The following is a 57671-nucleotide window of genomic DNA, read 5'->3' on the forward strand; positions in this document are numbered from 1 at the left end:
CCCGACGTCAACCAGTCCGCCGGCCCGTTCACCCCGGTCGGCAAGGACATCCGGTTCGGCCTGGGCGCGGTCCGCAACGTCGGCGCCAACGTGGTGGAGGCGATCGCCCGCTGCCGCAAGGAGAAGTCCGAGTACATCGACTTCTATGACTTCCTCTCCAAGGTCGACGCGGTGGCCTGCAACAAGAGGACGATCGAGTCGCTGATCAAGGCGGGCGCGTTCGACTCGATGGGGCACAGCCGCAAGGGGCTGCTCGCCGTGCACGCCGAGGCCATCGACGCGTACGCGGACGTCAAACGCAACGAGGCGGCCGGGCAGTTCGACCTGTTCGGCGCGTTCGGCGACGCCGCCGCCGGCGGTGGGTCGGCCGCGGTCACCATGCCCCCGATCGGCGACAGTGAGTGGGACAAGCGCGACAAGCTGGCCTTCGAGCGGGAGATGCTCGGGCTGTATGTCTCCGATCACCCGCTCGCCGGCCTCGAGGTGCTGCTCCAGAACTCGGCGGACACCAGCATCGCGGCGCTCAACGAGGACGGCTCCGTCCCGGACGGCCAGGTCGTCACACTCGCCGGCATCCTCACCGGTGTCCAACGGCGGATCACCAAGCAGGGCCGGTCGTGGGCCTCGGCGACTCTGGAGGACCTGGCCGGCGGTGTCGAGGCGCTGTTCTTCCCGAACACGTACGAGCTGGTCGGCCAGTACATCGCCGAGGACGCCATCGTGGTCGTCAAGGGCCGGATCGAGCGGCGTGACGGCGCCGCCCGGATCATGGCGATGGACATGTCCATCCCCGACATCACCCACAATCCGGACACCAAGCCGGTCACCCTGACGATGCCGATCACCCGGTGTACGCCACCGCTGGTCGACGAGCTCAAGGAGATCCTGGTGAGCCACCCGGGCGACACCGAGGTGCACGTCCACCTGCAGAACGGCAGCCGGACCACGATCATGCGGCTGGGCGGGGTGCGGGTCGCGGCGACACCGGCCCTGCGTGCCGACCTCAAGATGATCCTCGGCCCGTCGGCCGTCGCCTGACAGCGCCGGCCGATCTGGAAGGATCGCAGGGTGTACCCGAGTGAACAGCCGGCCGGGCCGCCGCAACCCTCCACTGCGGAGGACGGGCCGCAGTCCGTCGCGGCCAGGCCCGGCCTGAACCAGGCGTGGCAACAGGTGTGGCGGCTGAACGACGGCAGCCGTCGCCCGTGGCGGCGCTCGCTGACCGTCGCGGCCGGGGTCGCCGGGACGATCGCGGTGCTGGGGGTGCTGCTCGGATTGCTCTGGGCGTGGGTCACCCCCACCGTGCCGGTGATGCTCACCAGCGCCGGGAAGGCGCAGTCCTACGACATGTCCGAGCGGTACATCGCGGCCGACGGCTGGCTCACGCTGCTCGGCCTCGGATTCGGGGTGCTCGTCACGACCGGGTCCTGGCTGCTGCTGCGCCGGGACCGGGGGCCGTTCCTGCTGGCCGGGGTCGTCAGCGGCACCCTGGTGGCCGGGCACTGGGTGGCGCCCCTGGTCGGCGAGTTCATCGGGCGCGACGCGTATGAGAACTGGAAGGCGACAGCCGAGCTGGGCGCCACCTACGCCGCACCGCCGGAGGTGCAGTCGCTCGGGCCGACGCTGATCCCGGCGTTCGTGGCGGCGATCCTGCTCACCCTGCTGGCCGGCTGGTCCAACGACCCCGACCTGGACCATCCGGGCGCGCAGCCGGGGTGGGGGCCGAACCACGCGGCCTACGAGCCCCCCTATGCGGACACCGACCACGAGCCTGCAGCCGTCGGCCATGAGCCTGCAGCCGTCGGCCATGAGCCCGCGGCTGCCGGCCATGAGTCCGCGGCACCCGGCCACGAGTTCACGGCCGCCGGCGACAAGTCTGCGGCCATCGGCCACGATGCCGCTGCCGGATATGGGCCGGGGCCCGGCGCTGGGCCGTCCGGGTATGAGCGGGGGCCCGGCGCTGGGCCGTCCGGGTATGAGCGGGGGCCCGGCGCTGGGCCGTCCGGGTATGAGCGGGGGCCCGGCGCCGAACTGGTCTCGGGCAACGGGGTCACTCCGGGTGAGCAGGTCGCGGACGGCGGGGAGCATCCCCGGCGCGAGCCACGACAACCCGGCTGAGCGGCCCTGTCATGGCGGGCTCGCCGCCGGCCGGGCGATGCGGGTTCGCCGCCCGTTCGGGTGCGCGTGTTGCGAAACCTTGATCCCACACGGCTCGGGTGGCCGCGTGGCAACAACGCCGGTGGCCGCGCTGCGGCCCGGTGCCGCACTTCGTCGCGCGGAACCTGCGGGACGGGGTGGTTGCGGTTGGCCGGCGGCGGCGAGCGTACCGAGAAGCGGTTTTCGGAGCGGCACCAGCGTGAGAAACCGCTGGCTGGGTGGCGCCAGTTCGCTCAGAATCCAGCGCATCCCCTCTTCCGGGGATGTGGGACGCGGCTCTCGGCTGTATGTGTCCCGGATACGTGACGCCCGCAGCGGGTGTCGTCACACCCACCGCGGGTGTCGTGTTCTCAAAGCACACATAGCTCGGGATGCCGGTTGACTGGCGGGACCGAGCCGGGTGCACGGCGGTGCCGGCGGGGGTGAAGCGCTTGGCGGGCCGGGGCGGGACCGGGCGGCTGGGGGTGGGAGCGTCAGTTGGGGCTGGACGGGCGGGCCAGGTCGGACAGCGGGACCGGGACGGCCCGGACGCGCGCCAGCAGACCGGCCTCGCGGTTGAGGATGCGGAGCTCGGCGCGGAGGCGGCTCGCGGTGTCGGGCATCGCCAGGAGCAACTGGCGTTCCTCGAGGGTGAGCTGCGCGGTGGCGGCGACCAGGTGGGAGAGGACGGTCGCGTCGTCCGGCACCTGGTCGAGGGTCTCGCTGTTGGGGCGCAGCAGCTCCAGGTAGGTGCGGAACGCGGTGAGCACGCGCGGGGCCAGCAGCGTCGCCGTCTCGCTGGGTCTCTCCTCGTCGGGGAGCCAGCGGACGTGGGCCGTCAGATACGGCTCGGCGCCCTGCTCGACGCTGAGGACGGTGAAGCGGCGGCGGCCGACCGTCATGATGTCGAAGCGGCCGTCCGGCAGCTCGGTGACGTGGCGCAGCTCGGCGGTGCAGCCGACGTCGTAGACATCGGTGGCGGTGACCGGCGGCACGGGGGAGTCGCCGTCCTCGGCGACCTCGCTGCCGTGGCGGAGGGTGACCACGCCGAACTCGTGCGGTGTCTCCTCCGACGCGGCAACCAGCTCGCGCACCATGGTGCGGTATCGCTCCTCGAAGATGTGCAGGGGCAAGACCAGACCGGGGAAGAGCACCGTGCTCAGCGGGAAGACCGGCAGCCGATCGCTCACGCGTTCAGCCTAGTCCCCGCCGGACCATGGTCAACCCGCCGTGGCGCCCGGGCGTCTCATCGCCTGGGCCTGGGGAGTCGCCGTGGTGAACCCGGTCGGGGGGCCGCCTAGACTGGGTGCGTGCTGAATCGGATCGACCTGCGCGGCTCCCGGCGGGACCCGCGCGGACTGCTGCCCCGTGCCCAGCTCGACGTCTCTGTGGCCGTCGAGAGGATTCGCCCGCTCGTCGAGGCGGTCCATGAGCATGGGTTCAGTGCCATCCGGGAGGCGACCGAGAGATTCGACGGCGTCGCCCTGGAGCGCCTGCGGGTGCCGGCCGAGGCGATCGCCTCGGCCGCCGAGACGCTCGACCCCGACGTGCGGGCCGCCCTGGAAGAGGTGATCAAGCGGACCCGCAAGGTGCACGCCGACCAGCGGCGCAGTGACGTGACGACCCGGGTGGTCGACGGCGGCACGGTGATCGAGCGCTGGGTTCCGGTGCGCCGCGTCGGGCTCTACGTGCCGGGCGGCCTGGCCGTCTACCCGTCGACCGTGGTGATGAACGTGGTGCCCGCCCAGGAGGCCGGCGTCGAGGGCCTGGTGGTCACGTCGCCGCCGCAGGCGTCCAACAACGGCCTGCCCGACTCGCGGGTGCTGGCCGCGTGCGCGCTGCTCGGCGTCACCGAGGTGTATGCGGTGGGCGGGGCGCAGGCGATCGCGATGCTCGGCTACGGTGCCGACGGGGTCGACGAGAACGACCGCTGTGAGCCGGTCGACGTGATCACCGGGCCGGGCAACATCTGGGTCACCGCCGCGAAGCGGCTGCTCCAGGGCACCGTCGGGATCGACGCGGAGGCCGGGCCCACCGAGATCGCCATCCTGGCCGACGACACCGCCGATCCGCGGCACGTCGCGGCCGACCTGATCAGCCAGGCCGAGCACGACCCGCTGGCGGCGAGCGTGCTGGTCACCGACTCGCCGGCGCTCGCCGACGCGGTCGAGATCGAGCTCACGAAGCAGGTGGCGGCCACCAAGCACCAGGAGCGGGTGCGCACCTCGCTGACCGGCGAGCAGTCCGGTGTGGTGCTGGTCGACGACCTGGAGCAGGGCCTGCGGGTGGTCGACGAGTACGCGGCGGAGCACCTGGAGATCCAGACGAGGAACGCACGGGAGTGGGCCATGCGGGTCCGCAACGCCGGCGCGATCTTCGTGGGGGCGTTCGCGCCGGTGTCGCTGGGCGACTACGCGGCCGGTTCCAACCACGTGCTGCCGACCGCCGGCTGCGCCCGGCACTCGTCGGGGCTGTCGGTGCAGTCGTTCCTGCGGGGCATCCACGTGGTGGAGTACACCGAGCAGGCTCTCCGGGACGTCGCCGGGCACGTCGTGACCCTGGCGAACGCGGAGGATCTGCCGGCGCACGGCGACGCGGTGAAGGTCAGGTTCGCCCGGTGACCACGATCGACGATCTGCCGATCCGGGACGATCTGCGGGGGCAGTCGCCGTACGGCGCCCCGCAGCTGGACGTCGCGGTCCGGCTGAACACCAACGAGCACGCCTTCGCCGTTCCGCAGCCGGTGATCGAGGCGATGCGCAAGATGCTCGACGCCGAGCTCGCCGACCTCAACCGCTACCCCGACCGGGACGCGGTGGCGCTGCGCACCGACCTGGCCGGCTACCTCGGCCACGGTCTCGGATTCGAGTCGGTCTGGGCTGCCAACGGCTCCAACGAGGTTCAGCAGCAGCTGCTCCAGGCGTTCGGCGGGCCGGGGCGCACGGCGCTCGGGTTCGGGCCGTCCTACTCGATGCACCCGCTGCTGGCGGCCGGCACCGGCACCCGCTGGATCGGCGCGCTGCGTGACCCGGATTTCGGGCTGCGCGCCGACGCGGCGGTGGCCGAGATCCACCGCCACGACCCGGACCTGGTCTTCCTCTGCTCGCCGAACAATCCGACCGGCACCGCGCTGGACCCCGCGGTGATCGACGCGGTTCTCGGCGCGGCACGCGGCATGGTGCTGGTCGACGAGGCCTACTTCGAGTACGCCCGGACCGGCACCCGCAGCGCGATCGAACTGCTGCCCGGGCACCCCCGTCTCGTGGTGACCCGGACGATGAGCAAGGCGTTCGGGTTCGCCGGTGGCCGGCTGGGCTATCTCGCCGCCGATCCGGCGGTGGTCGACGCGGTCCAGCTGGTCCGGCTGCCCTACCACCTGAGCGCACTGACCCAGGCCGCCGCACGGGCCGCGGTCTCGCAGAGCGCCGCCCTGCTGGCCACCGTCGAGCAGATCAAGGTGCAGCGCGACCGGATCGTCGAGGTCCTGCGTGCCCGCGGCGTCGCGGTGGCCGACAGCGACGCCAACTTCGTGCTGTTCCGCACCGGGGACGATCAGAGGGCCACGTGGCAGGAGTTCCTGGACCGGGGTGTGCTGATCCGGGACGTGGGCCTGGCCGGCTGGCTGCGGGTCACCGCCGGCACCGAGTCCGAGACCACCGCTTTCCTGAACGCCGCCGAGGAGATCCTGTCCGGCGGGCGAAGCGAGCACAGCGCCGTGAGTGCGGCTGACGGCACCGACGAACGAAGTGAGGAGCGGCAGTGAGCCGTACCGCGCGTATCGACCGCGTCACCAACGAGACCAAGGTGCTGATCGAGATCGACCTCGACGGCACCGGCAAGGGCGACCTGAACACCGGGGTCGGCTTCTACGACCACATGCTCAACCAGCTCGCCAAGCACGGCGGGTTCGACCTCACGGTGCGCTGCGAGGGCGACCTGGAGATCGACTCGCACCACACCATGGAGGACACCGCGATCGCCCTCGGCGAGGCGTTCGCCAAGGCGCTCGGCGACAAGCGGGGCATCCGGCGGTACGGGTCGGCCACCATCCCGATGGACGAGGTACTGGTCCGGGCCGCCGTGGACCTGTCCGGCCGGCCCTATGTGGTGCACGACGAGCCGCTGCTCACGCCGTACATCGGGCCGGTCTACGCGACGAGCATGACGCGGCACATCTTCGAGGCGTTCGGTCACGCGGCCCGGGTGACCCTGCACGTGGACGTGCTGCGCGCCTGCCGTCCGGGTGGGCACCCGGACGCGCACCACGTGGTGGAGGCCCAGTTCAAGGCGTTCTCCCGGGCGTTGCGCGAGGCCGTGGAGATCGACCCGCGTAACGCCGGCGCGCTGCCCTCCACCAAGGGGGTGCTGTGATCTCGCTGGTGCTGTTCGCGCTGGCCGGGATCCTGCTCGGCGGGGTGATCCAGTTGGTCAGGTCGGAGGCGACCCGGTTCAGCGTCGGCGTCACCGCGGTGCTCGCGGTGCTGGCGGCCGTCGGCGGGTTCGCCTGGTGGCCGGTGGGGGAGGCGTGATGGCGAAGAGTGTGGTCATCCTCGACTACGGTTCGGGAAACCTGCGGTCGGCGGAGCGCGCGGTCGCCCGTACCGGGGTGGACGTGACCGTCACCAGCGATCTGGCGGCGGCCGCCACGGCGGACGGTCTCGTGGTGCCGGGCGTGGGAGCCTACGCGGCCTGCATGGCCGGGATCGAGGCGCTGAACGCCGGGCCGGTGATCGCCGAGCGGGTGGCGTCGGGGAGACCGGTGCTCGGCATCTGCGTCGGCATGCAGATCCTCTTCGAGTCCGGGGTGGAGCACGGGGTGGAGACCAAGGGGCTGGGCCTGCTGCCCGGGTCGGTCACCAGACTGTCCGCGAAGCGGATCCCGCACATGGGCTGGAACACGGTCGACATCGCGGACGGTTCCCGGCTGCTCGCCGGGCTTCCCGAGGGCGGCCGGTTCTACTTCGTCCATTCGTACGCCGCTCAGGATCTTGATCTTCTGCGCGACGCCCGGGTGACCACCGCGTCGCACGACCTGCCGTTCGCGGCCGTGGTGGAGGCGGGCGCGCTCAGCGCCGCCCAGTTCCACCCGGAGAAGTCGGCGGACTGCGGTTACCTGCTGCTCAGCAACTGGGCCGCGACACTTTGAGCAAGGAACGTGCCCGGCGGCGGGCCGAGCGGCTCGCCGTCCTGGAGCGGGAGAAGACGGTCCGGGCCCGCCGGGTGGCGCGCCGGGAACGGCGCCGTGCCTTCCTGAAGAACCTGAGACCGCGGTTCGGCCGGGACGGGCGGCTCTATCACCGCAGCCGGCGGCAGCGGATCGGCATCGTGGTCGTCACGCTGCTGGCCGTCGCCGCCGTCTGGACGCTGATCCCGGACACCGCCCTGCGCATCATTCTCACCGCCATGCTCGTTCTCGCTGTGCCGGCCCTCGTCGTCGTGGTGCTCGGCCGCCGTCACTAGGTCGCTACCGGCCGATACCGGTCGTTATCAAGGAGAGAGATGACCCTCCAACTGCTGCCCGCCGTCGACGTCGCCGACGGCCAGGCCGTCCGTCTGGTGCAGGGCGCCGCCGGCTCGGAGACCGCCTACGGCGACCCGCTGGAGGCCGCGCTGGCCTGGCAGAACGACGGCGCCGAGTGGATTCACCTGGTCGACCTGGACGCGGCGTTCGGCCGGGGTTCGAACGCCGAGCTGCTGGCCGGTGTGGTGAGCCGGCTCGACGTGAAGGTGGAGCTGTCCGGCGGCATCCGTGACGACGAGTCGCTGACCCGGGCGCTGGCGACCGGCGCCCAGCGGGTCAACATCGGCACCGCCGCACTGGAGGACCCGGAGTGGTGCGACCGGATCTGCGGTGAGTACGGCGACCGGGTGGCGATCGGCCTGGACGTGCGCGGGCGGACCCTGTCGGCGCGCGGCTGGACCCGCGACGGCGGCGACCTGTTCGAGGTGCTGGCCCGGCTGGACAAGGCGGGCGCGTCCCGGTACGTCGTCACCGACATCACCAAGGACGGCACCATGCGCGGCCCGAACCTGGACCTGCTGCGTGAGGTGTGCGCGGCCACCGACAAGCCGGTCATCGCCAGTGGTGGCGTCTCCACGCTGGACGACCTGCGGGCCCTGGCGACGCTGGAGCCGATCGGGGTGGAGGGGGTCATCGCGGGCAAGGCGCTCTACGCGGGCGCGTTCACCGTACGGGAAGCTCTCGCCGTTCTCGGCTGATCTTCCACGCTTCACGTAATGCCTGGTCAGCGGTCCGGATGGTGGGCCGGGCCGCTGAACCCGTTTCCTTCCCACGGCTGAGGCCGGGAGTTTTCCATGAAAGGTCTTCGATGACGGTCGCGGTACGTGTGATCCCCTGCCTGGACGTGGACGCCGGCCGGGTGGTGAAAGGTGTCAACTTCGTCGACCTGCGCGACGCCGGCGACCCGGTCGAGCTGGCCGCCGCTTACGACGCGGCCGGCGCCGACGAGCTGACCTTCCTCGACGTGACCGCCTCCTCCGACGATCGCGGCACCATGCTCGACGTGGTGCGCCGCACCGCCGAGACGGTCTTCATCCCGCTCACCGTGGGCGGCGGCGTCCGCTCCCCGGAGAACGTGGACACGCTGCTGCGTGCCGGCGCCGACAAGGTCGGGGTGAACACGGCGGCCATCGCCCGGCCCCAGCTGATCCGGGAGATCGCCGAACGGTTCGGCAACCAGGTGCTGGTGCTGTCGCTGGACGTGCGGCGGTCGGTGGAGCAGCCGAGCGGGTGGGAGGTCACCACCCACGGCGGGCGGCGCAGCGCCGGGCTCGACGCGATCGAGTGGGCGGCCCGGGTCGCCGAGCTGGGCGCCGGGGAGATCCTGCTGAACTCGATGGACGCCGACGGCACCAAGGCCGGCTTCGACCTGGAGCTGATCCGGGCGGTGCGCGCGGTGGTGGACATCCCGGTGATCGCCAGCGGCGGCGCCGGGGCGGTCGAGCACTTCCCGCCGGCGGTCGAGGCGGGCGCCGACGCGGTGCTCGCGGCGAGCGTCTTCCACTTCGGTGACCTCAGCATCGGCGAGGTCAAGGACAGCCTGCGGGCGGCCGGCAACCCGGTCCGGTAGAAGCGCTACTTGCCGTCGGCCAGCCGCAGACTGTACTCACGAACGGCCGCGTGGTAGGCCTGCTCGTCCAGCGTCCAGTCGGCCCAGCCGGGCCGGGCCGTCCGGTTGAGCTGCGCCTGCAACGTCATCACGGCGGAGGACAGGCCGCTGAACGGCCGGGTCCGCCACAACTGCTCACCGGCCGCGGCGACGTCGAACGTGTCGTCCTCCACGGTGATCAGCCCGGCCCCGGCCAGCCGGCGGATCGACTCCTCGAGGTCCTCGCGGGCCGGCACGCTGTGGTGCAGGAAGTCCGCGGCGGCCAGCAGGTCGGCCAGGGTCGCCCCGGTCATCGGCAGCGCCGCGTGAAGTGCCCGGTCACGCTCCAGGCGCTCGGCGATGACCGCGGAGACGAAGATCCAAGCGTCATTCCAAGTCCAGTCACCGGCCCCCATGCCGCAATGATGCCGTGCCGTCGGCGTGCCGGGAAGCGAATGTGTCCGGATGATCAGTGCCGACCGGTCGCCGAACCGTGAGCAACGGCAGGAACAGGTGCACGAGGGGACCGATCGCGCACGCGTACGCGACGGTGCCGATCCCCACCGTCCCGCCCAGCAGGAAACCGGCGCCCAGGACGGCCAGTTCGAGGCCGGTACGGATCACCCGCAGCGACACCCGCGGGAACCGCCCGGCCAGTCCGGTCATCAGCCCGTCCCGTGGTCCCGGCCCCATCCGGCTGCCGATGTAGAGGCCGGTCGCGAACCCGTTGAGCAGGATCCCGGCCACCAGGAAGCCGATCCGGCCGGGCACTGTGGCGGCGGTCGGCAGCACCGTCAGGGTCGCGTCCGCCGCGAACCCGACCACGATCAGATTGGCCACCGTGCCGAACCCCGGCCGCTGCCGTAGCGGGATCCACAGCAGCAGCACCGGGATGCCGGTGAGCAGCACCACCCAGCCGAAGCTGACCCCGGTCACCTCGGAGACGCCCTGGTGGAAGACGTCCCACGGGTTGAGGCCGAGACCGGATTCCACCATGAGGGCCATGCTGACCCCGTAGAGGCCGAGACCGGCGAACAGTTGAGGGACACGGCGGAGCAGGCTCATGACAGCCACTCTTCATGCCAATTCGCTGGTGCTAAAGTGCCAATTCATCGGAGGTGGCTATGACGACGTCGGTTCGTGGAGACCAATTGGCCCGTCTGCTCGGGCGGTGGCATGCGCTGCCGGGCCGTCGCCGCAGCCCCGACTACGCGGCTCTCGCCGGGGCCGTGCGAGGGCTGCTCTCGGACGGGCGGCTCGCTCTCGGCGTACGGCTGCCCGCCGAACGGGAGCTGGCCGAGGCGCTCGCGGTCAGCCGCACCACCGTGTCCGCGGCGTACCGGAACCTGCGCGAGACCGGCCACCTCACCAGCCGGCGCGGCGCCGGGAGCTGGACCACCCTGCCGCACGGGCACCGGGTGGCCACCTCCGGCCTGTGGACCCCCGACGACGACCTCGACATGATCGACCTGGGGGTGGCTGCCTCGGCGGCGCCGGTCGAACTGGTGCCGGCCGCCCGCGCCGCCGCCGACGACCTGCCCCGCTACCTCGGCAGCGCCGGTTACCACCCGGCCGGGCTGCCCGAACTGCGGGCCGCCGTCGCCGACGGCTACACGTCCCGCGGCGTGCCCACGTCGACCGAGCAGATCCTCATCACCAGCGGCACCCAGCAGGCCCTCGACCTGGTGCTGCGGCTGTCCGTGCCGGTCGGGGCGCCGGTGCTCGTGGAGACACCCACCTACCCGAACGCGCTGGCCGCCCTCGCCGCCCGCCGCGCCCGGATCAGCACCCACGGCATCGACATCGAAGCCGGGTGGGACGGCGACATGCTGCTCGGCGCACTGCGCCAGACCCGGCCGCGGATGACCTACGTGATCCCCGAATTCCACAACCCGACCGGCCATCTGATGCCCGCCGAGCTGCGCGAACGCCTCGTCGCCACGGCACACTCGACCGGCACGGAGCTGATCGTCGACGAGTCGTTCGTGGACCTTCCGCTCGACGGGCCGGCGATGCCGCCGCCGGTCGCCGTCTTCGACCGGCACTCCCGGGTCACTTCCATCGGCGGCATGAGCAAGGCGTACTGGGGTGGGCTGCGGATCGGCTGGGTGCGCGCGTCCGCGCCGGTCGTGCAGCGGCTGGCCGCCATCCGGGTCGGCGTCGACATGGCCAGCCCGGTGCTGGAGCAGCTCGTCGCCGTACATCTGCTCCGCCTGTCGTCGGAGATCGTCGCGGCGCGCCGCGCCCAGCTCCGCTTCCGCCGCGACGCCCTGGTCGCCGAGCTCCGCGACCGCCTGCCGGAGTGGCGTTTCGTCATCCCGGCCGGCGGCGTCACCCTCTGGGCCGAACTCGACGGCCCCTTCTCCAGTGCCCTCTCCCGCGCCGCCGAGGACGTCGGCGTGCGCCTGGCGCCCGGCCCGCGTTTCGGCCTCGACGGCACTCTGGAACGCTTCCTGCGACTGCCCTTCACCCTCGCGGCCGACGACCTGACCGAGGCCGTCCGCCGTATCGCCTCGGTCCGCCACGACCTCGACCACGCCGCCGGTCCCTCCTGGCGGGCCCCCGCGGTCATCGCCTGACCTTCCGCCCCCGAAGCAACCCCATTTCCGGTACGCGGCGGACCGCCCCGCCGAATCGGGGTTGTTCCGTCCGCGCCACGCGAGCACCTGCCGGGCCGGGCCGGTGCCGCGCCCGCCGGGCTGACCCCGGTGGTCCGGCTCACCGACGGCGCCGAGGCGGCCGGTCAGATCAGCCAGGCGCCGTCGAACATCAGGGTGCGGCCGCGGATCTCGTCTCAGATCAGCCAGGCGCCGTCGCGCATCAGGGTGCGGCCGCGGATCTCGTCTTCCTCGCGCCACGCCTGGATCCGGTCCGGGCGCAGGATCAGGAAGATGTAGGACGGGCCGGCCGTGCGCGGATCCCAGTCGTTCTGGGTGGCGTAGGCCTCGTCGATGCCGGGCGCCTCGGCGACCGGCAGCCAGCGCTCCAGCACAGCGTCGATCATGACGACGTCGCGAGTCGGCCCCAGCCCGACGCGGGCCTTGCCGGTGCCGATCAGGCTGCGGGCGGTCGGCGACTCCCGGTCGGTGGCCAGCACGATCCGCTCCTCGTGCCACGCCAGCGTGAGCGGCACCAGATACGGCCCGTCGGTCGCCACCCACGCGTCCACCACCGGGGCCGCGAGACGGGCGAGAGTGTCGGCCTTGCGCTGGGCGCCTGTTCTCACGACATCGCTCATGAAAGCCAGCCTAGACAAGAGTGCGCTCGTAGGTCCCTCTCGTCGATCCTCCTCCGACGAGGACCGCGACCCCTGGCCCGCCGCTGGGCGGACCGCCCTGCCGGCGAAGACCGCGTCCCGGGGCAGGCGGAGGGGACGGGGACTCGGAGGATGACGGCGGGCCGGATGGGCTCGGTGGTCGGATGATGCCCTGTCGCCCGTGGACGGCGCCGGTGTTCGGGTGATGGGGCGGGGCCGGTGTTCACCAGTGATGTGTGATGTGTTCGTTGAGAACGTGACGTCCGTGGTGGGTGTGATGACACCCGTGGTGGGTGTCATGGTTGCGGGCGGTAGGTAGCCGTGATCAGCCTGTCCGGGCGGGGTCGTGTGGCGCCGGTTGTCCGGACGGGGTCCTGTGGCACCGGTTGCGCGTCGGGATCTGTGGCGCCGGTTGCGCGGCGGGATGTGTGGCGCCGGTTGCGCGGCGGGATGTGTGGCGCCGGTTGTCCGGGCAGGCTCAGCCCGGCGGGCGCGGCACGGGCTGGGGGACGGCAGGTGCTCGCGTGGAGCGGGCGGGACGGCCGGCGATTCGGCGGGGCGGTCCACCGCGTACCGGAGATGGGTTTGAAACGGCCGGCGGACCGTGAGAGGTCCGCCGGCCGTCCGGAGATCGGGTCAGATCTGGGCGAGCGAGCCCTCGTACATCTTGTCGATCTGCTCGGCGAAGTTGGTCTCCACGCTCCGGCGCTTGATCTTCATGGACGGGGTGACCTCGCCCGCCTCGATGCTCAGGTCGCGCGGGAGGATGCAGAACTTCTTGATCGTCTCCCAGCGGTTCAGCTTGGCGTTGAGCTCGTTGATGTAGCCCTCCACCAGGGCGTGCGTCTCCGGGGCGGCGACGATCTCGGCGTAGCTCTTGCCGGCCAACGGGCCGGAGGCCGCCCACGTGGTGATGGCCTCCTCGTCGAGGGCGATCAGCATCGTCACGAAGTTGCGGGACTGGCCGACGACGACCGCCTGGGAGGTGTACGGGCACACCGCCTTGAACGAGCCCTCGATCGCCGACGGGGCGATGAACTTGCCGCCGGACGTCTTGACCAGGTCCTTCTTCCGGTCCGTGATCTTGAGGAAGCCCTCGGCGTCGATCTCGCCGATGTCGCCGGTACGAAGGAAGCCGTCCTCGGTGAACGCCTCGGCCGTGGCCTCCGGCAGGTTGTGGTAGCCGCGCATGACCGGGGCGCCGCGCATCAGCACCTCGCCGTCGGCGTCGATGCGCACCTCGAGGTCGCCGATGCGCTGGCCCACCGAGCCGATCTTGAGTTGGCCGCGCCGGTTCACGAAGTTGGCGGCGCAGGCCTCGGTCATGCCGTAACCCTCGAGGATCGGGAGGTTCGCCGCCGCGAAGAACTCCGAGATGTCCCGGCTGAGCGCGGCCGAGCCGCTGACGAGAATCTTGATGTTGCCGCCGAGCTTCGCCTGGAGCTTGGAGAAGACCAGCTTCTCGGCGATCGAGTACTGGAAGGCGAGCGCTGCCGGGACCGGCTTGCCCGCCTGCTGGAGGGCGACCCGCTTCTTGCCGGTGGCGACCGCCCAGCTGAAGATCTTCTGCTTCAGGCCGCTGCCGGAGAGGCCGCTGGTGACGGTCTTGTTGTAGACCTTCTCGTAGATGCGCGGCGGGGCGCACATCAGGGTCGGCTTGATCACGGCGAGCAGGTCGATGAGCCGGTCGACGCGCCCGTCGATGTAGGTCGGGACGCCGACGTGCACGATGCCGCAGAGCAGCGTCTTGCCGAACGCGTGCGACATCGGCAGCCACAGGTAGTGCAGGTCGGCCGGGGAGAACAGGCCGAGGTCCTCCTGGGCGACGCCCTCCCAGGTCCACCCGCGGTGCAGCAGCTCGACGCCCTTGGGGCGGCCGGTGGTGCCCGAGGTGTAGATCAGGGTGGCGAGGCTGTCCGGCCCGATCTGGGCGACCACGTCGTCGATGAGGCTCGGCTCGCGGACCAGTGCCTCCGCGCCGAGGGCCTCCAGGTCGGCGAGGGTGATCTGCGGCGGGATGGCGCCGGCGTCGGCCGGGCCGTCGATCAGCACCACCTTGGTGATGGCGGTCTCGGCGCCGGAGATCTTGAGCGCCTGCTTCGCGTTCTCCGCGATCAGGACCTTCGACCCCGAGTCGGAGACGATGAACGCGGTGTCCTCCGGCTCGGTGGTCGGGTAGACCGTGGTGGCGGCCGCGCCGGCCACGTTGACGCCCAGGTCGGCGAGGACCCACTCGAGCCGGGTGTTGGACAGGATCGCGACCCGGTCCTCCAGGCCGACGCCGAGCTCACGCAGCCCGGCGCCGATCGCCTTCACCCGCTCACCCACCTGCCGCCAGGTCAGCCACTCCGCGCCGGTGTCCGTCGCGTTCGGCCCGGCCATCGCCCGAGCGTCCGGGGTTTTGGCCACGCGCTGAAAGAGCATGTCCGGGATCGACCGGTAGGGAACCTCGAGAGCCATCGGGCGCCGCCTTCTACCTGAACGGGGGGTAAGTAACGGAGGTGTCACCGCACAGTAATGGGAAGCGCGGCGTCACGAAAAGAGTCCGTATCAATCACTCCCATCCTAGTCAGCAGAACAATGGGGTCCAGAGTGCCGCCGGTCTCGCACTAGGTTGGCGCACATGACTTTCCTGGTGATCGGCGGTACCGGCATCGACACCGTGGTGCCGGTGGCGGACCTGCCCGTGCTCGGAGCCGACTCCGCGCGACCTCGGGGGCCCATTCTGGACCACGTCTCGCACACCGGTACGTGCGTGGCCCTCGCCCTGCGTGCCCTCGGCGAGCGGGTGTCGGTGATCGACACGGTCGGTGACGACGAGCCGGGCGGGCGGGTCCGGGCGGCCTTCGCGGGGTGGGGGATCGGCCTGCGTGCCGCGCCCGCCCCGGCCGGCACCCGCCGGGCGGTCAACCTGATGAGCCCCGACGGCCGCCGGCTGTCCCTGTACGACGGACGCGACGTGCCCGGCTACCGTCTGCCCGCCGAGTACTACGAGCCGCTGCCCGCGGGCGTCCGGCACGTCCACGTGACGATCATGGATTACGCCCGGCACGTGCTGCCGTCGCTGCGCGCGGCCGGTGTGACGATCTCCACCGACCTGCACGACTGGGACGGCGAGAACCCGCATCACCGGGACTTCGCGCTCGGCGCCGACATCGTCTTCGTCAGCGGGGTGCAGCTCGCCGACGGCGCCGCCGAGCGGATCCTCGCCGAAGGACCGGCCACGAGGGTGGTGGTCACCAACGGGGGCAAGGGCGCCGACCTGTACACCCGGGAGGGCGTGACCCATCGGGACGCGGTCGATCCCGGCGCTCCGATCGTGGACACCAACGGGGCGGGGGACGCCTTCGCGGCCGCCTTCCTGAGCGCCTGGCTCGCCGGCGCCGGTGACGACGGCTGCCTGGACGCGGGAGTGATCGCCGGGGCGTACGCGTGCACCGCCCCGGTCGGCGCGGGCTCGTTCATCGACCGGCGGACGTTGGCCGACCGTTGGACCTGATCGTCGACCTCGGGCCGGGGACCGCGGGGCGGACCGCCGCGGTCTACCGGGCGCTGCGCGCGGCGATCCTCGATGGCCGGATCCCGGCCGGGCGCCGGCTGCCGTCGACCCGGGCGCTCGCCGCCGACCTGGGGGTGTCCCGGGGCAGTGTGGCGGGGGCGTACGAGCGGCTGGTGGCGGAGGGTTTCCTGATCACCCGGGTGGGCGCCGGCACCTTCGTGGCGGCGGCACCGGTCGCCCGCCGCCCGGCCGGGTCGCCCGCCGACCCGCTGCGCCCGCGTGCCGGCTGGACGCTGGTCCCGGAGCCGGTCAGCGGAACCGGGCCGGCGCCCCGGTACGACTTCCGGGCCGGCATCCCGGACGCCCGGCTGTTCCCGTTCGGCGCCTGGCGGCGGCTCGTCGCCGCCGAGCTGCGGCTGGGCGCGAACAGCCCGGGGACGTACGCCGACCCGGCCGGGCATCCGGCGCTGCTCTCCGCGGTGGCCCGCCACCTCGGCTGGTCCCGTTCGGTGCGGGCCGCCCCGGGCGACCTGGTGATCACGAACGGCGTCCAGCACGCCCTCGACCTGATCGCCCGGGTGCTGTTGCGCCCCGGCGACGTGGTGGCCGTCGAGGACCCCGGCTATCCGCCGGCCCGGCGCCTGTTCGCTTCGATGGGCGTACGGGTGGCCGGTGTCCCGGTGGACGCCGACGGCCTGGTGGTGGCCGGGCTGCCGGACCGGGCCCGGCTGGTCTACGTGACGCCGTCGCACCAGTTCCCGCTGGGCGGGGCGATGAGCCTGGCCCGCCGCCAGGAGTTGCTGGAGTGGGCGCGGACCCGGCAGGCCGCGATCGTCGAGGACGACTACGACAGCGAGTTCCGCTTCTCGGCCCGGCCGCTGGAGCCACTGTGCACGCTGGACCGCAGCGGCCGGGTGCTGTACGTCGGCACCTTCTCCAAGAGCATGTTCCCGGCCGTCCGCACCGGTTTCCTGCTGGCCCCGCCCGGTCTGCGCCCGGCCCTGGTGGCGGCCCGGCAGATCGGCGACTTCCACGGGCAGACGGCCGTGCAGGCGGCGCTGGCCCGGTTCATCGACGAGGGACAGTTCGCCCGGCACGTGCGGCGGGCCGGCCGCACCTACGCGGCCCGGCACGCCCGGGTGGTGGCCGCCCTCGCCGCGACGCCGGGGCTGGAGGTCCTTCCCAGCGCGGCCGGACTGCACGTCACCGCGCTGTTGCGGCCCGGTCTGGACGCGGCCCGGATCGTGGCGGCGGCCCGCCGGGACGGCCTCGCCCTGGAGGAACTGGCCGCCTACGCCGAGGACCGCTCGCGGGCCGCGTCCGGGCTGGTGGTCGGGTTCGGGGCGGTCGACGGCGCGCTGATCGAGGAGGGCCTGGCCCTGCTGCGGCCGCTGACCGCCTGATGCAGCACCGCGCCGCCGGCGATCGCGAGGCTGAGCAGCGCCGGCCATCCGTTGAGCCAGAGCAGCCCGGTCACCGCCACGAAGGCGATCCCGGCCACCACCCGGGAGCCGCCGCGCGGCAGCAGGCGCAGCGCCGCGGCCGTGCCGATCACGTAGACCAGGGTGAAGCAGCCGGTCACCAGCAGGGTGGCGGTGTGCAGGCCGAGCGGCAGCAGGACGGCGGCGATGCTGGCCACGAAGATGAAGGTCAGCGACCGGCGCCGGCCGCCGAACACCCGGGCCGGCAGCGCGCCCTCGGCGGCCAGCGCCGCGCCCAGCCGGCTCGACCCGGCGAAGTACGCGTTGACCGCCCCGAGGGTGAGCGCCACCGCCACCACGGCCGTGACGATCCGGACCGGCCCGCCGAGACCGATGGCGAGCAGGTCGGCCAGCGGCGCGCGGCTGCCGGCCAGCGCCGGGCCCAGGGCCAGCACGCTGACCGTGGCGACCGCCAGGTAGAGGACGCCGACGACGGCGACCGCGACGAGGGTGGCGCGGGGAACGTCGCGGCGCGGGTGGCGGTACTCGCCGGACAGCGAGGACAGCGCCTCCCAGCCGGCGAAACCCCAGACCAGCAGGGCGGCTGCCGCGCCGATCCCGGTCCAGCCGTGCGGGGCGAACGGGGTCAGGTTGTCCAGGCGGGCGTGCGGCAGGGCGGCCACCACCGTCACCACCAGCAGGGCGGCCAGCGAGACCGACAGGACCAGTTGTGCCCGGCCGGAGACGCGCAGACCGAACCAGTTCATCGCGTACGCCGTGCCGACGATCGCCAGGAAGGTGGCCAGTTCGGTGATCCGGCCGCCGCCGAGCACGTCGGAGACGTACCCGCCGGTGAAGGCGACCGCGACCGGCGCGCCCAGCGGGACCGCGAAGTAGAAGCACCAGCCGACCGCGGCGGCGACCCGCGGGCCGAACGCCATCTGTGCGTAGGTGGACACCCCGCCGCCGTCCGGGTAGCGGGCGCCGAGCGCCGCGAAGGTCCAGGCCAGCGGCGCGGACAGGACGATCAGGGCGAGCCAGGCGACGAGGGACGCGGGCCCGGCCGCCTCGGCGGCGAGCGCGGGCAGCGAGATGAGCCCGGTGCCCAGGACGGCGCCGACGGACAGCGCGGCGCCCTGGGCGACCGACAGGTTGGTGCGAGCGGACATGGCCACGAACCTAGGGCCGGACCGGCCCGCCGATCGAGCCAATTCCGGGCCGGTTGATTGGGCCGGTCATACGCCCAGGCGGCCGGTGCGGAGCCGTTCGGCGATCTGCGGGTCGCCGTCGACGGCGACCCGGGCGGCGCGCTGCCGGCCGAAGAAGAACACCGCCAGCTCGCCCACGTCGCCGGTGACCCGCACCCGCGGCTCGGCGCCGTTGCGGATCGCCGGGAACCCGGTCGGCTCGATCTCCGCGGTCACGCCGAGGCGGCGCAGCCCGGCCTTGGCGATCAGTTTGACGTTGCGCCAGAGGACGGCCTCCAGGTCGCGGGGAAGCGCGCGGGGTTCCCAGGTGCCGCCGCCGCGCCGGACGTCCTCGTGGTGGATGAACATCTCCATGGTGTTGGCCAGCGGATCGACCAGCGGGTTGCTCACCGGGCTCCACACGGGCGGATTACGCACCTGGCCGATCAGCTCCTGGTACGGCAGGGCGGCGCGGGCGAGCCGGACCTTCTCGCCGTGCCCGGCGAGCGGGCGGATCAGCAGCCCCACCGCGGAGTCCGGCCGCCGTTCCCGGACCACGAGGTGCGCGGCCAGGTCGCGGGTGGTCCACCCGGTGCACAGCGTCGGCGCGTCCGGCCCTTCGCTCAGCAGCAGATCGGCGAGCGCCTCCCGCTCGGTGCGGGCGTAGTTGGTCATGGGTCGATCGTAGTTCTCGATGTAATCGTGGCCACACCGTAAACAACCCGTGCGGGCGGCAGGATGGGTGGGTAAGGCCGGTGGACCCGGCGAACACTTACCAGTCAGGTAGGACATTGAGCAGCGGTACCGGCAACGACGTGCTGTTACGTGGACTGCGGGTGCTCGGGCGGGCGATCCGGGCGGAGCCACGGCTCTTCATCGTCAGCTCCCTCGGCAGCAGCCTCTTCGGCCTTCTCATCGTCGCGAACTCGTACGTCGTCGGGTTTCTGATCGGCCACGTCGTGACGCCCGCGTTCGCGGCACACCGGGTGAGTTCCGCGGGCCTCGCGGTGGCCGTCGCGGCCCTGCTCGGGATCAGCGGCCTGCGGGTGGCGAGCATCTTCGCCCGGCGTCTCGGCGCCGGGTTCATGCAGTTCCGGCTCCAGGCCCGCTACCGGCGGGCGGTGACCCGCCGCTATCTGTCGCTGCCGCCGGAGTGGCATCAGCGGCACGCCACCGGCACGCTGCTGTCCAACGCCAGCTCCGACGTGGAGGCGGCGTTCGCGCCGATCGCGCCGCTGCCGTTCGCGGTCGGCACGATCGTGATGCTCGCCGGCGCGATGATCGCGCTGTTCGTCACCGACTGGGTGCTGGCCATGGTCGGTGTCGCGCTGTTCCCGGCGCTGTTCGCGCTGAACTACTTCTACTCGCGGCGGATGTCGCCGCGGCAGATCCACGCCCAGCGGATGCGGGCCAAGGTCGCCGCGGTGGCGCACGAGAGCTTCGACGGCGCGCTGGTGGTCAAGACGATGGGCCGGGAGGCCGACGAGTCGCGCCGGTTCGCGGTCTTCGTCACCGAGCTGCGTGACGGGCTGGTCGCGGTGGGGCGGCTGCGCGGCGTCTTCGACCCGCTGATGGAGAGCCTGCCCAGCGTCGGCACCCTGGCCGTGCTGGTGCTCGGCACCTGGCGGTTGCAGAACGGCGCGATCACCGTGGCCGAGGTGATCAGCGTCGCCTTCCTGTTCACGGTGCTGGCGTTCCCGGTGCGCGCGATCGGGTGGGTGATCGGCGAGCTGCCGCGCAGCGTGGCCGGATGGGACCGGGTCCAGGCGGTGCTGTCGGCGGAGGGCGATCTTCGGTACGGCGAGGGCGACCTGCCCGGTGACGGCCCCGCCGAGCTGCGCTTCGACCGCGTCGACTACCGGTACGCCGACGGCCCGCCGGTGCTGGCCGAGGTCAGTTTCACCGTGCCGGCCGGGAAGACGGTGGCCCTGGTCGGCGCGACCGGCTCCGGCAAGTCCACCATCGCCGCCCTGGCACTGCGACTGGTCGACCCGGATTCCGGCAGCGTCTCCCTCGACCGGGTGAAACTGCCCGACCTGTCGTCGGCCGCGCTGGCCCGGGCGACCGCCCTGGTGCCGCAGATCCCGTTCGTGTTCGACGACACGGTCCGCGGCAACGTGGCGCTGGACCGGCCCGGCGTCGGCGACGACCAGGTGTGGGCGGCGCTGCGGCTGGCCCAGGCGGACCGGTTCACCGGCGGGCTGCCGCAGAAGCTGGACACCGCGGTCGGTGAGCGCGGCGCGTCGCTGTCCGGCGGGCAGCGGCAGCGGCTCACCCTGGCCCGGGCGCTGGCCGGCAGACCGCGGCTGCTGGTGCTCGACGACGCCACCAGCGCGGTCGACCCGCGGGTCGAGGCCGCCATCCTCGGCGCGCTGCGCAGGGCGGGGACGTCGCTGCTGGTGGTGGCGTACCGGCGGGCCAGCATCGCGCTCGCCGACGAGGTGGTCTACCTGCATCAGGGCCGGGTCGTGGCGACCGGCACGCACCAGGAGCTGATGGACACCCAGGAGGGGTACCGGGCGCTGGTCACGGCGTACGAGAAGGGTGAGGCGTGAGCGACGTAGCGACCATGGGGACCATCCGGCGCGGGCTGGCGCTGTCGCCGGAGCTGCGCACCGGGCTGGCCGGCACGATCGGGCTGGCGGTCCTGCAGATGGCCGGCCGGGTGGCCGTTCCGGTCGCCGTGCAGCAGTGCATCGACCACGGCATCAACGGCCCGTCCGGCCCGGACACCGGTGTCGTGCTGGGCTATGTGGCGGTGACCCTGCTGGTTCTGGCGGTGTCGACGTTCTGCGGCTTCCTGATGACCCGCCGGCTGTTCACGGTCAGCGAGACGGCGCTGGGCGGGCTGCGGTCGCGGACCTTCCGGCACATCCACGACCTGTCGATGCTGCACCAGCAGTCCGAGCGGCGCGGCTCGATGGTCTCCCGGGTGACCGGCGACGTGGACCAGATCTCGGTGTTCCTGCAGACCGGCGGCGTGCAGCTGATGCTCGCCACCGGTCAGCTGATCGTCTCGTCGGTGGTGATGTTCGTCTACTCGTGGCAGCTCACCGTGGTGGTGCTGCTCGCCTTCGGGCCGGCCGTGGCGGTGATCCGGCTGTTCCAGAGGCGGCTGGCGTCGGTCTACCGGACGGTCCGCGAGCGCAGCGGCGTGCTGCTGGGCGTTGTCGCGGAGAGCGTGGTCGGCGCCACGGTGATCCGCGCGTTCGGGGTGGCCGGGCGCACCGAGAAACGCATCGACGTGGCCGTCGACGATCTGCGGGCCGCCCAGCAGCGGGCCATGCGCGTCAGCGTCACCAGTTTCTCCAGCGGGGAGATCGGCGCCGGTCTGGCCCTGTCCGGCGTGGTGGTGGTCGGCACCCTGCTCGGGGTGGGCGGCGACATGACGGTGGGCCGGCTCACCGCGTTCCTGTTCCTGGTGACCCTCTTCATCCAGCCGGTGCAGATCGCCACCGAGCAGCTCAACGAGGCGCAGAACGCGGTGGCCGGCTGGCGCCGCATCCTCGACGTGCTCGACGTCGACCCGGACGTCGCCGATCCCGACGACGAGGGGGTGGAGCTGCCCGCCGGTCCGCTGTCGGTGCGCTTCCGGGACGTGTCGTTCCGCTATCCGGGCGGCCCGGTCGTGCTCTCCGGTGTGGACCTGGAGCTGACGGCGCGGCGCACGTACGCGGTGGTCGGGGAGACCGGCAGCGGCAAGACCACTTTCGCCAAGCTGCTCACCCGGCTGATGGATCCGGCCGAGGGCGCGGTCCTGCTCTCCGGGGTGCCGCTCACCGAGGTGCGGTTCTCGTCGCTGCGCTCCCGGGTGGTGATGGTGCCCCAGGACGGGTTCCTGTTCGACGCGACGGTCGCCGAGAACATCCGGTTCGCCGTGCCGGAGCTCACCGACGGTCAGCTGCGGGACGCCTTCACGGAACTGGGGCTCCGGGACTGGCTCGCCGGCCTGCCGGCCGGGCTCGACACCCCGGTGGGGGAGCGCGGGGAGGCGCTGAGCGTCGGGGAGCGCCAGCTCGTCGCGCTGGTCCGGGCGTACGTCGCGGACCCGGACCTGCTGGTGCTGGACGAGGCGACGAGCGCCGTCGACCCGGCCACCGAGGTCCGCCTGCAGCACGCGCTCGACCTGGTGACCCGGGGCCGGACCACGGTCGCCATCGCGCACCGCCTGTCGACGGCGCAGGCCGCCGACGAGGTGATCGTGGTGGATGCGGGCCGCGTCGTGCAACGCGGCCCGCACTCCGCCCTCCTCGCCGAGGAGGGGTCCATCTACGCCAAGCTCTACGCCAGCTGGTTGGAACAGACACGCTGACCGGCTTTCATGGTGCGCCGGTGAGATGAGCACGTCGCCCGCCGCGGCTGCACGGTTAGCGCAGCCGCGGCGAGAGGCCCGCCATTTCAGCGATTCAAGAGCCTGGTACGCCTATCGGGCGTAGTACTCGACGACGAGCTGCTCGTCGCAGAGCACCGGGACCTCGGAGCGCTGCGGGGCACGGATCACCGTGGTGCGCAGCTCCTCGAGAACGGTCGACAGGTAGGGCGCGGTCGGGCCGTCGATGTGGGTGCCGGTCGCCGCGATCTGGAACGGCGGCTTCGACCGGCTGGTCTCCTTGACCTCGATGACCTGGCCGGGCTTCAGCTTGTAGCCGGGGCGGTCCACCTTCTTGCCGTCCACGGTGAAGTGACCGTGCACGACGAGCTGGCGGGCCTGGTAGATGGTGCGGGTGAAACCGGCGCGGAACACGGTGGCGTCCAGGCGGCGCTCGAGCAGCGTGACCATCGTCTCGCCGGTCTTGCCCTCGGCCTTGTGCGCGGCGTCGTACGCGGCCCGCATCTGGACCTCGCTGATGTTGTACTGGTGGCGCAGGCGCTGCTTCTCCAGCAGCCGGACCTGGTAGTCCGAGCTCTTACGCCGGCCACGGCCGTGCACGCCCGGCGGGAACGGGCGCCGCTCGAAGTACTTGACGCACTTGCGCGTCAGTGGGATGCCGAGAGCTCGGGAGAGCTTGGCTTTGGGTCGGGAGTTGTTCAACTGCGATCTCCTGTTACGGTAAGCCTTGCCTAACTTAGGTAAGCCTAACCGGTGCCCGGAGGTGCTCGTCATGCAACCCAGTCCCGCCGAGATCGCGCGCACGCTCGCCGCCGGTCACCTGCCCGCCGTCGCCCACATCGCCTGCCGTCCCGGACCGATTCCGGTGCGGCATGTCACCGATGCGCAAGGACGCGTGCTACTGCTAGTGCCCAGCGAGGGTACCCTCGCGGGCGCCCTGCGCCCACAGGAGGGCAACGACGACACCGCCCTGGTCCTGGACATCCGGGACGTCCCGCCGATGGCCTCGTCGCCGTCGCTGGGCCGGGTGTGGGTCTCCGGCTGGGCCGCGAAACTCTCCGGCGACGACGCCCGGGCCGCCGCCCTGGACTACGCGGACACCGACGCCTGCGGCGACCTGCTGGACATCGGCGACAGTCAGACGCTGTACCGGATGGACGTCGCGGAGGTCCGCCACGAGCGTGACGACGAACTCACCGAGATCGACCCGGACGACTACGCCGAGGCCACCCCGGACCCGCTGCGGACCGTCGAGTTCGATCTGATCGCCGACCTGGCCGACCACCACATGACCGAGATGAGCGACTACGTACGCCGTCAGCTGGGCAAAGCCGCCCGCCCCGGCGACGAGCCCAAGGTCGTCCGGATGGACCGTTACGGCTTCGTGGTACGGATGGGCGGCCGCCGCGCCCGCCTGGCCTTCCCCCGCCCGGTCACCGACCGGCACGACCTGGCACACCTGCTGCACCCGATCCTCTGCCGCCGCTGCTGCAACAGCGCCGCCTGAGGATCCCCTGATCGAGGCGGGCTCCCACGGCCGACACTTCTGCCGCCGTCAGGCCGCGGGAGCCCGTTCTCCGCCCTGCCACCCGGTGCCGCGGGTGGCAGGGCTCACTGCTTTCGCGCCCGTGTCACAGCGACAGGATGCGGTCCAGGAACTCCCGGTACCCGCGCATCGCCATCCGCATGCTCTCGGTGTCCGGCGTGCCGGTGCCGCGCAGCGGGTCCAGCTCGTCGCGCTCGGCGAGCAGCACCTCGGTCAGCTCATTGACCGCGTCGGTGAGCAGATCGTGCGCCCGGGTCAGAGCCCGCTCCGGGTCGTCGACGAACTCGGCCTTCACCTCGTGCCACGCCGCCCGGAAGTGCCGGGCCGCGTCCTCGTCCCAGACGGTGCGGCCGATCAGCGGCTGCTCCGCGGTGGATGTCTCGAGGGCGGTCGCCGGCTCCTCCTCGCGGGCCCGGCGGTTCGGCCGGCGCACCTGCTCGACGTCCTCCAGGCTGGCCGACCGGTGCGCCATCGCGCTCTGCTCGCTGTCCGCCTCCTCGCGGGCGCGCAGGCCCGGGATGCTGACGGTGAGGCCGCCCAGGGCGCCGTCACCGCCGGGGAACGCCTGGAACTCCGGCGGGATGGGGGCGGCCGGGGTGACCGAGGCCACGCCGTACGCCTCCGGCTGCCGGCCGAGGCTGTACCCGGTCGAGGCGAAACCGTAGCCGCCGTCGGTGGCCGGCGACCGCTCCGGGTAGGCCGGTGACTCCTCCGCCGGGCTCCGGGTCGCGGGGATCTGCGCCTGCGCCGGCGAGACCGGGGCGGGCGCCGCCGGGTCGGCCGGCTCGCCGCCGTGGCCCTCCGGCCCGGCGGGCTGGCCGGAGACCGGCTGGAGAGTCCCGGCCGGGTGGTCCGGGGTGAAATCGGCGACCGTGTACGGGTTCGGCGCGTAGGCCGGCGACACCGGGGCGCCGGCGACCGGCCCGCCCGACGTCGGCGTGACCGGGTGCGTGCCGCTGGGAACACCGGCCCAGCCGGCGGCCGCCCGTGACCCGTCCACCGGCATCTGTCCCGGCATCTCCTCGGCCGGATCGGCCGCCGCGTCCGCGGCCGCCTCGCCGGCCTGCGCGTAACCGGGCGCCCCTACCCGTCCGTTCATGTCCTCACGTCCGTTCTCGTCGCTGGGTTCCGCCACCTCGGCGGCGTCCTGATCGGCGTCCGCCGTCGCCTCGCCGGCCGGCTCCTGGCCGTCCGTGGAGGCGTCGGGCTCCTCGTCGCCGTCCTCCGCCGTCGCGGGATCGTCACCGTCCCGGCCGCCGAAGAGGAACCGCCCGGCGCGCCCGCCGAGGCCGAAGCCCCCGACGCCCTCGGGTTCCCCGGACTTTACGTCCTGCGGCGGCTCCGGCTCGTCGTCCGGAGGTACTGAGTGATCAGGATCGCCGTGCCTTTCCCGGGCCGGGGGGCCGGAGGCCGGACGGCCGCCGGCCGGCCCGCTCCGGGCGGCCGCGCGGTTCAGCCCGAACGGGTCGGCCGGGCCGCCGGCCGGATGGCGGGCGGCTGAGGCGATCGGTGCCAGCGGCGGGATGGGGCGGCTGCGGAAGGTGCCCAGCGCCGACCCGGCGAGCAGGTCGGCGGGCGTCTCCAGAGGTTCGGGCGCCAGAGGGGGCTCCGGTGGCGCCGGGGCCACCGGATCGTCCGTATCCGGACGGACCTGCCAGAACCGGGCGAGCCCGGGCGAGGGCCGCGTGTTGTCGTCGCTGGACGTCGGCTCCATGGGGTTCACCACTCCCGTCGCGAGGCGGCGCCCGCCGGGATTGCCGCATGCCGCTGGTGGTGCTGGGCGGGCGCTCTGGGCGACGGTACCGCCCCGGATCGTGCGGCACATCCCCTGTGACCGGATCGTGGGCCTCCCGCGGGTCGTTACGGCCCTCGACGGCGATGGGGGAGAATCCTGTCCGTGCCCGAAGCCAAGACCACCCTGGACCCGGCGATCGCCGCCCGCCTCAAGCGCACGCCGGACGGTCTCGTCGCGGCGATCGTGCAGGAGCACGGCACCGGCGACGTGCTCATGCTCGCCTGGATGGACGACGAGGCGCTGCGCCGCACACTGGCCACCGGCCGCGCCACCTACTGGTCGCGCAGCCGCGGGGAGTACTGGGTGAAGGGCGCCACGTCGGGCCACCACCAGCACGTCAAGAAGGTGTCGCTGGACTGCGACGGGGACGCGCTGCTGGTCACCGTCGTGCAGACCGGCGCCGCCTGCCACACCGGCACCCACACCTGCTTCACCGACGACCTGTTGGAGGCACAGTGACCAGCGGAGCCACCTTCCCGGACGAGGCGGCGTTCGTCGCCACGCGGCGGCGCGTCGTCCCGGTCACCCGCAAACTGCTGGCCGACGGCGAGACCCCGGTGGGCGTCTACCGCAAGCTCGCCGGCGGGCCGGGCACCTTCCTGCTCGAGTCGGCCGAGCAGGGGCTCGCCTGGTCGCGCTACTCGTTCGTCGGGGTCCGCAGCGCGGCCACCCTGGTCGAGCGGGCCGGGCAGGCGCAGTGGCTCGGCACGCCGCCGGACGGCGTACCCCTCGGGGGTGATCCGGTCGTGGCCCTGCGCGAGACGGTGGCCGCGCTGACCGGCGGCCCGGCCACCGGTGACGCCCTGCCGCCGCTGACCGGCGGCATGGTCGGCTATCTCGGTTACGACCTGGTCCGCCGGTTCGAGCGGCTGCCGTCCGAGGCGGCCGACGATCTGCGGCTGCCGGAGCTGGGCATGATGCTCGCCACCGACCTGGTGGTGCTGGACCACCACGAGGGCTCGGCACTGCTGGTGGCCAACGCGGTGCTGCCCGACGGCGCCGGCGACGCGGACCGGCGGGCGGCCTACCACCAGGCGATCGGCCGGCTGGACGCGATGACCACCGCGCTGTCGCGGCCCACCCCGCCGATGGTCTCCACGGTCGAGCGTGTTCCGGCCGGGGAGCCGGTCAGCCGTACCCTGCCGGGGGCGTACCAGAAGGCGGTCGAGGAGGCCAAGGAGGCGATCCGGGCCGGCGAGTGCTTCCAGATCGTGGTGGCGCAGCGGTTCGAGCGGCCCACCGACGCCGACCCGCTGGACGTCTACCGGGTGCTGCGGGCCACCAATCCGAGCCCGTACATGTACCTGCTGCGTTTCGACGACTTCGACATCGTCGGCTCGTCGCCGGAGGCGCACCTCAAGGTCAGCGCCAACCGGACCGCGCTGCTGCACCCGATCGCCGGCACCCGCTGGCGGGGCGCCACCCCGGAGCAGGACGCGGCCCTCGCCGCCGAGCTGCTGGCCGACCCGAAGGAGCGCTCCGAGCACGTGATGCTGGTCGACCTGGGCCGCAACGACCTGGGCCGGGTCTGCGAGCCGGGCAGCGTCGAGGTGCCGGAGTTCGCCCGCATCGAGCGGTACAGCCATGTCATGCACATCGTGTCGACGGTCGTCGGGCGGCTGCGCGCGGACCGGTCGGCGTTCGACGCGCTGGCCGCGACGTTCCCTGCGGGCACCCTGTCCGGGGCGCCGAAGGTGCGGGCCATGGAGATCATCGAGGGGCTGGAACCGACCCGGCGCGGCCTCTACGGCGGGACGGTCGGCTACTTCGGTTTCGCCGGGGACATGGACATGGCCATCGCCATCCGGACCGCGCTGATCAAGGACGGGGTGGCCTACGTGGGGGCGGGCGCCGGCATCGTCGCCGACTCCGACCCGGTCGCCGAGGAGCAGGAGACCCGCAACAAGGCGGCCGCGGTCCTGGCCGCGATCGCCTCGGCCGAAACCCTGCGCGCCGCCCGATGAGCGAGATCGCCGGCGGAGGGGCGCGATGACCCGGCGCGGTCCTCTCGCCGCGGTTCTCGCCTGCCTGGCCGGGGCCGGGCTGGCGCTCTACGCGGTCACCCGGGTGTGGGCGGTCGCGGTGGAGCGGCGCCCGGGCCTGTCCGATCTGCGGACCGAGCAGACCGGCGCCGACACGCAGCCCTGGCTGATCGGCCTGGCCGTGGTGGCGCTCGCCGGGACGGGCGCGCTGCTGGCCACCCGCGGGGTGGCCCGGCGGCTGCTCGGCGTGCTGCTGATGACGGCCGCGGCGGGCATCGTGACCGGTGCCGTGCTGGCCCGGGTCACCCTCGATCCGGGCGCCGCCGGGCAGGCCGGCTGGATCTGGCCGGTGCTGTGCGCGGCCGGCGGCGTGGCCGTCGGGGTGGGCGGGCTGCTCGCGGCGCGTCACGGCCATCGGTGGCCGGCCATGTCCGCCCGGTACGAGCGCCGAAGCCCCACCGAGACGGAGTCCGTCGACGGAACCCGGGAACTCTGGGACGCCCTGGACCGCGGCGACGATCCGACCGCCCGCGGCCGGGATCACCCGTAAGAGTCGGGTCAGCTCGCCATCGAGCGGGCGCGGCGCGGCTGTGCCGCCGGGCTGGCGGCGATCATCGCGGCGACCGCGCGGGCGGTCTCGGCGCGGGCGGCGGCCCGGGCCCGGTCGGCCTGGATGGCGTCCCACGCGTTGTCGCGCGCGGTGCGCACGTTGTCCGGCCCGACGACGGCGCGCTGCACCCCGGTGGCGACCTCGGCCGCGACGGACACGAGGACCCGTGAGACGGCGGCGAAATTCATCGGCTGGTTCAGCATGTCAGTGGCCATGGGTCGACTCCGCTTCCATCGTCCGGCTGGCTGACGGCGTCCTGACGGCGCCGGGACAAGTCTGCCCGAGAGACATGATGGCCGAGTCCTATTTCCGCACGGTGACGCCCGTGTCAACGCACCGTGGGATCGCCCGAACGGGGGAAGCGGCCCAGTACAGTGGGGTGTCGGCGGCGTCACCATGTGAGCGATGAGACATCGGCGCCGGGCAGCCTGGCATTATGCCCCAGTCCATTCCGTGAGGCGCGCCATACCCCCAGGAGGCCGTCACCCCCCGTCACCTCCTAGCATCAGGCCGAAGACACCCGGAGAGGGGAGTCATTAGGTGACATCCGATCAGGCGGAAGCGGGCAGTGGCGGACCCGCGCGCGGAGCGGCTTCGCAGAACGTGCTCGAGGAGATCCTCGCCGGCGTCCGTGAGGACGTGGCGGCGCGGCAGGCGGCGATGCCGCTGGAGAAGGTGCGCGAGCTGGCGGCGGCCGCGCCGCCCGCCATCGACGCGTACGCGGCGTTGCGCAAGCCGGGAGTGGCGGTGATCGCCGAGGTGAAGCGGGCGTCGCCGTCCAAGGGCGCGCTCGCCGACATCCCCGACCCGGCCGAGCTGGCCGGGGACTACGCGGCCGGTGGCGCCCGCTGCATCAGTGTCCTCACCGAGGGCCGCTGGTTCGGCGGTTCGCTCGGCGACCTCGCGGCGGTCCGGGCCGCGGTGCGGATCCCGGTGCTGCGCAAGGACTTCGTGGTCTCCAGCTACCAGGTGCACGAGGCGCGCGCGCACGGCGCCGATCTGGTGCTGCTGATCGTCGCCGCGCTGGAGCAGAACGCTCTGGTGGGCCTCCTGGAGCGCATCGAGTCGCTGGGCATGACCGCCCTCGTCGAGGTGCACAACGAGGAGGAGGCCGATCGGGCTCTGGAGGCGAACGCGAAGGTCATCGGCGTCAACGCCCGGGACCTGCGCACCCTCGAGGTGGACCGGTCGGTGTTCGAGCGCATCGCGCCCGGCCTGCCGCAGAACGTCGTGAAGATCGCCGAGTCCGGTGTGCGCGGCCCGCACGACCTGATCCGGTACGCGTCGGCGGGTGCCGACGCGGTGCTGGTCGGCGAGGGCCTGGTGACTCAGAAGTCGCCGCGTGACGCGGTGGCCGAGCTGGTCAACGCCGGCAACCATCCGGCCACGCCGAGGCCGGTGCGGTGACGAGCCGGGGGCCCGACGATGCGACCGAGTGAGGGAGGTGCGGCATGACCGCTCCGACGTTGCCCGACCTTGCCGGACATTTCGGCAAATATGGGGGCCGTTTCGTTCCCGAGGCGCTGGTCAAGGCCCTCGACGAGCTGGACGCGGCGTACCGGTCGGCGAAGCAGGACCCGCAGTTCCAGGCCCGCTTCCAGGATCTGCTGCTCAACTACGCGGGCGTGCCGTCGCTGCTGTACCGGGCGGCCCGGCTGTCCGAGGCGCTGGGCGCGGAGATCTGGCTGAAGCGGGAGGACCTCAACCACACCGGCGCCCACAAGGTGCGCAACGTGCTGGGCCAGGCGCTGCTCGCCAAGCGGATGGGCAAGCCCCGGGTGATCGCCGAGACCGGCGCCGGCCAGCACGGTGTGGCCAGCGCGACCGCGGCCGCCCTGCTGGACCTGGAGTGCGTCGTCTACATGGGCGAGACCGACACCCAGCGACAGGCGCTCAACGTCGCCCGGATGCGGATGCTCGGCGCGACCGTGATCCCGGTGACCAACGGCTCGCGCACCCTGAAGGACGCGCTCAACGAGGCGCTGCGCGACTGGGTCTCCACCGTCGAGACCACCCACTACCTGCTCGGGACGGCGGCCGGGCCGCACCCGTTCCCGGAGCTGGTGCGCGACTTCGTCGGCGGCATCGGTGTCGAGGCCCGGGCCCAGTGCCTGGAGCAGCTCGGCCGCCTGCCGGACGCGGTGGCCGCGTGCGTGGGCGGCGGGTCGAACGCGATCGGCATCTTCCACGCCTTCGTGCCGGACGAGAGCGTCCGGCTGTACGGCTTCGAGGCCGGCGGCGACGGGGTGGAGACCGGACGGCACGCGGCGTCGATCACCGGTGGCACGGTCGGTGTGCTGCACGGCAATCGCACCTATCTGCTTCAGGACGACGACGGCCAGACCATCGAGTCGCACTCGATCTCGGCGGGACTGGACTACCCCGGTGTCGGCCCGGAGCACGCCTGGCTGCACGACACCGGCCGGGCGGTCTACGAGCCGGTCACCGACGCCGAGGCGATGGCCGCGTTCCAGCTGCTCTGCCGTACCGAGGGGATCATCCCGGCGATCGAGAGCTCGCACGCCCTGGCCGGCGCCGCGAAGATCGCCCCCCGGCTGCGCGAGGAGCTGGGCCGCACCCCGGCGATCGTGGTGAACCTGTCCGGGCGCGGCGACAAGGACGTGCACACCGCCGGCGCCTACTTCGGCCTGCTGGACCAGGTGGAGACGGTCGTACCCGGGGAGAACACGTGAGCATCGCGCAGACGTTCGCCAAGGCGAAGGCGGAGAACCGGTCGGTGCTGGTCGGCTGCATGCCGGCCGGCTTCCCGACGGTCGACCACAGCATCGAGCAGATGATCGCGATGCACGAGGCCGGCTGCGACGTGATCGAGGTCGAGCTGCCGTACTCGGACCCGGTGATGGACGGCCCGGTCATCCAGAGGGCCAGCGACATCGCGCTCGCGGGCGGTGTCCGGACCCGGGACACCCTGAAGATCATCGAGGCGGTGTCGTCGGCGGGCGGCACGGTCGTGCTGATGACCTACTGGAACCCGGTCGAGAGATACGGTGTCGACGCGTTCGCCCGGGACCTGGCCGCGGCCGGGGCCACCGGCATGATCACGCCGGACCTGATCCCGGACGAGGCGGCCGAGTGGATCGCCGCCGCCGACGCCCACAAGATCGACCGGACGTTCCTGGTGGCGCCGTCGTCGACCGATGAGCGGATCGCGATGACCCTGGACAACTGCCGGGGCTTCGTCTACGCGACCGCGCTGATGGGCGTCACCGGCGCCCGCACGTCGGTGTCCTCGCAGGCACCCGAGCTGGTGGCCCGGATCCGGGCGATCGACCCGGAGATGCCGGTCGGTGTCGGCCTGGGCGTCGGCAACGGGCGGCAGGCCGCCGAGGTGGCCGCCTTCGCCGACGGCGTGATCGTCGGCAGCGCCCTGATCCGCTGCGTGCTGGAGGCGCCCGACCGGGCCGCCGGCCTCCGTGATCTGCGTGCTCTGAGCACCGAGCTCGCCGAGGGCGTACGCCGCTGAGCCGCCGCCGAGGGCGCCGGCGAATTGGCCGGTGCCCTGGGCATCACATCGGTGCCGAACGGCGGTAGCGTGTGCACCCGTGAACATCGCCGCCATCCCCAGTCCCACCGAGTCGGTGTGGCATGTCCTAGGGCTTCCGATCCGGGCGTACGCGCTGTGCATCATCGTCGGCATCGTCGTCGCCACCCTGTTGATGGAGCAGCGTCTGCGCCACCGCGGGGTGGAGCCCTGGACCTCACTGGACCTGGTGGTCTGGGCGGTCCCGTTCGGCATCATCGGCGCCCGGATCTACCACCTGATCACCTCCCCGCAGGAGTACTTCGGTTCCGGCGGTGAGCCGATGGACGCCTTCAAGATCTGGGAGGGCGGTCTCGGGATCTGGGGCGCGGTGGCCGGCGGCGCGCTCGGCGCGTGGATCGCGGCCCGCCAGATCGGCCTGCCGCTGACCGTGTTCGCCGACGCCCTGGCGCCCGCGCTGCCGGTGGCGCAGGCGATCGGCCGGATCGGCAACTGGTTCAACAACGAGCTGTACGGGAAGGTCACCACCCTGCCGTGGGGCCTGGAAGTGCACGACATGGACCAGGCGAACCCGGGCCGGGCCGCGGTGATCGACGGCGAGCCGGTGACGTTGCCGGACCTCTACCATCCGACGTTCGCGTACGAGGCGATCTGGAACCTGGGTGTCGCGGCCATGGTGTGGCTGCTGGACCGCAAGTTCAAGTTCGGCCGGGGCCGGGCGTTCGCGCTGTACGTGATGGGTTACACCGCCGGCCGCCTGTGGATCGAGATGCTGCGTGTCGACGAGGCGAACAGCTTCTTCGGCGTCCGGATCAACGTGTTCGTCTCGATCCTGGTATTCCTGGGCGCGGCCGTCTACTTCTTCGTGGTGAAGGGCGCCCGCGAGTACGTGGTGCCGATCGACGCCCCGGAGACCGCCCCCGAGCCGTCGGATCTCGCGGCGAGCGACCTCTCGCAGGTGGACGTGGGCGCCGCGGCGACGGACACGTCCCGCAAGATGCCGATCGCCTACCAGGTGGTGAGCCGGGAGCGGTTCGAGGAGTACCACCGGACCGGCATCCTGCCGCCCGCGGAGAAGGCCGGCACGGTGTCGGCGGCCGTCGGCGACACCGCGGAGACCTCCTCCTCCGACGAGAGCTGACCGCAGTGCGTACGGCCGTGGTGGTGGGCGCCGGGATGGCCGGCCTGGCCGCCGCGGGCGCGCTGTCGCGGTCCGGCTGGCGGGTGACGGTGCTGGAGCGTTCGGAGCGGGTGGCCGCGCCGGCGGCCGCCGTGGTGCTCTGGCCCAACGGCCTGCGCGCCCTGGAGTCGCTGCACCCGGACGGCGGCTGGACGGCGATCGCGTCGCCGCTGCCGGACGGTGGGGTCCGCCGCCCGGACGGTCAGTGGCTGGTCGCGCCCCGCCCCCGTGCCGGCTCCGGCCCGGCGCCGGTGGTCGTGCATCTGGAGGATCTGTTCGACGCGCTGGTCGCGGGTCTCGGTGACGCCGAGGTCCGCACCGGTTTCGACGTGACGACGGTCCGGGTGGACCGGCGCCGGCGGCCCACGGTCGGCGACGGCCGCACCGTGATCGAGGCGGATCTGCTGATCGCCGCGGACGGCATCGACAGCCGGGTCCGCGCCGCGGTGGCGCCGGAGGCGGTGGCCGTCGGCTCCGGCTTCGCCGCCTGGCAGGCGGTGATCCCCGGCTTCCGGGCGCCACGACTGGACGGCGACCGCTGTCCCGCCGGCGAGACGCTCGGCGCCGGCTACCGGTTCGTGGCGATGCCGCTGGGCGACCGGGCCGGCGGCCGGGGCGGTGTCTACTGGGTGGCGACGGCCGCCGGCGCACCGCGCCCGGAGTCGCCGGCCACCCAGCTGGCCCTGCTGCGGCGCTGGTTCGCCGGCTGGCACGAGCCGGTCGGCGCGCTGCTGGACGCGACCCGCCCGGAGGATCTGGTTCCGCAGGGCGTCCGGGAGTTGCGGCCGCTGCCGCGCGCCTACGGGTTCGCCTCCGCCGGCGGTGGGGTGGTGCTGATCGGTGACGCCGCCCACGCCATGCCGCACCATCTCGGCCAGGGCGCGTGCCTGGCGTTCGAGGACGTGGCGACGCTGCGCTCGCTGACCGCCACGGCCGAGCCGGGGGAGGGCCTGATCGCGGCGGTCGAGGCCTACGACCGGCTGCGCCGCCCGCGCACCACCACGGTGGTCCGCCGGAATCGCCGGATGTCCGCGGTGGTCCAGGCTCGCGGCCGTCTCGCGCTGCGGGCCCGCGACGCCGCCCTGCACCACATGCGCCCGCGCATGCTGGGCCGCCACCTCGACCCGGTCGCCGACTGGACGCCCCCGGACTGAGAAATTTCTCTCCTCCGGTCCCGGGCCGTCTTACCGGAAGGGCTTGTCCGAGAGCTTTTCCGGCGTCTCGCGCCTTTCCCGGTCGTTGTGCCGCGCCCGCCGCGGCTTTTCTCGCCCGCGTTCCCTCACGCTTTCTCGAAACCCTTTCCCGGTACGCCTGTGATCGTTAACAAATGCATTTCCGCCCGTTCCGTGGCGCACCGCGGCCGTCTGCCGGGCCCAGGCCGCGACGCGCCCGCCGGGCTGATCCGGTGGACGGCCGCCGCGCCGCGGCGCGGCGGGGGAGAGTCACGGCGCCCCGGATCCCATGATCAAGATGCGGGACGCGACCGAATGGAAGATGTCACAGTCGCCGTCCCCGCGTGAAACAGGCGTCTCCCTGTGCGGGAACCCACCGGAGCCCTCCGTCGGGTAAGCAACCAACAGGATTCGACTGCTTACCCCGTACCAGATGTTGGGAAGTGTGAGGCATTCGCGGACCCGCTCAGAGAGGCGCGGCGGCGGGCTCGGCGATGCATGCGGTGCCCACCCGCCGGAAGCCGACCTTCGTGTAGAGCCGGGCCACGTCGTCATCGCCCGCCGACAGGAACACCAGATCGGCGCCGCCGGCCAGCAGCCGCCCGGCGAGCGTGGCGGTGAGCTGCGAGGCGTAACCGCGCCGCCGCGCCGACGGCAGGGACGCCACCCCGACGATCTCGGCGACGTCACCGCAGCGCTGGCCGGTCGCGGTCGCCACGATGCCCTCGCCCGGTGTCTCGGCCACCACGGTGAGGTAGTCGCCGGTGGCCGCCATCTCCCGCGCCTGGCGCACCACCTCGGCGCCGGGCGGCTCGGCGGCATCCCGCTCGGAGGGGCCCGCATCCTCGATGAGCAGCGCGTTCTCCGCCGACTCCAGGGGCGTCTGATAGGCCGGGGAGGCGAAGGCGAGCCGCGCCACCGCCCGGGAGGCGCCCAGGTCGGCGGCGAACGTGGGCGCGGCGGGATCCAGCGGCCGGCAGGTGGCGTCACGCAGCGGCAGGTCGGGCACCAGCGCCGCCCGGTCGAGCACCAGCAGCGGCGCGAGCAGCACGTCGAGCCCGGCCGAACGGGCCACGGCCAGCAGATCCGGGGTGTTCTCGTGGACCCATTCGAAGGTCTCCGGCAGTCCCAGCTCGCGCTGGCGGCGCCGGACCTCGGTCAGATCGGCCGCGGAAGGGGTGTGCGAACCCCGCTTCGGCCGTGCATAGTAGGGCCAGCCCTCACCGTCGCGGACGAAGAGAACCATCGAACCGAAATCTTCGGCCCGTGCCCAGGGGCGGGGCAAAGCGTCGTAGAACCGCTCGAGCCGGTCGAAGAGGCCGGAATCCACTGGCGCCATCGCGCGAGACTACCGGTCCGCACACCTGCTGTGCTATTCAGTTCGTCCGCAGATCGGTGCGCCGGATCGGTACGAGGTGTGATCAATCCGCATCTGGCGGAGATCAGTGGCTCTTAACGTAGACTCAAGAGACTTTGCAGGGCCGACGTCGTCCCGACCTCAGACGGAAACACCAGTGACGACAGGAGGCCCGGTGGCATATCCGCACCCCCAGGGGCTTTATGACCCTCAGTCGGAGCGAGACGCCTGTGGTGTCGCATTTGTTGCCGACATTCACGGCCGTCGCTCCCACGATGTGGTGGCCAAGGGCCTGTCCGCGCTGATTCGGCTCGACCACCGCGGTGCCCGCGGCGCCGAGCAGAACACCGGTGACGGCGCCGGCATCATGATCCAGATTCCGGACCGCTACTACCGCGCGGCCGCGGGCTTCGACCTGCCGCCCGCCGGGCAGTACGCCACCGGGCTCGTCTTCCTGCCCACGGACCCCGACGACGCGGCCCGTGCGACCAAGGTCTTCGAGAAGTACGTGCTCGTCGAGGGCGGCGAGGTGCTCGGCTGGCGCGACGTGCCGGTCGACCCGTCCGGCCTGGGCGCCACCGCCGAGGACGCCCGCCCCGCGATCCGCCAGGTGTTCCTGTCGGCGCACCGGCTCGTCGACGCGCCCGCCGGCCCCGCCGGCGAGCAGCTGTCCGGGCTGGAACTGGACCGGGTCGCGTTCTGCATCCGCAAGCAGGCCGAACGGGAGACCTCCCAGCGCGGCGTCGCGGTGTACTTCCCGTCGCTGTCCTCCCGGACCATCACCTACAAGGGCATGCTCACCCCGGAGCAGCTGCCGGCGTTCTTCCCGGAGCTGTCCGACGACCGGATGGACAGCGCCATCGCGCTGGTGCACTCCCGGTTCTCCACCAACACGTTCCCGTCGTGGCCGCTGGCGCACCCGTACCGGCTGATCGCCCACAACGGTGAGATCAACACGATCCGCGGCAACAAGAACTGGATGGCGGCCCGCGAGGCGCTGCTGTCGTCGCCGAACCTGCCCGGCAACATCAAGCGGCTGTTCCCGATCAACTCGCCCGAGGCCTCCGACTCGGCCAGCTTCGACGAGGTCCTCGAACTGCTGCACCTGGCCGGCCGCAGCCTGCCCCACTCGGTGCTCATGATGATCCCCGAGGCGTGGGAGAACGACCCGGACATGGAGCCGGCCCGCCGCGCCTTCTACCGGTTCCACGCGAGCCTCATGGAGCCGTGGGACGGCCCGGCCGCCGTGGCGTTCACCGACGGCACGATCATCGGCGCCGTCCTCGACCGCAACGGCCTGCGCCCCGGCCGCTGGTGGCACACCGCCGACGGCCTGGTGGTGCTCGGCTCCGAAGCCGGCGTCATCGACGTCGAGCCGAGCCGGGTCGTCGCCAAGGGCCGCCTGCAGCCGGGCAAGATGTTCCTGGTCGACACCGCGGCCGGCCGCATCGTCCACGACGCGGAGATCAAGGCCGAGCTGGCCGCCGCCGAGCCGTACGCCGACTGGCTGCACGCCGGCCTGATCGAGCTGGAGGACCTGCCCGCCCGCGAGCACGTCATCTACACCCACGACTCGGTGCTGCGCCGCCAGCAGGTCTTCGGCTACTCCGAGGAGGAGCTGAAGATCCTGGTCGCGCCGATGGCGCGGGCCGGCGCCGAGCCGCTGGGCTCGATGGGCACCGACACCCCGATCTCGCCGCTGTCCACCCGGCCGCGGCTGCTGTTCGACTACTTCCACCAGCTGTTCGCCCAGGTGACGAACCCGCCGCTGGACGCCATCCGCGAGGAACTGGTCACCAGCCTGTCGACGACGATCGGGCCCGAGGGCAACCTGCTCGACCCCGGCCCGGCCAGCTGCCGGCAGATCGTCCTGCCCTACCCGGTCATTGACAACGACGAGCTGGCCAAGATCCTGTCCATCGACGAGGACGGCGACCTGCCCGGCTTCAAGGCGGTCCGGGTGTCCGGCCTGTACCCGCTGCGCGACGGCGCGGCCGGCATCAAGGCCCGGCTCACCCAGATCTGCCGGCACGTGTCGGAGGCCATCGAGGACGGCGTGCGCATCCTCGTGCTGTCCGACCGCGACTCCAACGCCGACCTGGCGCCGATCCCGTCGCTGCTGCTCACCGCCGCGGTCCACCAGCACCTGGTGCGCGAGCAGACGCGTACACAGGTGGCGCTGGTCGTCGAGTCCGGCGACTGCCGCGAGGTGCACCACGCCGCCGTGCTGCTCGGCTACGGCGCGGCCGCCGTCAACCCGTACCTGGCGTTCGAGAGCGTCGACGACCTGATCGCCACCGGCACCCTGGTCGGCGTCGAGCCGCGCAAGGCGGTCCGCAACTACGTCAAGGCGCTCGGCAAGGGCGTCCTGAAGATCATGTCCAAGATGGGCATCTCGACCGTGTCGTCGTACTGCGGCGCCCAGGTGTTCGAGGCCGTCGGCCTGGACAACAAGCTGCTGCAGCGCTACTTCGCCGGCACGTCCGGCCGGATCGGCGGCGTCGGCCTCGACGGCATCCACCAGGAGGTCAAGGCCCGCCACGAGAAGGCCTACCCGGCGAACCGGGCCGAGCGGGCGCACCGCCGCCTCGAGGTCGGCGGCGAGTACCAGTGGCGCCGCGAGGGCGAGCTGCACCTGTTCAACCCGGAGACCGTCTTCCTGCTCCAGCACGCCACCCGCAGCAAGCAGTACGACGTCTTCAAGCGCTACACCGGCAAGATCAACCAGCTGTCCGCCGACGCGGGCCACCTGCGCGGCCTGTTCCGGTTCGCCTCCGACCGCACCCCGATCCCGATCGACGAGGTCGAACCCGCCACCGAGATCGTCAAACGGTTCTCCACCGGCGCGATGAGCTACGGCTCCATCTCCGCCGAATCGCACGAGACCCTCGCGATCGCCATGAACCGGCTCGGCGCCAAATCCAACACCGGCGAGGGCGGCGAGGACGTCGAACGCCTCTACGACCCGCAGCGCCGCTCCGCGATCAAGCAGATCGCCTCCGGCCGGTTCGGCGTGACGAGCGAATACCTCGTCAACGCCGACGACCTGCAGATCAAGATGGCGCAGGGCGCGAAGCCCGGCGAGGGCGGCCAGCTGCCCGGCAACAAGGTGTGGCCGTGGATCGCCAAGACCCGGCACGCCACCCCCGGCGTCGGCCTCATCTCGCCGCCACCGCACCACGACATCTACTCCATCGAGGACCTGGCCCAGCTCGTCCACGACCTCAAGATGGTCAACCCGATGGCCCGGGTGCACGTCAAACTGGTCAGCGAGATCGGTGTCGGCACCGTCGCCGCCGGCGTCGCCAAACTCAAGGCCGACGTCATCCTGATCTCCGGCCACGACGGCGGCACCGGCGCGTCCCCGCTCAACTCGCTCAAGCACGCCGGCACCCCCTGGGAGCTCGGCCTGGCCGAGGCGCAGCAGACGCTGCTGCTCAACAAGCTGCGCGACCGGGTCACCGTCCAGGTCGACGGCCAGCTCAAGACCGGCCGCGACGTGGTCATCGCCGCGCTGCTGGGCGCCGAGGAGTTCGGCTTCGCGACCAGTCCGCTGATCGTCTCCGGCTGCATCATGATGCGCGTCTGCCACCTGGACACCTGCCCAGTCGGCATCGCCACCCAGAACCCGGTGCTGCGCGAGCGCTTCACCGGCAAACCCGAATTCGTCGAGAACTTCTTCATGTTCCTCGCCGAAGAGGTCCGTGAGATCCTCGCCGAACTGGGCTTCCGCACCATCGACGAGGCGATCGGCCACGCCGAGATCCTCAACGTGACCGAGGCCGTCGACCACTGGAAGGCCAAGGGCCTCGACCTCGCCCCGGTGCTGTACGTTCCGGAGCTGCCCGAAGGCGCCGCCCGCCGCGGCGTCGTCGCCCAGGACCACGGCCTCGACCAGGCCCTCGACAACCAGCTCATCGCCCTCGCCCAGCCGGCGCTCACCGACGGCCTGCCGGTCCGCGCCGAACTGCCCACCCGCAACGACCAGCGCAGCGTCGGCGCGATGCTCGGCGGCGAGGTCAGCCGCCGCTACGGCGGCAACGGCCTGCCCGACGACACCATCTCCTTCACCCTGCGCGGCACCGGCGGCAACTCGTTCGGCGCCTTCCTGCCGCGCGGCGTCACCCTGCGGCTCATCGGCGACAGCAACGACTACGTCGCCAAGGGCCTCTCCGGCGGCCGCGTCATCGTGCGCCCCGCCGAGGACGCGCCGTTCACGGCGGAGGAGAACACCATCGCCGGCAACACCCTGCTGTACGGCGCCACCAGCGGCGAACTGTTCCTGCGCGGCCGCGTCGGCGAACGGTTCGCGGTCCGCAACTCCGGAGCCCACGCGGTCGTCGAAGGCGTCGGCGACCACGGCTGCGAATACATGACCGGCGGCATCGTGGTGGTGCTCGGCCCCACCGGCCGCAACTTCGCGGCCGGCATGAGCGGCGGCAAGGCGTTCCTGCTCGACCTCGACCAGAACCTGGTCAACCCCGAACTCGTCGACCTCGCCCCGCTCACCGACGACGAACGCGACCTGCTGCGCTCGCTCGTCGAGAAGCACCACGCCGAAACCGACTCGGCCGTCGCCGGGCGCCTGCTCAAGGACTGGCCCGCCGCCGTCGAACGGTTCACCGCCGTGGTCCCGCGCGACTACAAGCGCGTCATGGAACTGATCAAGACCGCCGAAGCGGCCGGTCGCAACGTTGACGAGGCGGTCATGGGGGTAACCAGTGCCTGACCCTAACGGTTTCCTCCGCTACGAGCGGCAGCTGCCGAAGCGCCGGCCCGTGCCGGTGCGCATCATGGACTGGAAAGAGGTCTACCCGCCCGCCGGCGAGGAGCTGATCCGCGACCAGGCCACCCGCTGCATGGACTGCGGCATCCCGTTCTGCCACGACGGCTGCCCCCTGGGCAACCGCATCCCGGACTGGAACGATCTCGTCCGTACCCAGCAGTGGCCGGCCGCGGCCGACGCGCTGCACGCCACCAACAACTTCCCCGAGTTCACCGGCCGGCTCTGCCCGGCGCCGTGCGAAGCGGCCTGTGTGCTCGGCATCGGCGGCAGCGCCGGCGGCGGACCGGTCACCATCAAGCAGGTCGAGGTGGAGATCGCCAACCACGCGTTCGGTGCCGGGCTCGTCCCGCAGCCGGCGCCGGCGTCCTCCGGCAAGTCCGTCGCGATCGTCGGCTCCGGCCCGGCCGGCCTGGCCGCCGCGCAGCAGCTGGCCCGCGCCGGGCACGCGGTCACCGTCTACGAGCGCGACGACCGCATCGGCGGCCTGCTCCGCTACGGCATCCCCGACTTCAAGATCGAGAAGCACGTCATCGACACCCGTCTGGCACAGATGTCCGCCGAGGGCGTCGAGTTCCAGACCGGCGTCGACGTCGGCGCCGACATCACCGCCGACGACCTGCGCGAACGCTACGACGCCGTCCTCCTCGCCGCCGGCGCCCTCGCCGGCCGCGACACCCCGGAAACCCCCGGCCGCCACCTCAAGGGCGTCCACCTGGCCATGGAACACCTCGTCCCGGCCAACCGGATCGTCGCCGGCCTGCAGGACACCACCCCGATCGACGCCCACGGCAAGCACGTCGTCATCATCGGCGGCGGCGACACCGGCGCCGACTGCCTCGGCGTCGCCCACCGCCAGGGCGCCGCGTCGATCACCCAGCTCGACCAGTACCCGCTGCCCCCCGAGGAACGCACCGGCGTCAAGGACCCGTGGCCCACCTGGCCGCTGATCCTGCGCAACTACGCCGCACACGAGGAAGGCGGCGACCGCGTCTTCGGCGTCGCCGTCCAGGAGTTCGTCGGCGACACCGACGGCAACCTCACCGCCGTCCGCATCGCCGAAGTCAGCGTCCAGCGCGTCGACGGCGTCCGCACCGTCGTCGTCACCCCCGGCACCGAACGCGAACTGCGCGCCGACCTCGTCCTGCTCGCCATCGGCTTCGACGGCACCGAGGACCAGCCGCTGCTCACCCAGTTCGGCCTGCGCCGCAACCGGCGCAACGTCCTCGACGCCGACCAGGGCTGGCAGACCGGCGCCCCCGGCGTTTTCGTCGCCGGCGACATGCACAAGGGCGCCTCGCTCATCGTCTGGGCGATCGCCGAAGGACGCGCCGCCGCCGCGGCCATCCACTCCTACCTCGGCGCCGCCGGGGAACTGCCCGCCCCGGTCCGCTCCGACTCACAACCGTTGTCCGCCTGAACCGAAACGCCGGAAAGGCCCGCCACCGACCGGTGGTGGGCCTTTCCGGCGTCCACCCCGAGACGCCCACCAAAACGGGCGTTAATGCCCCGCGCGGCCGCCGCCGCAATGGCGCACGTCGATCAGGAAAGAATTCCCCACCCCTCCGCGGGCCCGGCCCGGCGCCGTCCGGGGAGCCCCCGGCACCACGCCGAACCCGCCAGGTATCGACAAAGGTCAGTGCATCGAGGGTTGTTCCCGCAGGCCACGGTACGCGCACCGCGTACCCAAAACCGAGGTTGTGGCATGTGCCGACGACCGCCCGGAGCCGACCGATAAGCTGACCCGGCGGTCGCTGAAGCCCGCGGACGACGCAGCGCACCCGCTTGAACGCGGTTGACCTCGCCGTCGACACCCGCAGTTCATGCCGAAGAACGGGGGTCGGCCGCCTGGCCGCCCCGAAAGAAGGACTAGCCTGATGGCCGTGACACGCCGCGCAAAGATCGTCTGCACGATGGGCCCCGCCACCAAATCACCCGAGCGCATGCTCGGACTGGTGGAAGCGGGCATGAACGTGGCCCGGATGAACTTCAGCCACGACACCCGGGAGAACCACCGGGAGATGTACGAGCTGGTCCGAGCCGCCGCCGAGCAGGCCGATCGCCCGGTCGCCATCCTCGCCGACCTCCAAGGCCCGAAGATCCGCCTCGGCAAGTTCGCCGACGGCCCGCACCGCTGGGAGACCGGCGACCGCGTCGTCATCACCAGCGACGAGATCCTCGGCACCAGGGAGCGCGTCTCCTGCACCTACAAGAAACTCCCGCACGAGGTCAAGGTCGGCGACCGCCTCCTCATCGACGACGGCAAGGTCGCGATCGAGGTCACCGGCGTCGAGGGCGAGGACATCCACTGCCTCGTCACCGAAGGCGGCCCGGTCAGCAACAACAAGGGTGTCAGCCTCCCCAACGTCGCCGTCAGCGTCCCCGCCCTCAGCGACAAGGACGAGGAAGACCTCCGCTTCGCCCTCAACCTGGGCGTCGACCTGGTCGCACTCTCCTTCGTCCGAGCCCCCGAAGACATCAACCTCGTCCACAAGATCATGGACGAGGAGGGCCGCCGCGTCCCCGTCATCGCCAAGGTCGAGAAGCCCGAAGCCGTCCAGCACCTCGAAGGCATCGTCCTCGCCTTCGACGGCGTCATGGTCGCCCGCGGCGACCTCGGCGTCGAACTCCCCCTCGACCAGGTCCCCCTGGTCCAGAAGCGCGCCGTCCAGCTCTGCCGCGAGAACGCCAAGCCGGTCATCGTCGCCACCCAGATGCTCGACTCCATGATCGAGAACTCCCGGCCCACCCGCGCCGAAGCCTCGGACGTCGCCAACGCCGTCCTCGACGGCGCCGACGCCGTCATGCTCTCCGGCGAGACCAGCGTCGGCAAATACCCGGTCCTCACCGTCAGCACCATGGCGAAGATCGTCACCACCACCGAAGCCGGCCGCATGGGCGTCCCACGCCTCATGCACGACCCCCGCACCCACGGCGGCGCCCTCACCGTCGCCGCCTCGCAGATCGCCCGCAACATCGGCGCCAAAGCTCTCGTCGCCTTCAGCCAAACCGGCGACACCGTCAAGCGCCTCGCCCGCCTGCACTGCGACCTGCCCCTCTACGCCTTCACCCCGGTCAGCGAAGTCCGCAACATCCTCTCCCTCAGCTGGGGCGTCGAGACCTTCCTCACCGACTTCGTCGAGCACACCGACGACATGTTCAGCCAGGTCGACGCCAAAATGCTCAGCATGGGCCTCGCCAAACCCGGCGACTACGTCGTCGTCGTCGCCGGCTCCCCGCCCAACGCGCCCGGCTCCACCAACACCCTGCGCGTCCACCAGATCGGATCGCTCGTCGACGCGGCCAAGGTGTGACCTTGCTCCAAGGACAGGCCGCCGTCGACCAGCTCGTCGAGCTTCTCGACCTCAAGCAGGTCGACGCGGCCACCTTCCAGGGCGAAAGCCCACAAACCGGTGCCCAGCGCGTGTTCGGCGGCCAAGTCGCCGGACAGGCGCTGGTCGCCGCCGGCCGCACCGTCGATCCCACCCGGCACGTCCACAGCCTCCACGGCTACTTCGTCCGCGCCGGCGACCCCACCCAACCCATCACCTTCCACGTCGAAACCATCCGCGACGGCCGCTCCTTCTCCGTCCGCCGATCCACCGCCAGACAACACGGCAAAACCATCTTCTTCATGTCCGCCTCCTTCCAACTCCCCGAAACCGGCCTCGACCACCACACCCCCGCACCCACCGACATCCCCGCTCCCGAAAACGTCCCCACCATCCTCGACTGGGCCGAGAAATACCCCGAGCGGATGGCCATGTTCAAAGCCTCACCCCGCTCCGTCGATGTCCGCTACATCGGCGAACCCGGTTGGGTCCCACCCGGCGACCGCGCCGTCCAACCCCTCCAGCGCGTCTGGATGCGCCTCGACGGCACCCTCCCCGACGACCCACTCATCCACGCCTGCGCACTCACCTACGCCAGCGACATGTCCCTGCTCGACGCCGTCCTCTCCACCCACGGCGAAGTCTGGGGCCCCGGCGGCGTCATCGGCGCCAGCCTCGACCACGCCCTCTGGTTCCACCGGCCCTTCCGCGCCGACGAATGGTTCCTCTACGACAGCACCAGCCCCTCCGCCAGCGGCGCACGCGGCCTCGCTCACGGCCGCATGTTCACCCGAGACGGACGCCACATCGCCAGCGCCGTCCAAGAAGGCCTCCTCCGCCGCATCGGCGAATAGGGACACTGCCCCGCACCCCAGGTGCGGCTACACCCGTGGCGAACGCCGGCCGACCTCATACCACCGGCCCCCGGACTCCGACTGTGATCTTCATCGGCTGGTCATCACCGGCGTCACAGCACCGTTGAGACGCGACACCCAGCACCAGCCAAGCGATACCGGCTGGTCATCACCGCTGACCCTGCTGGCTTATCAATAAAGGCCCGCTACCAGCGCATATCCGGTCCGGCCCTACTTTGCTAGGCCTCACGACGCGGGTGCGGGGTAGCGGAAACCGGACCTGGATCAGGGCTTCGGCGACGGCGACCGCGACGGCGACCGCGACCGGCGACGGAGATCGGAGATCGGTGGTCGGCGGTCCCAGACCGGTGAAGATCGGTCCGTTGCGGTGGTTGCGCATGTGGACGGCATCGTTTGAACGATGTGCTCGTCGCTGGGCAAGACCGGCGAAGCGACCCGGCCGGCCGCGGTGGCTCCTCGGCGATCGCTGTTGACGCTGCCCCGTGGATTCCAGCGTGTGCACCGGCTGGCCGCCACTCGGAACCACCGCCACGTTCCCCGGCTGGCAGCGGACGCGGAGACGAGCCCCCGTCCGGGGGAGGCGGGTCACGGATTTCGGCTATCTGTGTTCGGCAGACGTGACACCCGCAACGGGTGTCGTCACACCCACTCCGGGTGTCGCGTTCTCCGAGCACACATCGCTTCGCACGCCGGCCCTCCGCCCACCGGACGCCAGGGTGCCGGGGTGCCGGGGTGCCGGGGTGCAGGGGCGGCAGGGGCGGCAGGGGCGGCAGGGGCGGCAGGGGCGGCAGGGGCGGCAGGGGCGGCAGGGGCGGCAGGGGCGGCAGGGGCGCACCGTCGGTGCGCTCTGGGAGCCCGCCCGGCGGGCAGACGGGGCCGAGCGATTCGGCACGCAGGGCCCTGCGCGGTCGCTCACGAGCGTCACAGCGCTGCTCGGGCCACACCGTCGGTACACGGAAGAACACCCACTATGGGTGCGGTCACACCCACAACTGGCGCCGATGGCGGGAGAACCACCCCATACCGCCGGAGCCACGAGCCGCGCAGCAAGAACACCGCCGCAGGCTCGAGCCGGGGCAGCAAGAACGCCAGCCGACGCGGACATCCACTGCCACCCGGCCAACCAAACGGCACCTCACCCACTGTGGATACGATCACACCCGCGGGGGAGCATCGCGATCACGAAAGATCCACCCCACACCGCCGAAAGCCTGAACAGAACAGCCCACCCCAGCAAACCGGCGACTACCGCGAAGGACCCCGCTTCTCCGGTGCCAACTCCACACCCTCCGGTGAATCCGGCACCACCGGAACATCCCGTTCCACCGGCGCCGACCGCGAACCCGTGATCCCGGCCTGCGCCAACATCGCATCCAGATCAGCCGTCGTCCGCACCACCCGATCATGAAAACTCTCACCCGGCCGCGACTCCGACACCGCCTCCACCGCCGTCACCGTCGAGCCACCAGACCGCGCCCGATGCCGCGCCCGCACCCGCGGAGCACCTTCGCTGTCAGCCAAACCAGCCGAATAGCCCTGCACCCCCGCAGCCCGCTCCGCCGGCAACTCCAGCACATCCCGCCGCGGCGCGGCCACCTCACGCAACCGCAACGCCGTCACCAGATCCGCCACCGCCCGCAACACACCCAGGGCACCCAGCACCACCATCACCAGATCCGCCGCACGCGAGAACGGACTCGCCGCGAAGAACCCCAGCCCCGTCTCCAACACGCCCACCGTCACCAGCAGGCTCCACACCCGATCCGAACCCCGCGTCATGATCCCCACCGCGACATCCATCGCGCCACGAACCATCAGATACCAGCCCACCAACGCCGCCGGCCCCGCGAACGACGAACCCTCATCCGTCAGCAACAACACACCCGTCGCCGCGAACAACACCGCCAAACCCGCGTTCAACCACCACATCCGCGTCCCCGCCAGTGCCCGGACCAGCTCACACACCGCCCCGAACAACACCACCGGACCCGCCACCGCCGCCACATTCGTCGGCTCCAACCGCAACATCGCCCAACCGATCGCCAGCCACGCAGCACCCGCGAACATCAGGAAACCCCACATGCTCCCGCGCTTGACGGTCAAGGGCGAAGAACCGGACGACAACATGAGGCCTCCCGCTGAAGCTGTCCCTGCCATGACAGCATCCGGGCCACGCCACGGCCCCGGGTTCGCGAGATTCAGACCAAGATCAAAATCATCCTCTGGTACGACGTAAGCAGTGTCACCACTTCGGCCGACGAACTCGCCGAGTCGAGCCACCGGCTCCCGGGTGGTGACCGCTATCAGAGCGGGCCGGCGGGCCGGCAGATTGTCCAATATCATCACTGGTCAGGCGAAGTCGATGCCGCCGCGGTGGTCGACCGGTTTCATCGTTGGCGAGCCTCTCGACATCGACGAAAGCCCAGCTGCTCTCGGCTTACGACACCAGCACCGGGATCGTGCTCGTCCAGGTCCAGATCGCGTGCACCCCGCTCATGCGCCGGGTCGGAGCCGTGATCGGATCCCCTGACCGCGTCCTGGTCGTCGCGGACGCGCTGCACGCCCAGGTCGGGCGCGCCGACCGCTCGCCACGGACGGTGTTCATCTGATGGTCACGGTCAACCAGCGGGCACTGCACTGCCAGTTCAAAAGGCCTTCCCTGGAACCAGGTGCTGATCGGGGCGCAGCCCCGCGAGTCCGGTCACGGCCGCAAGCGAGACCCACACGATCAAGGCGATCGCCGTCGTGACCCCGGGCGGGCTGGGAATTCCCCACGCGTACCGTCCGGCGCCGGCGGACCCAACGCCGGTTGGACCTGAGCCGGGCCGAGCTCGCCGAGATGATCGACCCGGTCGTACGCGGGTGGTTTCACCGTTCCGCGCTCTACACGTTCCTGGCGCGTATCGACTTCTACCTGGTGCGTTGGATCCGCAAGAAGTACCGACGGCTACGACCATGCCGCAAGGCGCGAATCGTGTGGGAACGCATCATCGCGCAACACCCCCGCTACTTCGCGCACCGGGCCCAAGTCCGTAACCAGCTGATGATTGGCCAGGGCGGTGAGGAAAATGTGACGGGAGAAAGTCGCGCTCCGTTCCGTGGGATCCACGAGATGAGAGCCCTCCGGGCGACTCGACCCGGGGTCGGGTTTCGTCTGAGGACGCCCGATGATCGGATCTCGGGGTCGACGTAATCGTGGATCTTCATTAGCCTGGCCAGGCGCAATCGGATCAAGGAGTTGGAGAATCCATGCAACGGAAATCCCTGCTTGTTAAGGCGGGTGCGGCCCTGTCTGCGGTCGTGGCCACCACCACGATGGCACTCGTAGCGACGGCCGCGCCGGCAGCAGCCGGCAACTGCACCACGGCGTTCTGTGGCGGCCGTGTGTACAACCTGGCGACATCAGGCAAGTCCATCGGTGTCACCAACTGCTGGGACGGTCAGCTTGGTACCTACTCCCGCGAGACCTTGAAATGCGCGGTGAACGGCTGGACGACCTCCAGTTACAAAGCCCACATGAACGTCGGTCCGCGAGCAGACTCCGTGCATAAGTACTACTACGACGTCGACGGCTTCCGCGTGCTGAAGGGATGCCGGGTTACGGCCAGTTGGAACGGCGGCGATGACAAGGTGTACGACCGCCGTGGAAACACCGTAAGCCAATGGTTGAGAATGACCGGGACCGATTCGGTGACAATCACGAGCATCTCTTGCTGATCAGGGCGGTATGAACTGTGCTCGCCGGTACCCGCGGTACCGGCGAGCACTGGATCGGCTCCTGCGCGCACCTGGGTGGATAAAGCCGGGACCGGCACCGGCGACAAGCCTGGCACCACCAGCAGTGACCCGTAACGCATCGTCGTGCTGGAACGAGAGGTTGCGGAGCGAACCAGAGGGTTCGCGGCGTCCTTCTTCGTCGCGGACCTGGACCGTCCGTTGCGATGAAGTCGACGTCATCGACGCCCAGATCGCCGAGCACTGTCCGGCCGGTCCTGCGGGCGTTCGAAGTTGCGGGGTCCACCAGGTGTGCGGGTGGACGAGGTTGATGGCGGTCGCGGAGGACGGGTGTTGCAGGCGGATTTTCGCGAGACCGCGGTAGCGCGTGGTGGCTGCCGGTGACGTCGGGGGACTGTTGCGGGTGCGGTTCGACGCCGACGCGCCGTTTGTACGCGTCGGCCCATGCCGGGTGCGGGCGGCGGCCAGCGAGTGGTACAGGTCGCGGGGTGGAAAGGTGAGTTGACGGCTGCGGCGTTTCGCGGTCGTGCGCAGGTCCCGGGGGACACAGGCTGCAGGCGCTGCGGGCCGAGGAGACCACGATGACCTTGGTGCCGCGCTGCACGGCCCGGCTCCAGGAACTGCTGGCGCGGTACGGCGAGGCGATCCCCGAGCGGCCGGAACCGTGGGTGGAACAGGCCAGACGTCGCGCCCGGACCCGCGGCACGACCCGGTGAGCACCTACCCGTAACGTCGGCGACCACCCGTTTGTGACAGCGGTGCACCCGCTGCGCCAGCGCCCCGCACCCAGGCACGCCACCACCGTTGACGGTGTCCACGCGCGGATCAGAGCCCCTTCACCCTGGTCAACGAGATCTTGATCTCCAGCGGAGGGCAGCTGGCGAACACCGTGCTCAGCACCGCATCGACATCATTCGTACGACTACAACGACGCCGATCACTCAACGCATTACCGAAAGTGAGACAGGGCCGTTCTTCGGGTAGTCGTCGACGACCCTTTGGTGTGTCCCCGGTGGGATTCGAACCCACACTGAATGGATTTTGAATCCATCGGCTCTGCCGGTTGGCCTACGGGGACGAGCATCATCGAGTGGGCGCAAGTTAGGTCACGCCAACCCGAACACCCGACAGCCTACCTACTAGGCTTAGGAAGGCGGTACCCAGATACCCGGGTGTCGCGACATCGACATTCTGGGGGTAGGGGTTTCCGTGGCCGACACGCAGGCTGGTGCCGAGCGCAAGCGGGTGCTCATCGCCGAGGACGAGGCCCTCATCCGTCTGGACCTCGCCGAGATGCTCGTCGAGGAGGGCTATGACGTGGTCGGGGAGGCGGGCGACGGTGAGACGGCGGTGCGCCTGGCCGAGGACCTGAAGCCGGATCTGGTGATCCTCGACATCAAGATGCCGATCATGGATGGTCTGGCGGCGGCGGAGCGCATCGCCGGTGGCCGGATCGCGCCGGTGGTGATTCTGACGGCGTTCAGTCAGCGTGATCTGGTGGAGCGGGCGCGGGCGGCGGGTGCGATGGCGTACCTGGTGAAGCCGTTCCAGAAGTCGGATCTGGTGCCGGCGATCGAGATCGCGTTGTCGCGGTATTCGGAGATCTCGGCGTTGGAGTCGGAGGTCGCGGGGCTGACGGAGCGTCTGGAGACGCGGAAGTCGGTGGAGCGGGCCAAGGGCGAGCTGATGACGAAGTACGCGATGACGGAGCCGCAGGCGTTCAAGTGGATTCAGCGGACCGCGATGGATCATCGGATGACGATGCGCGAGGTGGCTGACCGGATTCTGGCGGAGCAGCAGGCTGAGGGGGAACCTTCGAAATGAGACGTGCGGGCGCCGCGGTGGCGACAGCGTTGTTGTTGTCGGTCTTCGGATGCTCGTCGGATTCTGACGCTGAGCCGTCTCCCCTGTCCTTGGACTGGCGGGAGGCGGCTCTTCCGCTTCCGGCGGGGGTGCCGGGCGCGCCGGTGGTGCGGGATGCGGTGGCGTGCGGGGACGGCTGGTTCGTGGTCGGTGGTGTGCGGGATGCGGCGGGGGCGACGCGTCCGGCGGTGTGGCGTGCGGGTTCGGATGGTGTGTCGTGGTCGCCGGTGGAGGTGGCGGCGGAGAGTTTCTACGGCAAGCAGAACGTGTTGTTCGCGGCGGCGTGCCGGGAGGGCCGGCTGGCTGTGGTGGGGGACAAGCCGGGTGGCGCGCACGGTAATCCGCGGACGAGTTCGTGGTTCCTGGATGCCGGTGGGGTGCTGCGGGAGGTGGCGGCGCGTTTCGAGTTGTTCGGTGGTCCGACGGCGGTGAATGTGTCGCGGTTGGTGGCGGGTGCGCCGGGGTTTCTGATCGCGGGTAACCGGGCTTCGGGTGCGGCGGTGTGGTCGTCGGGGGATGGTTCGGAGTTCGAGATCGCGGAGGGCGCACCGGGTCTGGCGTCGGATGGGTCGGGTTTGACGTGGGCCGCTGATGCGGTGGCGGTGGATGACGGTTGGGTGGTGGCCGGTGGATTGATGCCGGCGGGCCGTCCGGATCGTGATCCGGTGGGGTGGCGGTCGTCCGGTGACGGGGTGTGGCGGCGGCTGGCGGCGGAGGGCGCGTCGGGGGAGTACGAGGAGTTGCAGCGGGTGACGCTGGCGAGTGGGGTGCCGGTGGCGTTGGGGTTGCGGGGTTCGGTGGTGGGTGTTTGGCGGTTGGAGTCGGATCGGTGGCGGCCGGGCGGGTCGTTCGGTTCGGTGTCGCCGTCGGCCTGGTCGGGGGTGCGGGCGTTGGCGGCGTCGGGGCCGCGGTTGGTGGCCGCGGTGGGGGACGGGTCGTCGTTCGGGTTGTGGGTTTCGGAGGATGGCGGGTCGGGGTGGCGGCCGATGGTTTCGCCGCGTGCGGTTCGTGGTGTCGCGGGAAGTGCTCTGTCTGTCTCGGCCGGTCCAGGGCTCCTGGTGGTGTCCTCGGATGACGGTGTTTCAGGCCGTGTTTTCACGTCTGTTTCAGCGGCGTGAATGTTTCCTGCTGAGGGATGGTCCGTGAAGATCATTTTTAGTGGGTCGTTCGAGTGGCTCTCGGTAACGGTTTGGCATGTGTGGCCTTAAGTTCTTAACTGTCGATGCGGAGCCCAGTACGCTGCGCCAACACGAGCAGTGCGCAGATTCGTGGTGCGTGGTCACGCGGGGAGATGAGGATCTTGTGGTCTCCGCTGGCCTCGGTACGCCGAATCCTGCACCAGGATGAAAGGTCAGAAGCCTTGAGGCGTAACTTTTCTCGGGTCCTCGGAACGGTGGGCATCGCCGCGGCGATGCTCGCGGCTGCCGGCTGTCAGGACGCGGGCTCCGGTGACTCGAACACGGCCGCTGCCGAGTGCGGTGGCAAGATCGCGATCTTCGGCGCGTTCAGCGGTGACAACGCCGGTCTGGTGATTCCGTCGCTGAACGGTGCGAAGCTGGCCATCAAGCAGCACAACGCGGCGAACGCGAACTGCCAGATCGAGCTCAAGGAGTTCGACACGCAGGGTGACCCCGCGCAGGCGACTCCGATCGCGAACCAGGTGGCCGGCGACCAGTCGTTCCTGGGTGTGATCGGTGGTCACTTCTCCGGTGAGTCGGATGCGACGATGCCCGTGTACGAGGCTGCTGGTCTGGCGATGGTGAGCCCGTCCGCGACCCGGACGGACCTGACCGCGAAGGGCAACAAGTCCTTCTTCCGGGTGGTCGGTAACGACGGCACTCAGGCCGGTGCGGTGTCGACGTACCTGAAGTCGCAGAACGCGGCGAAGGTCTTCATGATTGACGACGGTTCCGCGTACGGCGCGGGTATCACCGCCGAACTGGAGAAGAACCTGGGCGCGGCGCTGGCCGGCAAGGAGAAGATCCAGGAGAAGCAGGCTCAGTTCGAGGCGACCATCTCGAAGATCAAGAACGCGCAGGCGGACTTCGTCTTCTACGGTGGTTACACCCGTGAGGCGGCTCCGCTGGTTCGCCAGATGCGGGCTGCCGGTGTCACGGCGAAGTTCGTCGGCCCGGACGGTCTGTACGACCCGGCGTTCCCGCAGGGCGCGCAGAAGGGCGCCGAGGGCGCGATCATCACCTGCCCGTGTCTGCCGGCTTCGAAGGCGGGCGGCACCTTCTCCGCCGACTTCGAGAAGGAGTACGGCATCGCGCCGGGTTCCTACGGTGCTGAGGGCTTCGACGGCGCGACGATCTACATCGACGCGTTCAAGGCCGGCAAGAAGACGCGGGCCGACATCCTGGCGTTCGTGAAGGCGTACGACAAGCAGGGTGTCTCGAAGTACATCAAGTTCGCTGAGAACGGTGACGTCGACCCGAGCAAGGTCGTGATCTGGTCGTACCAGGTCAAGGGCATCACGTTCGAGCCGCTGCAGGAGCTCAAGCTCAGCTGACGACCAGCATTCGGACTGCGGCCGGGGTGGGAACCCCGGCCGCAGTCAGTGCAAGGAGAACTCGGTGAATTTCGACGCACTCATTAGCGAGTTCGGTCAGCACACCGTCGACGGTCTGTCCAAGGGCGCGATCTACGCGTTGGTCGCCCTGGGGTACACGCTGGTCTACGGTGTTCTGCGACTGATCAACTTCGCTCATTCCGAGGTCTTCATGGTCGGCACCTTCGCGGTGCTGTTCGTGTGGACCCAAGTTCCATTCGAGGGAATCCCCTCGCCCGGGCAGGCGGTGGTGCTACTGCTGCTGGCGCTGGTCGCGGCAACGCTCGCCTCGGGTGGCACGGCGCTGGCGATCGAGCGGATCGCCTACCGGCCTCTGCGGAAGAAGAACGCGCCTCCGCTGATCTTCCTGATCACCGCCATCGGTGTCTCGCTGATCCTGGTCGAGATCTTCGGTCAGCTGCTGCCGGACCTGCTGGGCCGGGCGCTGCCGGAGCTGTTCGGGCGTCCCCGGCAGCTGGTCGGCATGCCGACGATCATCGAGCAGAAGGATCTGTTCACGATCGGGCACGTGACGGTCAACAACATCCAGGTGATCGTCGTGGTGTCGGCGCTGGTGATGATGGCGCTGCTGGACTGGTTCATCAACAAGACCCGGTACGGCCGTGGTGTGCGGGCTGTGGCGCAGAACCCGGAGACGGCCGCGCTGATGGGCGTCAACCAGGAGCGCGTGATCATGCTGATCTTCGTGCTCGGTGGTGTGATGGCCGGCGCCGCCGCGGTGCTCTGGGGCATCCGGGCCGGTTTCACGCTGAACAGCGTGGGCTTCGTACTGGGTCTCAAGGCGTTCACCGCCGCGGTGCTCGGCGGTATCGGTAACCTGCGCGGTGCGCTGCTGGGTGGTCTGTTCCTGGGTCTCGTCGAGGTTTACGGCGCGACGCTGTTCAGCACCCAATGGGAGGACGTGATCGCGTTCGTGGTGCTGATCGTGGTGCTGATGTTCCGGCCGACCGGTCTGCTGGGTGAGTCGCTGGGGAGGGCCCGGGCATGAGCCAGAGTGTGGACACGAGCGTGCCCCGGATCGGCCGTCTCGACGCGGTGCGGGATCGCTGGCAGAATCTGCCGAAGTGGCAGAAGTCGCTGGGCGCGGTCGCGGGTATCGCTTTCCTTTATTACCTGCCGCTGCTGGGCATTCCCGGCCTGACGTGGTTCCGGACCGACTCGATCGAGGGCGGCAGCAGCTGGGCCGGCACCTTGTTCACGTGCGCCATCTATGTGCTGGTGGCGATCGGCCTGAACGTGGTGATCGGCCTGGCCGGTCTGCTGGACCTGGGGTACATCGGCTTCTTCGCGATCGGCGCCTACGGTGTGGGCCTGTTCGGCTCGGTGAACTCGCCGGTGGTCAAGCTGATCCAGGAGAGGTTCGACCTGCCCGCGACGTGGGCGGTGGGCTGGGTGCTGTGCGCGTTCATCGCCGTGCTCCTGACGATGATCTCGGGTGTGATCCTGGGCTGGCCGACGCTGCGGCTGCGCGGTGACTATCTGGCGATCGTGACGCTGGGCTTCGGTGAGATCATCCGGATCGTGGCCCGCAACATGGTGGGCGTGACGAACGGCCCGGTAGGCATCTCGGCGATTCCGGGTCCGGAGGGTCCGCCGTCGTCGGACAACAACATCTTCGGTCTGGTCGACGTGAAGCCGTGGTACTGGCTGGCGATCACGTTCGTGCTGGTGATGGTGTTCGCGGTGCGGCGGCTGGAGCACAGCCGGGTGGGCCGGGCGTGGCTGGCGGTCCGTGAGGACGAGGACGCCGCGGCGGTGATGGGTGTGAACCCGTTCAAGTTCAAGCTGTGGGCGTTCGCGATCGGCGCGGCGCTGGGTGGCCTGTCCGGGATGCTGTTTGCGTCGCGGTACGCGTTCATCGACCCGACGCAGTTCAACGCCAACCTGTCGATCCTGTTCGTCGCGATGGTCGTTGTCGGTGGCTCCGGCAACATGGCCGGTGTGGCGCTGGGCGCGGTGTTGCTGGGGTACCTTCCGGAGCGGTTCCGGGAGATCGCGGACTACCGTTGGCTGGCGTTCGGTGTGGCGATGGTGCTGGTGATGATCCTGCGTCCGCAGGGCCTGATCCCGAGCCGGCGGCGTGCCCGCGAGCTGAAGGACCGCGCGGCGGAGGCAGAGGAGGCGCCCGCTCATGTCTGACGAGACCACTACGGTGGCGGCGCCGAGCGCCGCGGTTCAGCCCGCGCCGGGTAGGAAGCTTCTCGAGGTCGACGGGGTCACGCTGCGGTTCGGCGGTGTTCTGGCGCTCGACGGGATCAGCTTCGACATTCACGAGGGTGAGATCCTCGGCCTGATCGGCCCGAACGGCGCCGGGAAGACGACGACGTTCAACGTGATGACCGGGGTGTACAAGCCCACGTCGGGCGCGGTCCGGTTCAACGGGCAGCAGGTGAGCGGCCGCAAGCCGCACCAGATCAGCCAGATGGGCATCTCCCGGACGTTCCAGAACATTCGTCTCTTCCCGGAGATGAGTGCGGTCGAGAATGTCATGGTCGGTACCGATTCGCGGCACAAGACCAGCGTGCCGGGTGCGCTGCTGCGGCTCTACCGGATCCGGCCCAAGGAACACGAGCTGCCGCAGGTCACCTCGAGCAACGGGGTGGTGCGTGCGTGGCAGCAGACCCGCCGCGTCTTCGCGAAGACGTTCGGGTTGTCCCGGCACATCCTCGAGGAGCGTGCGGCCGAGGACAAGGCGATGGAGCTGCTGCGCTTCGTCGGTATCGCCGACCGGGCGAACGATGCGGCCCGCAACCTTCCGTACGGCTACCAGCGCCGCCTGGAGATCGCCCGGGCGCTCGGCACCGAGCCGAAGCTGCTCTGCCTGGACGAGCCGGCCGCCGGCTTCAACCCGGCGGAGAAGGAGGAACTGCTCGAACTGATCCGGAGGATCCGTGACATGGGTGTCACCGTGCTGCTCATCGAGCACGACATGCGCCTGGTCATGGGTGTCACCGACCGGATCGTCGTGCTGGAGTTCGGCCGCAAGATCGCCGATGGTTCCCCGGTCGACGTGAGCCGGGACCCGAAGGTGGTCGCGGCGTACCTGGGGGAGCCCACCGATGCTGCTTGAGCTGGACAACGTGTCGGTGTCGTACGGGCGGATCGAAGCCCTGCACGGCATCAGCCTCACCGTCAACGAGGGTGAGGTGGTTGCTCTGATCGGCGCGAACGGCGCCGGTAAGACGAGCACCATGCGGGCCATCTCCGGGACCCGCTCGCTGTCCGGTGGCCGGATCACCTTCAACGGTGAGGACATCAGCAAGCTGCGCGCCGACCTGCGGGTTGTTCGGGGCCTGTGCCAGTCGCCGGAAGGCCGGCAGGTCTTCCCCGGTATGACGGTGCTGGAGAACCTGGACATGGGTGCCTACACCCGCAAGGACACCAAGGGAATCGCCGAGGACCTGGAGAAGGTGCTCACCATGTTCCCGCGGCTGCGCGAGCGGCGGAAGCAGCCGGGCGGCACCCTGTCCGGTGGCGAGCAGCAGATGCTGGCCGTCGGCCGTGCCCTGATGGCCCGGCCGAAGCTGCTGCTGCTGGACGAGCCGTCGATGGGCCTCGCCCCGATGATCATCCAGCAGATCTTCGACATCATCGTGGAGATCAACCAGCAGGGCACCACGGTGCTGCTGGTGGAGCAGAACGCGCAGCAGGCGCTGGCCCGCGCCCACCGCGGGTACGTGCTGGAGACCGGCCGGATCGTCAAGGAGGGCACCGGCCAGGACCTTCTGCACGACCCGGCGGTCAAGGAGGCGTACCTCGGCGTCGCCTGACACAGCCGTGCCGCGGGGCGGTCACCCTCACCGGGTGGCCGCCCCGCGGTGCGCGCGGAAACTTGTCGGACCCGGCGACTAGAGTCCTGGGACGTGAGCGACGACGCCCAGACCCCCCGACTGCTGCTGCTCGACGGCCACTCGCTGGCCTACCGGGCCTTCTTCGCGCTGCCGGTGGAGAATTTCAGCACCCACACCGGTCAGCCGACCAACGCCGTGTTCGGTTTCACGTCGATGCTCATCAACATGCTGCGCGACGAGAAGCCGAGCCACATCGTGGTCGCTTTCGACGTGTCCCGTGTCTCCTTCCGCACGGAGAAGTACGCGGAGTACAAAGCCGGCCGTTCCGAGACGCCGAAGCCGTTCCTGGGTCAGGTCAGCCTGATCAAGGAGGTGCTGGAGGCGCTGCGCATCCCGGTGATCGAGAAGCCCGGTTACGAGGCCGACGACATCATCGGCACCCTGGCGACCCAGGGCCGTGCCGCCGGCATGGAGGTGATCATCTCGACCGGTGACCGGGACGCGTTCCAGCTCGCCGGCGACCACGTCACCATCCTCTACCCGGTGCGCGGTGTCTCCGACGTGTGGCGGATGACGCCCGAGGCCATCGAGGCGAAGTACTTCGTGCCGCCGTCGCGCTACCGCGACAAGGCGGCGCT

At 71.1% G+C, this 57671-nt stretch carries 51 protein-coding genes and 1 tRNA gene (1 of these 52 running past the window's edge); 39 read left to right on the forward strand and 13 right to left on the reverse strand.

Annotated features, from left to right (window positions below; genetic code table 11):
- Both AB0I88_RS21370 and AB0I88_RS21375 read left to right on the forward strand, forming a co-directional pair.
- The coding region (locus AB0I88_RS21370) for an OB-fold nucleic acid binding domain-containing protein (protein ID WP_361027015.1) at positions 1-1038 on the forward strand (1038 nt) is incomplete at its 5' end.
- Positions 1039-1068: 30 nt separating this feature from the next.
- On the forward strand, positions 1069-2118 hold the full coding sequence (locus AB0I88_RS21375; protein ID WP_361027018.1) for a hypothetical protein: 1050 nt from the start codon (positions 1069-1071) through the stop codon (positions 2116-2118).
- Positions 2119-2630: 512 nt separating this feature from the next.
- Here AB0I88_RS21375 and AB0I88_RS21380 read toward each other — a convergent pair.
- Positions 2631-3326: an LON peptidase substrate-binding domain-containing protein gene (locus AB0I88_RS21380; RefSeq protein WP_361027020.1), complete on the reverse strand. Its 696-nt coding sequence runs from the start codon at positions 3324-3326 to the stop codon at positions 2631-2633.
- A 120-nt stretch (positions 3327-3446) separates the two neighbouring features.
- Here AB0I88_RS21380 and hisD point away from each other — a divergent pair, with 120 nt between their 5' ends.
- The 8 genes from hisD to hisF all read left to right on the forward strand — a co-directional run bounded on the left by hisD (position 3447) and on the right by hisF (position 9227).
- Complete coding sequence (gene hisD, locus AB0I88_RS21385) at positions 3447-4757, forward strand: histidinol dehydrogenase (protein WP_361027023.1); 1311 nt, start codon at positions 3447-3449, stop codon at positions 4755-4757.
- Positions 4754-5899 carry a histidinol-phosphate transaminase gene (locus tag AB0I88_RS21390; protein ID WP_361027026.1) on the forward strand — a complete coding sequence of 382 codons (1146 nt, stop codon included), beginning with the start codon at positions 4754-4756 and terminating at the stop codon, positions 5897-5899. Before hisD ends, AB0I88_RS21390 begins: the two co-directional genes overlap by 4 nt.
- Entirely contained in the window at positions 5896-6507 is a 612-nt protein-coding gene (gene hisB, locus AB0I88_RS21395) for an imidazoleglycerol-phosphate dehydratase HisB (RefSeq protein ID WP_361027029.1), read from the forward strand. Before AB0I88_RS21390 ends, hisB begins: the two co-directional genes overlap by 4 nt.
- On the forward strand, positions 6504-6665 hold the full coding sequence (locus AB0I88_RS21400) for a hypothetical protein (protein ID WP_361027032.1): 162 nt from the start codon (positions 6504-6506) through the stop codon (positions 6663-6665). The genes hisB and AB0I88_RS21400 overlap by 4 nt, the downstream gene beginning before the upstream one ends.
- Positions 6665-7282, forward strand: a complete 618-nt coding sequence (gene hisH / locus AB0I88_RS21405; protein WP_361027035.1) for an imidazole glycerol phosphate synthase subunit HisH — start codon at positions 6665-6667, stop codon at positions 7280-7282. The genes AB0I88_RS21400 and hisH overlap by 1 nt, the downstream gene beginning before the upstream one ends.
- Entirely contained in the window at positions 7279-7596 is a 318-nt protein-coding gene (locus AB0I88_RS21410; protein ID WP_361027038.1) for a hypothetical protein, read from the forward strand. The genes hisH and AB0I88_RS21410 overlap by 4 nt, the downstream gene beginning before the upstream one ends.
- Positions 7597-7635: 39 nt before the next feature.
- The gene (gene priA / locus AB0I88_RS21415) at positions 7636-8355 is read left to right on the forward strand and encodes a bifunctional 1-(5-phosphoribosyl)-5-((5-phosphoribosylamino)methylideneamino)imidazole-4-carboxamide isomerase/phosphoribosylanthranilate isomerase PriA (protein ID WP_361027041.1); all 720 of its coding nucleotides are present in this window, start codon (positions 7636-7638) and stop codon (positions 8353-8355) included.
- 110 nt (positions 8356-8465) lie between these two features.
- Complete coding sequence (hisF, locus tag AB0I88_RS21420; protein ID WP_361027044.1) at positions 8466-9227, forward strand: imidazole glycerol phosphate synthase subunit HisF; 762 nt, start codon at positions 8466-8468, stop codon at positions 9225-9227.
- A 5-nt stretch (positions 9228-9232) separates the two neighbouring features.
- Here hisF and AB0I88_RS21425 read toward each other — a convergent pair whose 3' ends face one another.
- Entirely contained in the window at positions 9233-9661 is a 429-nt protein-coding gene (locus tag AB0I88_RS21425; RefSeq protein WP_361027047.1) for a hypothetical protein, read from the reverse strand.
- On the reverse strand, positions 9648-10310 hold the full coding sequence (locus tag AB0I88_RS21430; protein ID WP_361027050.1) for a hypothetical protein: 663 nt from the start codon (positions 10308-10310) through the stop codon (positions 9648-9650). Before AB0I88_RS21430 ends, AB0I88_RS21425 begins: the two co-directional genes overlap by 14 nt.
- A gap of 59 nt (positions 10311-10369) precedes the next feature.
- Between AB0I88_RS21430 and AB0I88_RS21435 the strand changes: the two genes are divergently transcribed.
- Positions 10370-11824 (forward strand): PLP-dependent aminotransferase family protein, encoded by a 1455-nt coding sequence (locus tag AB0I88_RS21435; RefSeq protein WP_361027053.1) that lies wholly within the window; start codon positions 10370-10372, stop codon positions 11822-11824.
- A 215-nt stretch (positions 11825-12039) separates the two neighbouring features.
- On the opposite strand, the gene AB0I88_RS21440 is transcribed toward AB0I88_RS21435, so the two are convergent.
- Complete coding sequence (locus AB0I88_RS21440; RefSeq protein ID WP_361027056.1) at positions 12040-12483, reverse strand: pyridoxamine 5'-phosphate oxidase family protein; 444 nt, start codon at positions 12481-12483, stop codon at positions 12040-12042.
- A gap of 654 nt (positions 12484-13137) precedes the next feature.
- Positions 13138-14961, reverse strand: a complete 1824-nt coding sequence (locus AB0I88_RS21445; RefSeq protein ID WP_361027059.1) for a long-chain fatty acid--CoA ligase — start codon at positions 14959-14961, stop codon at positions 13138-13140.
- A gap of 163 nt (positions 14962-15124) precedes the next feature.
- Between AB0I88_RS21445 and AB0I88_RS21450 the strand changes: the two genes are divergently transcribed.
- Entirely contained in the window at positions 15125-16000 is an 876-nt protein-coding gene (locus tag AB0I88_RS21450; protein ID WP_361027062.1) for a carbohydrate kinase family protein, read from the forward strand.
- Positions 15991-17403: a PLP-dependent aminotransferase family protein gene (locus AB0I88_RS21455; RefSeq protein WP_361027065.1), complete on the forward strand. Its 1413-nt coding sequence runs from the start codon at positions 15991-15993 to the stop codon at positions 17401-17403. The genes AB0I88_RS21450 and AB0I88_RS21455 overlap by 10 nt, the downstream gene beginning before the upstream one ends.
- Here the strand turns inward: AB0I88_RS21455 and AB0I88_RS21460 are convergent.
- Together AB0I88_RS21460 and AB0I88_RS21465 are read right to left on the reverse strand one after the other, a co-directional pair.
- Positions 17292-18590, reverse strand: coding sequence for an amino acid permease (locus tag AB0I88_RS21460; protein ID WP_361027068.1), 1299 nt, complete (start codon positions 18588-18590; stop codon positions 17292-17294). The two genes, AB0I88_RS21455 and AB0I88_RS21460, sit on opposite strands and share 112 nt — an antisense overlap.
- A gap of 66 nt (positions 18591-18656) precedes the next feature.
- Positions 18657-19283, reverse strand: coding sequence for a TIGR03085 family metal-binding protein (locus AB0I88_RS21465; protein ID WP_361027071.1), 627 nt, complete (start codon positions 19281-19283; stop codon positions 18657-18659).
- Between the two features lie 116 nt (positions 19284-19399).
- Between AB0I88_RS21465 and AB0I88_RS21470 the strand changes: the two genes are divergently transcribed.
- Complete coding sequence (locus AB0I88_RS21470; RefSeq protein WP_361027074.1) at positions 19400-21163, forward strand: ABC transporter ATP-binding protein; 1764 nt, start codon at positions 19400-19402, stop codon at positions 21161-21163.
- A gap of 14 nt (positions 21164-21177) precedes the next feature.
- Positions 21178-22920 carry an ABC transporter ATP-binding protein gene (locus AB0I88_RS21475; protein ID WP_361027242.1) on the forward strand — a complete coding sequence of 581 codons (1743 nt, stop codon included), beginning with the start codon at positions 21178-21180 and terminating at the stop codon, positions 22918-22920.
- A 111-nt stretch (positions 22921-23031) separates the two neighbouring features.
- Here AB0I88_RS21475 and rpsD read toward each other — a convergent pair whose 3' ends face one another.
- Positions 23032-23640 carry a 30S ribosomal protein S4 gene (gene rpsD, locus AB0I88_RS21480; RefSeq protein WP_183217478.1) on the reverse strand — a complete coding sequence of 203 codons (609 nt, stop codon included), beginning with the start codon at positions 23638-23640 and terminating at the stop codon, positions 23032-23034.
- A 70-nt stretch (positions 23641-23710) separates the two neighbouring features.
- Here rpsD and AB0I88_RS21485 point away from each other — a divergent pair, with 70 nt between their 5' ends.
- Positions 23711-24445, forward strand: a complete 735-nt coding sequence (locus AB0I88_RS21485; protein WP_361027078.1) for a DUF2470 domain-containing protein — start codon at positions 23711-23713, stop codon at positions 24443-24445.
- 124 nt (positions 24446-24569) lie between these two features.
- Here AB0I88_RS21485 and AB0I88_RS21490 read toward each other — a convergent pair whose 3' ends face one another.
- The gene (locus tag AB0I88_RS21490; RefSeq protein ID WP_361027081.1) at positions 24570-26198 is read right to left on the reverse strand and encodes a hypothetical protein; all 1629 of its coding nucleotides are present in this window, start codon (positions 26196-26198) and stop codon (positions 24570-24572) included.
- A gap of 177 nt (positions 26199-26375) precedes the next feature.
- Here AB0I88_RS21490 and hisI point away from each other — a divergent pair, with 177 nt between their 5' ends.
- From hisI to AB0I88_RS21505, 3 genes are read left to right on the forward strand one after another with little or no spacing between them, the layout of a single operon-like run.
- Positions 26376-26738, forward strand: coding sequence for a phosphoribosyl-AMP cyclohydrolase (gene hisI, locus AB0I88_RS21495; RefSeq protein ID WP_361027245.1), 363 nt, complete (start codon positions 26376-26378; stop codon positions 26736-26738).
- Positions 26735-28243 (forward strand): anthranilate synthase component I, encoded by a 1509-nt coding sequence (locus AB0I88_RS21500; RefSeq protein WP_361027084.1) that lies wholly within the window; start codon positions 26735-26737, stop codon positions 28241-28243. The genes hisI and AB0I88_RS21500 overlap by 4 nt, the downstream gene beginning before the upstream one ends.
- Before the next feature lie 25 nt (positions 28244-28268).
- Positions 28269-28811, forward strand: coding sequence for a Trp biosynthesis-associated membrane protein (locus AB0I88_RS21505; protein ID WP_361027087.1), 543 nt, complete (start codon positions 28269-28271; stop codon positions 28809-28811).
- Positions 28812-28819: 8 nt separating this feature from the next.
- On the opposite strand, the gene AB0I88_RS21510 is transcribed toward AB0I88_RS21505, so the two are convergent.
- Positions 28820-29086, reverse strand: coding sequence for a hypothetical protein (locus AB0I88_RS21510; RefSeq protein WP_361027090.1), 267 nt, complete (start codon positions 29084-29086; stop codon positions 28820-28822).
- Positions 29087-29474: 388 nt separating this feature from the next.
- Between AB0I88_RS21510 and trpC the strand changes: the two genes are divergently transcribed.
- The 5 genes from trpC to AB0I88_RS21535 all read left to right on the forward strand — a co-directional run bounded on the left by trpC (position 29475) and on the right by AB0I88_RS21535 (position 34707).
- Positions 29475-30278 (forward strand): indole-3-glycerol phosphate synthase TrpC, encoded by an 804-nt coding sequence (gene trpC, locus AB0I88_RS21515; protein WP_361027248.1) that lies wholly within the window; start codon positions 29475-29477, stop codon positions 30276-30278.
- A 44-nt stretch (positions 30279-30322) separates the two neighbouring features.
- On the forward strand, positions 30323-31564 hold the full coding sequence (gene trpB, locus AB0I88_RS21520) for a tryptophan synthase subunit beta (RefSeq protein WP_361027093.1): 1242 nt from the start codon (positions 30323-30325) through the stop codon (positions 31562-31564).
- Positions 31561-32355, forward strand: coding sequence for a tryptophan synthase subunit alpha (gene trpA, locus AB0I88_RS21525; RefSeq protein WP_361027096.1), 795 nt, complete (start codon positions 31561-31563; stop codon positions 32353-32355). Before trpB ends, trpA begins: the two co-directional genes overlap by 4 nt.
- Before the next feature lie 79 nt (positions 32356-32434).
- Complete coding sequence (gene lgt / locus AB0I88_RS21530) at positions 32435-33514, forward strand: prolipoprotein diacylglyceryl transferase (RefSeq protein WP_361027099.1); 1080 nt, start codon at positions 32435-32437, stop codon at positions 33512-33514.
- A gap of 5 nt (positions 33515-33519) precedes the next feature.
- Complete coding sequence (locus tag AB0I88_RS21535) at positions 33520-34707, forward strand: NAD(P)/FAD-dependent oxidoreductase (RefSeq protein ID WP_361027102.1); 1188 nt, start codon at positions 33520-33522, stop codon at positions 34705-34707.
- A 484-nt stretch (positions 34708-35191) separates the two neighbouring features.
- Here AB0I88_RS21535 and AB0I88_RS21540 read toward each other — a convergent pair whose 3' ends face one another.
- Positions 35192-36064 (reverse strand): GNAT family N-acetyltransferase, encoded by an 873-nt coding sequence (locus AB0I88_RS21540; protein ID WP_361027105.1) that lies wholly within the window; start codon positions 36062-36064, stop codon positions 35192-35194.
- A gap of 175 nt (positions 36065-36239) precedes the next feature.
- Here AB0I88_RS21540 and gltB point away from each other — a divergent pair, with 175 nt between their 5' ends.
- The 4 genes from gltB (at position 36240) to AB0I88_RS21560 (ending at position 45051) form a co-directional block, all read left to right on the forward strand.
- Complete coding sequence (gltB, locus tag AB0I88_RS21545; RefSeq protein ID WP_361027108.1) at positions 36240-40811, forward strand: glutamate synthase large subunit; 4572 nt, start codon at positions 36240-36242, stop codon at positions 40809-40811.
- Entirely contained in the window at positions 40804-42285 is a 1482-nt protein-coding gene (locus tag AB0I88_RS21550) for a glutamate synthase subunit beta (RefSeq protein ID WP_361027111.1), read from the forward strand. The genes gltB and AB0I88_RS21550 overlap by 8 nt, the downstream gene beginning before the upstream one ends.
- A gap of 457 nt (positions 42286-42742) precedes the next feature.
- Positions 42743-44179 carry a pyruvate kinase gene (gene pyk, locus AB0I88_RS21555; RefSeq protein ID WP_361027114.1) on the forward strand — a complete coding sequence of 479 codons (1437 nt, stop codon included), beginning with the start codon at positions 42743-42745 and terminating at the stop codon, positions 44177-44179.
- Between the two features lie 2 nt (positions 44180-44181).
- On the forward strand, positions 44182-45051 hold the full coding sequence (locus AB0I88_RS21560; protein WP_361027117.1) for an acyl-CoA thioesterase II: 870 nt from the start codon (positions 44182-44184) through the stop codon (positions 45049-45051).
- A 1266-nt stretch (positions 45052-46317) separates the two neighbouring features.
- Here AB0I88_RS21560 and AB0I88_RS21565 read toward each other — a convergent pair.
- Complete coding sequence (locus AB0I88_RS21565; RefSeq protein WP_361027120.1) at positions 46318-47199, reverse strand: hypothetical protein; 882 nt, start codon at positions 47197-47199, stop codon at positions 46318-46320.
- A gap of 266 nt (positions 47200-47465) precedes the next feature.
- Between AB0I88_RS21565 and AB0I88_RS21570 the strand changes: the two genes are divergently transcribed.
- The 3 genes from AB0I88_RS21570 to AB0I88_RS21580 all read left to right on the forward strand — a co-directional run bounded on the left by AB0I88_RS21570 (position 47466) and on the right by AB0I88_RS21580 (position 49523).
- Entirely contained in the window at positions 47466-47681 is a 216-nt protein-coding gene (locus AB0I88_RS21570) for a hypothetical protein (RefSeq protein WP_361027123.1), read from the forward strand.
- Positions 47682-48321: 640 nt separating this feature from the next.
- Positions 48322-48789: a hypothetical protein gene (locus AB0I88_RS21575; RefSeq protein WP_361027126.1), complete on the forward strand. Its 468-nt coding sequence runs from the start codon at positions 48322-48324 to the stop codon at positions 48787-48789.
- A 599-nt stretch (positions 48790-49388) separates the two neighbouring features.
- On the forward strand, positions 49389-49523 hold the full coding sequence (locus AB0I88_RS21580) for a hypothetical protein (protein ID WP_361027129.1): 135 nt from the start codon (positions 49389-49391) through the stop codon (positions 49521-49523).
- Positions 49524-49811: 288 nt separating this feature from the next.
- Here the strand turns inward: AB0I88_RS21580 and AB0I88_RS21585 are convergent.
- Positions 49812-49885: transfer RNA gene (locus AB0I88_RS21585), tRNA-Leu, on the reverse strand.
- Between the two features lie 131 nt (positions 49886-50016).
- Between AB0I88_RS21585 and AB0I88_RS21590 the strand changes: the two genes are divergently transcribed.
- The 8 genes from AB0I88_RS21590 to polA form a co-directional block, all read left to right on the forward strand.
- Positions 50017-50631: a response regulator gene (locus AB0I88_RS21590; protein ID WP_361027132.1), complete on the forward strand. Its 615-nt coding sequence runs from the start codon at positions 50017-50019 to the stop codon at positions 50629-50631.
- 89 nt (positions 50632-50720) lie between these two features.
- Positions 50721-51788 (forward strand): hypothetical protein, encoded by a 1068-nt coding sequence (locus AB0I88_RS21595; protein ID WP_361027135.1) that lies wholly within the window; start codon positions 50721-50723, stop codon positions 51786-51788.
- A gap of 242 nt (positions 51789-52030) precedes the next feature.
- Positions 52031-53182: a branched-chain amino acid ABC transporter substrate-binding protein gene (locus tag AB0I88_RS21600; protein WP_361027138.1), complete on the forward strand. Its 1152-nt coding sequence runs from the start codon at positions 52031-52033 to the stop codon at positions 53180-53182.
- A gap of 64 nt (positions 53183-53246) precedes the next feature.
- Positions 53247-54230, forward strand: a complete 984-nt coding sequence (locus tag AB0I88_RS21605) for a branched-chain amino acid ABC transporter permease (RefSeq protein WP_361027141.1) — start codon at positions 53247-53249, stop codon at positions 54228-54230.
- Positions 54227-55381 carry a branched-chain amino acid ABC transporter permease gene (locus AB0I88_RS21610; RefSeq protein ID WP_361027144.1) on the forward strand — a complete coding sequence of 385 codons (1155 nt, stop codon included), beginning with the start codon at positions 54227-54229 and terminating at the stop codon, positions 55379-55381. The genes AB0I88_RS21605 and AB0I88_RS21610 overlap by 4 nt, the downstream gene beginning before the upstream one ends.
- Positions 55374-56312, forward strand: a complete 939-nt coding sequence (locus AB0I88_RS21615; RefSeq protein ID WP_361027147.1) for an ABC transporter ATP-binding protein — start codon at positions 55374-55376, stop codon at positions 56310-56312. Before AB0I88_RS21610 ends, AB0I88_RS21615 begins: the two co-directional genes overlap by 8 nt.
- Positions 56302-57012 (forward strand): ABC transporter ATP-binding protein, encoded by a 711-nt coding sequence (locus AB0I88_RS21620; RefSeq protein ID WP_361027150.1) that lies wholly within the window; start codon positions 56302-56304, stop codon positions 57010-57012. Before AB0I88_RS21615 ends, AB0I88_RS21620 begins: the two co-directional genes overlap by 11 nt.
- A 93-nt stretch (positions 57013-57105) precedes the next feature.
- Positions 57106-57671, forward strand: the beginning of a protein-coding gene (polA, locus tag AB0I88_RS21625; protein ID WP_361027153.1) for a DNA polymerase I. 2128 nt of this gene lie beyond the right edge of the window; 566 of the gene's 2694 nt are visible here — the first part of the coding sequence; it begins with the start codon at positions 57106-57108; its stop codon lies beyond the right edge, outside the window.

Source organism: Actinoplanes sp. NPDC049802 (assembly GCF_040656595.1).
In the GTDB taxonomy this organism is placed as follows: domain Bacteria; phylum Actinomycetota; class Actinomycetes; order Mycobacteriales; family Micromonosporaceae; genus Actinoplanes.

Coding starts and splice junctions, on each gene's coding strand:
- hisH (WP_361027035.1), top strand. CDS start 6,665: ATGGCGAAGAGTGTGGTCATCCTCGACTACGGTTCGGGAAACCTGCGG.
- priA (WP_361027041.1), top strand. CDS start 7,636: ATGACCCTCCAACTGCTGCCCGCCGTCGACGTCGCCGACGGCCAGGCC.
- hisF (WP_361027044.1), top strand. CDS start 8,466: ATGACGGTCGCGGTACGTGTGATCCCCTGCCTGGACGTGGACGCCGGC.
- AB0I88_RS21425 (WP_361027047.1), bottom strand. CDS start 9,661: ATGGGGGCCGGTGACTGGACTTGGAATGACGCTTGGATCTTCGTCTCC.
- AB0I88_RS21430 (WP_361027050.1), bottom strand. CDS start 10,310: ATGAGCCTGCTCCGCCGTGTCCCTCAACTGTTCGCCGGTCTCGGCCTC.
- AB0I88_RS21435 (WP_361027053.1), top strand. CDS start 10,370: ATGACGACGTCGGTTCGTGGAGACCAATTGGCCCGTCTGCTCGGGCGG.
- AB0I88_RS21440 (WP_361027056.1), bottom strand. CDS start 12,483: ATGAGCGATGTCGTGAGAACAGGCGCCCAGCGCAAGGCCGACACTCTC.
- AB0I88_RS21445 (WP_361027059.1), bottom strand. CDS start 14,961: ATGGCTCTCGAGGTTCCCTACCGGTCGATCCCGGACATGCTCTTTCAG.
- AB0I88_RS21450 (WP_361027062.1), top strand. CDS start 15,125: ATGACTTTCCTGGTGATCGGCGGTACCGGCATCGACACCGTGGTGCCG.
- AB0I88_RS21460 (WP_361027068.1), bottom strand. CDS start 18,590: ATGTCCGCTCGCACCAACCTGTCGGTCGCCCAGGGCGCCGCGCTGTCC.
- AB0I88_RS21465 (WP_361027071.1), bottom strand. CDS start 19,283: ATGACCAACTACGCCCGCACCGAGCGGGAGGCGCTCGCCGATCTGCTG.
- AB0I88_RS21475 (WP_361027242.1), top strand. CDS start 21,178: ATGGGGACCATCCGGCGCGGGCTGGCGCTGTCGCCGGAGCTGCGCACC.
- AB0I88_RS21485 (WP_361027078.1), top strand. CDS start 23,711: ATGCAACCCAGTCCCGCCGAGATCGCGCGCACGCTCGCCGCCGGTCAC.
- AB0I88_RS21490 (WP_361027081.1), bottom strand. CDS start 26,198: ATGGAGCCGACGTCCAGCGACGACAACACGCGGCCCTCGCCCGGGCTC.
- AB0I88_RS21505 (WP_361027087.1), top strand. CDS start 28,269: ATGACCCGGCGCGGTCCTCTCGCCGCGGTTCTCGCCTGCCTGGCCGGG.
- AB0I88_RS21510 (WP_361027090.1), bottom strand. CDS start 29,086: ATGGCCACTGACATGCTGAACCAGCCGATGAATTTCGCCGCCGTCTCA.
- trpB (WP_361027093.1), top strand. CDS start 30,323: ATGACCGCTCCGACGTTGCCCGACCTTGCCGGACATTTCGGCAAATAT.
- AB0I88_RS21540 (WP_361027105.1), bottom strand. CDS start 36,064: ATGGCGCCAGTGGATTCCGGCCTCTTCGACCGGCTCGAGCGGTTCTAC.
- pyk (WP_361027114.1), top strand. CDS start 42,743: ATGGCCGTGACACGCCGCGCAAAGATCGTCTGCACGATGGGCCCCGCC.
- AB0I88_RS21565 (WP_361027120.1), bottom strand. CDS start 47,199: ATGTTGTCGTCCGGTTCTTCGCCCTTGACCGTCAAGCGCGGGAGCATG.
- AB0I88_RS21575 (WP_361027126.1), top strand. CDS start 48,322: ATGCAACGGAAATCCCTGCTTGTTAAGGCGGGTGCGGCCCTGTCTGCG.
- AB0I88_RS21580 (WP_361027129.1), top strand. CDS start 49,389: ATGACCTTGGTGCCGCGCTGCACGGCCCGGCTCCAGGAACTGCTGGCG.
- AB0I88_RS21610 (WP_361027144.1), top strand. CDS start 54,227: ATGAGCCAGAGTGTGGACACGAGCGTGCCCCGGATCGGCCGTCTCGAC.
- AB0I88_RS21615 (WP_361027147.1), top strand. CDS start 55,374: ATGTCTGACGAGACCACTACGGTGGCGGCGCCGAGCGCCGCGGTTCAG.
- AB0I88_RS21620 (WP_361027150.1), top strand. CDS start 56,302: ATGCTGCTTGAGCTGGACAACGTGTCGGTGTCGTACGGGCGGATCGAA.